55 protein-coding genes, 2 tRNA genes, 1 other RNA gene, 1 pseudogene and 1 riboswitch (2 of these 60 cut by a window edge) are annotated in these 55,849 nt (G+C 66.4%); of the genes and pseudogenes, 24 read left to right on the plus strand and 35 right to left on the minus strand.

The features are described from left to right. Positions 1–762: the 5' portion of an alanine transaminase gene (gene alaC, locus AC1RQG_RS12800; protein ID WP_493131837.1), read on the minus strand. The gene continues 450 nt to the left of window position 1, outside the view; 762 of the gene's 1,212 nt are visible here — the first part of the coding sequence; it begins with the start codon at positions 760–762; its stop codon lies off the left edge, out of view. A 322-nt stretch (positions 763–1,084) separates the two neighbouring features. On the opposite strand from alaC, the gene AC1RQG_RS12805 reads away from it, so the two are divergent. Continuing rightward, positions 1,085–1,480 carry a hypothetical protein gene (locus AC1RQG_RS12805; protein ID WP_493131839.1) on the plus strand — a complete coding sequence of 132 codons (396 nt, stop codon included), beginning with the start codon at positions 1,085–1,087 and terminating at the stop codon, positions 1,478–1,480. 28 nt (positions 1,481–1,508) lie between these two features. Here the strand turns inward: AC1RQG_RS12805 and AC1RQG_RS12810 are convergent, their stop codons facing one another. The 10 genes from AC1RQG_RS12810 to AC1RQG_RS12855 all read right to left on the minus strand — a co-directional run bounded on the left by AC1RQG_RS12810 (position 1,509) and on the right by AC1RQG_RS12855 (position 10,354). Beyond that, positions 1,509–1,943 carry a hypothetical protein gene (locus AC1RQG_RS12810; protein ID WP_493131841.1) on the minus strand — a complete coding sequence of 145 codons (435 nt, stop codon included), beginning with the start codon at positions 1,941–1,943 and terminating at the stop codon, positions 1,509–1,511. 208 nt (positions 1,944–2,151) lie between these two features. Next, a complete protein-coding gene (locus AC1RQG_RS12815) occupies positions 2,152–3,072 on the minus strand; it encodes a cupin-like domain-containing protein (RefSeq protein ID WP_493131843.1) in 921 nt (306 codons plus the stop codon). A 579-nt stretch (positions 3,073–3,651) separates the two neighbouring features. Further along, positions 3,652–3,741 (minus strand) — tRNA-Ser (locus AC1RQG_RS12820). 62 nt (positions 3,742–3,803) lie between these two features. Continuing rightward, positions 3,804–4,013 carry a hypothetical protein gene (locus AC1RQG_RS12825; RefSeq protein ID WP_493131954.1) on the minus strand — a complete coding sequence of 70 codons (210 nt, stop codon included), beginning with the start codon at positions 4,011–4,013 and terminating at the stop codon, positions 3,804–3,806. Positions 4,014–4,050: 37 nt separating this feature from the next. Beyond that, positions 4,051–4,473 (minus strand): type II toxin-antitoxin system HicB family antitoxin, encoded by a 423-nt coding sequence (locus AC1RQG_RS12830; RefSeq protein WP_493131845.1) that lies wholly within the window; start codon positions 4,471–4,473, stop codon positions 4,051–4,053. A gap of 55 nt (positions 4,474–4,528) precedes the next feature. Beyond that, positions 4,529–4,711, minus strand: coding sequence for a type II toxin-antitoxin system HicA family toxin (locus AC1RQG_RS12835; protein ID WP_493131847.1), 183 nt, complete (start codon positions 4,709–4,711; stop codon positions 4,529–4,531). Between the two features lie 149 nt (positions 4,712–4,860). Next, a complete protein-coding gene (locus AC1RQG_RS12840) occupies positions 4,861–6,912 on the minus strand; it encodes a putative bifunctional diguanylate cyclase/phosphodiesterase (protein WP_493131849.1) in 2,052 nt (683 codons plus the stop codon). Between the two features lie 2 nt (positions 6,913–6,914). Continuing rightward, complete coding sequence (locus AC1RQG_RS12845; protein WP_493131851.1) at positions 6,915–8,033, minus strand: EAL and HDOD domain-containing protein; 1,119 nt, start codon at positions 8,031–8,033, stop codon at positions 6,915–6,917. Between the two features lie 307 nt (positions 8,034–8,340). After that, on the minus strand, positions 8,341–8,985 hold the full coding sequence (locus tag AC1RQG_RS12850) for a response regulator (RefSeq protein ID WP_493131853.1): 645 nt from the start codon (positions 8,983–8,985) through the stop codon (positions 8,341–8,343). A 16-nt stretch (positions 8,986–9,001) separates the two neighbouring features. After that, entirely contained in the window at positions 9,002–10,354 is a 1,353-nt protein-coding gene (locus AC1RQG_RS12855) for a cache domain-containing protein (protein ID WP_493131855.1), read from the minus strand. Positions 10,355–10,558: 204 nt separating this feature from the next. Between AC1RQG_RS12855 and AC1RQG_RS12860 the strand changes: the two genes are divergently transcribed. From AC1RQG_RS12860 to AC1RQG_RS12890, 7 genes are all read left to right on the plus strand, one after another. Beyond that, a complete protein-coding gene (locus AC1RQG_RS12860; RefSeq protein WP_493131857.1) occupies positions 10,559–12,631 on the plus strand; it encodes a carbon starvation CstA family protein in 2,073 nt (690 codons plus the stop codon). Next, positions 12,631–12,831 (plus strand): YbdD/YjiX family protein, encoded by a 201-nt coding sequence (locus AC1RQG_RS12865; RefSeq protein ID WP_182157093.1) that lies wholly within the window; start codon positions 12,631–12,633, stop codon positions 12,829–12,831. Before AC1RQG_RS12860 ends, AC1RQG_RS12865 begins: the two co-directional genes overlap by 1 nt. Before the next feature lie 124 nt (positions 12,832–12,955). Then, positions 12,956–13,825, plus strand: coding sequence for a ThiF family adenylyltransferase (locus tag AC1RQG_RS12870; RefSeq protein WP_493131860.1), 870 nt, complete (start codon positions 12,956–12,958; stop codon positions 13,823–13,825). Next, complete coding sequence (locus AC1RQG_RS12875) at positions 13,822–14,910, plus strand: nitroreductase family protein (RefSeq protein ID WP_493131862.1); 1,089 nt, start codon at positions 13,822–13,824, stop codon at positions 14,908–14,910. The genes AC1RQG_RS12870 and AC1RQG_RS12875 overlap by 4 nt, the downstream gene beginning before the upstream one ends. Before the next feature lie 3 nt (positions 14,911–14,913). Further along, a complete protein-coding gene (locus tag AC1RQG_RS12880) occupies positions 14,914–15,588 on the plus strand; it encodes an acyltransferase (RefSeq protein ID WP_493131864.1) in 675 nt (224 codons plus the stop codon). Positions 15,589–15,773: 185 nt separating this feature from the next. Further along, positions 15,774–16,721 (plus strand): PEP-CTERM sorting domain-containing protein, encoded by a 948-nt coding sequence (locus AC1RQG_RS12885; protein WP_493131866.1) that lies wholly within the window; start codon positions 15,774–15,776, stop codon positions 16,719–16,721. Positions 16,722–16,950: 229 nt separating this feature from the next. Then, positions 16,951–17,886: a PEP-CTERM sorting domain-containing protein gene (locus AC1RQG_RS12890; RefSeq protein ID WP_493131868.1), complete on the plus strand. Its 936-nt coding sequence runs from the start codon at positions 16,951–16,953 to the stop codon at positions 17,884–17,886. A gap of 89 nt (positions 17,887–17,975) precedes the next feature. On the opposite strand, the gene AC1RQG_RS12895 is transcribed toward AC1RQG_RS12890, so the two are convergent. Next, positions 17,976–19,193: a glycosyltransferase gene (locus AC1RQG_RS12895; protein WP_493131870.1), complete on the minus strand. Its 1,218-nt coding sequence runs from the start codon at positions 19,191–19,193 to the stop codon at positions 17,976–17,978. A gap of 296 nt (positions 19,194–19,489) precedes the next feature. Here AC1RQG_RS12895 and AC1RQG_RS12900 point away from each other — a divergent pair, with 296 nt between their 5' ends. From AC1RQG_RS12900 to AC1RQG_RS12915, 4 genes are read left to right on the plus strand one after another with little or no spacing between them, the layout of a single operon-like run. After that, on the plus strand, positions 19,490–22,435 hold the full coding sequence (locus AC1RQG_RS12900; RefSeq protein ID WP_493131871.1) for a hybrid sensor histidine kinase/response regulator: 2,946 nt from the start codon (positions 19,490–19,492) through the stop codon (positions 22,433–22,435). A 1-nt stretch (position 22,436) separates the two neighbouring features. Continuing rightward, the gene (locus AC1RQG_RS12905; RefSeq protein ID WP_493131873.1) at positions 22,437–24,551 is read left to right on the plus strand and encodes a putative bifunctional diguanylate cyclase/phosphodiesterase; all 2,115 of its coding nucleotides are present in this window, start codon (positions 22,437–22,439) and stop codon (positions 24,549–24,551) included. After that, entirely contained in the window at positions 24,548–24,817 is a 270-nt protein-coding gene (locus AC1RQG_RS12910) for a hypothetical protein (protein WP_493131875.1), read from the plus strand. Before AC1RQG_RS12905 ends, AC1RQG_RS12910 begins: the two co-directional genes overlap by 4 nt. Next, a complete protein-coding gene (locus AC1RQG_RS12915; RefSeq protein ID WP_493131877.1) occupies positions 24,814–25,173 on the plus strand; it encodes a hypothetical protein in 360 nt (119 codons plus the stop codon). Before AC1RQG_RS12910 ends, AC1RQG_RS12915 begins: the two co-directional genes overlap by 4 nt. A 34-nt stretch (positions 25,174–25,207) precedes the next feature. Here the strand turns inward: AC1RQG_RS12915 and AC1RQG_RS12920 are convergent, their stop codons facing one another. The 7 genes from AC1RQG_RS12920 to ubiD form a co-directional block, all read right to left on the minus strand. Next, entirely contained in the window at positions 25,208–26,431 is a 1,224-nt protein-coding gene (locus AC1RQG_RS12920) for a CaiB/BaiF CoA transferase family protein (RefSeq protein ID WP_493131879.1), read from the minus strand. 19 nt (positions 26,432–26,450) lie between these two features. Beyond that, positions 26,451–27,041 (minus strand): recombination mediator RecR, encoded by a 591-nt coding sequence (gene recR, locus AC1RQG_RS12925; protein WP_493131881.1) that lies wholly within the window; start codon positions 27,039–27,041, stop codon positions 26,451–26,453. Positions 27,042–27,056: 15 nt separating this feature from the next. Further along, positions 27,057–27,347, minus strand: coding sequence for a YciI family protein (locus tag AC1RQG_RS12930; RefSeq protein ID WP_493131883.1), 291 nt, complete (start codon positions 27,345–27,347; stop codon positions 27,057–27,059). 14 nt (positions 27,348–27,361) lie between these two features. Then, a complete protein-coding gene (locus AC1RQG_RS12935; protein ID WP_493131885.1) occupies positions 27,362–27,688 on the minus strand; it encodes a YbaB/EbfC family nucleoid-associated protein in 327 nt (108 codons plus the stop codon). 38 nt (positions 27,689–27,726) lie between these two features. Beyond that, positions 27,727–30,471: a DNA polymerase III subunit gamma/tau gene (gene dnaX, locus AC1RQG_RS12940; RefSeq protein ID WP_493131887.1), complete on the minus strand. Its 2,745-nt coding sequence runs from the start codon at positions 30,469–30,471 to the stop codon at positions 27,727–27,729. A 104-nt stretch (positions 30,472–30,575) separates the two neighbouring features. Next, positions 30,576–30,674, minus strand: an RNA gene (gene ffs, locus AC1RQG_RS12945) — signal recognition particle sRNA small type. A gap of 56 nt (positions 30,675–30,730) precedes the next feature. Beyond that, the gene (gene ubiD, locus AC1RQG_RS12950) at positions 30,731–32,215 is read right to left on the minus strand and encodes a 4-hydroxy-3-polyprenylbenzoate decarboxylase (RefSeq protein WP_493131889.1); all 1,485 of its coding nucleotides are present in this window, start codon (positions 32,213–32,215) and stop codon (positions 30,731–30,733) included. A 472-nt stretch (positions 32,216–32,687) separates the two neighbouring features. Between ubiD and AC1RQG_RS12955 the strand changes: the two genes are divergently transcribed. Then, positions 32,688–33,584, plus strand: coding sequence for a transglycosylase SLT domain-containing protein (locus tag AC1RQG_RS12955; RefSeq protein WP_493131891.1), 897 nt, complete (start codon positions 32,688–32,690; stop codon positions 33,582–33,584). A 298-nt stretch (positions 33,585–33,882) separates the two neighbouring features. Here the strand turns inward: AC1RQG_RS12955 and nusB are convergent, their stop codons facing one another. The 4 genes from nusB to AC1RQG_RS12975 form a co-directional block, all read right to left on the minus strand. Then, positions 33,883–34,353 carry a transcription antitermination factor NusB gene (gene nusB, locus AC1RQG_RS12960; protein ID WP_493131893.1) on the minus strand — a complete coding sequence of 157 codons (471 nt, stop codon included), beginning with the start codon at positions 34,351–34,353 and terminating at the stop codon, positions 33,883–33,885. A 91-nt stretch (positions 34,354–34,444) separates the two neighbouring features. Further along, positions 34,445–34,933 carry a 6,7-dimethyl-8-ribityllumazine synthase gene (gene ribH, locus AC1RQG_RS12965; RefSeq protein ID WP_493131895.1) on the minus strand — a complete coding sequence of 163 codons (489 nt, stop codon included), beginning with the start codon at positions 34,931–34,933 and terminating at the stop codon, positions 34,445–34,447. Positions 34,934–34,972: 39 nt separating this feature from the next. Beyond that, on the minus strand, positions 34,973–36,085 hold the full coding sequence (ribBA, locus tag AC1RQG_RS12970) for a bifunctional 3,4-dihydroxy-2-butanone-4-phosphate synthase/GTP cyclohydrolase II (RefSeq protein WP_493131897.1): 1,113 nt from the start codon (positions 36,083–36,085) through the stop codon (positions 34,973–34,975). Between the two features lie 139 nt (positions 36,086–36,224). Beyond that, complete coding sequence (locus AC1RQG_RS12975) at positions 36,225–36,578, minus strand: YkgJ family cysteine cluster protein (protein ID WP_493131899.1); 354 nt, start codon at positions 36,576–36,578, stop codon at positions 36,225–36,227. Positions 36,579–36,690: 112 nt separating this feature from the next. On the opposite strand from AC1RQG_RS12975, the gene AC1RQG_RS12980 reads away from it, so the two are divergent. Next, positions 36,691–37,554: a fused MFS/spermidine synthase gene (locus AC1RQG_RS12980; protein WP_493131901.1), complete on the plus strand. Its 864-nt coding sequence runs from the start codon at positions 36,691–36,693 to the stop codon at positions 37,552–37,554. A gap of 4 nt (positions 37,555–37,558) precedes the next feature. On the opposite strand, the gene AC1RQG_RS12985 is transcribed toward AC1RQG_RS12980, so the two are convergent. Together AC1RQG_RS12985 and AC1RQG_RS12990 are read right to left on the minus strand one after the other, a co-directional pair. Next, positions 37,559–38,323, minus strand: coding sequence for a fused MFS/spermidine synthase (locus AC1RQG_RS12985; protein ID WP_493131903.1), 765 nt, complete (start codon positions 38,321–38,323; stop codon positions 37,559–37,561). A gap of 108 nt (positions 38,324–38,431) precedes the next feature. After that, positions 38,432–39,181: pseudogene (locus AC1RQG_RS12990) on the minus strand (YoaK family protein); the annotation flags it as partial. 148 nt (positions 39,182–39,329) lie between these two features. Between AC1RQG_RS12990 and AC1RQG_RS12995 the strand changes: the two are divergent. Then, positions 39,330–39,524, plus strand: a complete 195-nt coding sequence (locus tag AC1RQG_RS12995) for a ribbon-helix-helix protein, CopG family (protein WP_182160189.1) — start codon at positions 39,330–39,332, stop codon at positions 39,522–39,524. A gap of 114 nt (positions 39,525–39,638) precedes the next feature. On the opposite strand, the gene AC1RQG_RS13000 is transcribed toward AC1RQG_RS12995, so the two are convergent. The 10 genes from AC1RQG_RS13000 to glyA form a co-directional block, all read right to left on the minus strand. Beyond that, positions 39,639–40,262, minus strand: a complete 624-nt coding sequence (locus AC1RQG_RS13000; protein WP_182160190.1) for a riboflavin synthase — start codon at positions 40,260–40,262, stop codon at positions 39,639–39,641. A gap of 12 nt (positions 40,263–40,274) precedes the next feature. Next, positions 40,275–41,372 carry a bifunctional diaminohydroxyphosphoribosylaminopyrimidine deaminase/5-amino-6-(5-phosphoribosylamino)uracil reductase RibD gene (gene ribD, locus AC1RQG_RS13005; RefSeq protein ID WP_493131906.1) on the minus strand — a complete coding sequence of 366 codons (1,098 nt, stop codon included), beginning with the start codon at positions 41,370–41,372 and terminating at the stop codon, positions 40,275–40,277. A gap of 32 nt (positions 41,373–41,404) precedes the next feature. Beyond that, complete coding sequence (locus AC1RQG_RS13010; RefSeq protein ID WP_493131908.1) at positions 41,405–42,169, minus strand: GspH/FimT family protein; 765 nt, start codon at positions 42,167–42,169, stop codon at positions 41,405–41,407. Further along, positions 42,166–42,615, minus strand: a complete 450-nt coding sequence (locus AC1RQG_RS13015; RefSeq protein ID WP_493131910.1) for a type IV pilin protein — start codon at positions 42,613–42,615, stop codon at positions 42,166–42,168. The genes AC1RQG_RS13010 and AC1RQG_RS13015 overlap by 4 nt, the downstream gene beginning before the upstream one ends. 64 nt (positions 42,616–42,679) lie before the next feature. Beyond that, on the minus strand, positions 42,680–44,884 hold the full coding sequence (locus AC1RQG_RS13020) for a pilus assembly protein (RefSeq protein ID WP_493131912.1): 2,205 nt from the start codon (positions 44,882–44,884) through the stop codon (positions 42,680–42,682). Positions 44,885–44,899: 15 nt separating this feature from the next. Next, the gene (locus AC1RQG_RS13025) at positions 44,900–45,631 is read right to left on the minus strand and encodes a pilus assembly PilX family protein (RefSeq protein ID WP_493131914.1); all 732 of its coding nucleotides are present in this window, start codon (positions 45,629–45,631) and stop codon (positions 44,900–44,902) included. Then, positions 45,631–46,560 (minus strand): PilW family protein, encoded by a 930-nt coding sequence (locus tag AC1RQG_RS13030; RefSeq protein ID WP_493131916.1) that lies wholly within the window; start codon positions 46,558–46,560, stop codon positions 45,631–45,633. The genes AC1RQG_RS13025 and AC1RQG_RS13030 overlap by 1 nt, the downstream gene beginning before the upstream one ends. 26 nt (positions 46,561–46,586) lie before the next feature. Continuing rightward, a complete protein-coding gene (pilV, locus tag AC1RQG_RS13035; protein WP_493131918.1) occupies positions 46,587–47,156 on the minus strand; it encodes a type IV pilus modification protein PilV in 570 nt (189 codons plus the stop codon). A 130-nt stretch (positions 47,157–47,286) separates the two neighbouring features. Then, a complete protein-coding gene (gene nrdR, locus AC1RQG_RS13040) occupies positions 47,287–47,757 on the minus strand; it encodes a transcriptional regulator NrdR (protein ID WP_493131920.1) in 471 nt (156 codons plus the stop codon). Between the two features lie 75 nt (positions 47,758–47,832). After that, positions 47,833–49,080, minus strand: a complete 1,248-nt coding sequence (gene glyA / locus AC1RQG_RS13045; protein WP_493131922.1) for a serine hydroxymethyltransferase — start codon at positions 49,078–49,080, stop codon at positions 47,833–47,835. A gap of 98 nt (positions 49,081–49,178) precedes the next feature. Then, a riboswitch (ZMP/ZTP riboswitch) is annotated at positions 49,179–49,314 on the minus strand. A 166-nt stretch (positions 49,315–49,480) separates the two neighbouring features. Here glyA and AC1RQG_RS13050 point away from each other — a divergent pair. The 9 genes from AC1RQG_RS13050 to AC1RQG_RS13090 form a co-directional block, all read left to right on the plus strand. Then, positions 49,481–50,230, plus strand: a complete 750-nt coding sequence (locus tag AC1RQG_RS13050) for an SDR family oxidoreductase (protein WP_493131924.1) — start codon at positions 49,481–49,483, stop codon at positions 50,228–50,230. Between the two features lie 253 nt (positions 50,231–50,483). After that, positions 50,484–50,894 carry a tol-pal system-associated acyl-CoA thioesterase gene (gene ybgC, locus AC1RQG_RS13055; protein WP_493131926.1) on the plus strand — a complete coding sequence of 137 codons (411 nt, stop codon included), beginning with the start codon at positions 50,484–50,486 and terminating at the stop codon, positions 50,892–50,894. Between the two features lie 24 nt (positions 50,895–50,918). After that, positions 50,919–51,608, plus strand: coding sequence for a protein TolQ (tolQ, locus tag AC1RQG_RS13060; RefSeq protein ID WP_182157132.1), 690 nt, complete (start codon positions 50,919–50,921; stop codon positions 51,606–51,608). Between the two features lie 16 nt (positions 51,609–51,624). Next, positions 51,625–52,062, plus strand: coding sequence for an ExbD/TolR family protein (locus AC1RQG_RS13065; protein WP_493131928.1), 438 nt, complete (start codon positions 51,625–51,627; stop codon positions 52,060–52,062). A gap of 8 nt (positions 52,063–52,070) precedes the next feature. Further along, positions 52,071–53,003, plus strand: a complete 933-nt coding sequence (tolA, locus tag AC1RQG_RS13070; RefSeq protein WP_493131930.1) for a cell envelope integrity protein TolA — start codon at positions 52,071–52,073, stop codon at positions 53,001–53,003. Between the two features lie 2 nt (positions 53,004–53,005). Beyond that, complete coding sequence (gene tolB, locus AC1RQG_RS13075; protein ID WP_493131932.1) at positions 53,006–54,271, plus strand: Tol-Pal system beta propeller repeat protein TolB; 1,266 nt, start codon at positions 53,006–53,008, stop codon at positions 54,269–54,271. Positions 54,272–54,301: 30 nt separating this feature from the next. Then, positions 54,302–54,826 (plus strand): peptidoglycan-associated lipoprotein Pal, encoded by a 525-nt coding sequence (gene pal, locus AC1RQG_RS13080; RefSeq protein WP_493131934.1) that lies wholly within the window; start codon positions 54,302–54,304, stop codon positions 54,824–54,826. A 107-nt stretch (positions 54,827–54,933) separates the two neighbouring features. Then, positions 54,934–55,689, plus strand: coding sequence for a tol-pal system protein YbgF (gene ybgF / locus AC1RQG_RS13085; RefSeq protein ID WP_493131935.1), 756 nt, complete (start codon positions 54,934–54,936; stop codon positions 55,687–55,689). 111 nt (positions 55,690–55,800) lie between these two features. After that, positions 55,801–55,849 (plus strand) — tRNA-Lys (locus AC1RQG_RS13090); it runs 27 nt beyond the window's last position.

Below are 55,849 nucleotides of genomic sequence, written 5' to 3' on the forward strand. Positions count from 1 at the left end.
ACCGATGCGCCAGCCGGCCATGTTGTAGCTCTTGGACATGGTGAAAAATTCCACCGCCACATCGCGCGCGCCCGGCACCTGCATGATGGACGGCGCCTTCCAGCCATCGAACGCGATATCGGCGTAGGCCAGGTCGTGCACCACGAGGATGTTGTGCTGGCGTGCCAGCGCCACCACGCGCTCGAAGAACTCGAGCTCCACGCACTGGGCCGTGGGGTTGGACGGGAAGCCCAGCACCATCATCTTGGGCTTGGGATAGCTCTCGCGCACGGCCCGTTCCAGCTCGGCGAAAAAGTCCACGCCCGGCGTCATGCGCACCGAGCGGATATTGGCGCCCGCGATCACGGCGCCCCAGATGTGGATCGGGTAGCTGGGGTTGGGCACCAGCACCGTGTCGCCACGGTCGAGCGTGGCCAGCATCAGGTGCGCCAGGCCTTCCTTGGAACCGATGGTGACGATGGCTTCCGAATCGGGATCGAAATCGACGTCGTAGCGCGTCTTGTACCACTTGGTGATGGCGCGCCGCAACCGGGGGATGCCCTTGGACGCGGAATAACCATGGGTGTCGGGCCGCTGCACGGTCTCGATCAGCTTGCTGACGATGTGCGGTGGCGTGGGCCCGTCCGGATTACCCATCGACATGTCGATGATGTCTTCGCCGCGCCGGCGGGCGGCCAGCTTCAGTTCGGCGGTGACGTTGAAAACGTAGGGCGGCAGGCGGTCGATGCGCGCGAAGTTGCGCACAGGAGGAGTGGTGGTCATGAGTTGTCTTTACGTAAGCGCCCGGAACCGTCCGAGCGACGCCGGCACAAGGATGTGCCTGCAACCATACTAGCCGAAACAAATGCGCGCTGACAAGCCCCCTTGCTGCGCCGCCAGCGCCCGCCCTCTTGACGCGTCGCAACAACCGGGACGCGCAAGGTGATTCCGCACAGCAATGTACTTTCCCACATGGAAAATTGATGCGATAATCAAGCTTGCGGTAACGGCCACGCTGGACGCCGTCCGCCTCCCCCGGTATCACGCGCCCCGACCGGCGCAGCACAGAATTGCCATGAACAGCGCAGCGATCACACAAGAGCTTTTGGATCAACAACTGAAGACCTGCGGCTGGCACATCGCCGCCACGCTGGGTCTGGGGATGCTGGCCGTGCCGTTGGCCATCTACGGCCAGGACAGCCTGGAGGCGGCGCGCCCCATCTTCCCCATCATCGACCAGAACTACGGCAGCTGGCAGGCCGGCTATCTGCTGGCGCTGCTCCTGCTGGGCCTGGTGTGGGCCGCCGCCATGCGGCAAAAGATCAACCACTTCCAGACCGGCCTGCACAATCTGCGCACCCAGCGCCGCATCGACGAGCACAAGCAGTTGCGCGCGCGGCAAGCCGAGGAGGCCCGCCAGGCGCGCGAAGCGGCACGGGCCGAACAGGCGGCCCAGCCGCTGTTCCGGCACGGCGGGCGCGGCGGCAAGTTCGACTACTGACCCGCGCCGCGCGCCGCGCCGTCCCGGCTCAGGGCGTGCTCAGGTTGGCGTGTGTCTTCTCGCGGTCGAACATGAGGAACTTGAGCACCACGTCGGTCACATTGCGGTCGTAATTCGAACGCGCCGTGCGCTCGTCCTCGAACCAGCGCCGCTGCTCGCCGGCCGTGGCCGGCGTTCGCCCCTGATAGGGCGACACGAACGGCGTGAGCTGGCTGGACCGCACCGTTTCGCTGGTGAAGCCCGCCGTCAACTGCGTGCACAGCCGGTAGTCGGATTTGATGCTGATGTGGTAACGCGGCGATTTCTTGATACCTATCCCCCCCGGCGAATCCGAAATGAAGCCCTTCTCGACCGCCTCGGTGATCTGTTTCTGCTCAAGTTCGCTGCGCCCAGTCCAGATCCCGTCCGGAATCTGTACGTAGCACTTGTCCTTGAGGCCGCCAATCTGTATGAAATGCGCCATGCGTTTCTCCTTGCGCCGCCCGCAGGCGGCCGGTTGTGGTGAGAGGAAAAGACGAACTGCGATTGCTGAACAGCTGTTACGGATGGGATACGTGGACCAACTTGCAGATTATAGAACGGCCGCCGGCCATGACCACCCGGCATCGGCCCGGTTGATCGTCGCGCGGCCCGATTGTTGTATTTTTTGAACCGGCGACGCGGGCCAGCGGTCAGGCGGAACGCCGCACGGCGGAGTCGCCGTGCAATGCCAACGGCACCGCCCTCGCCCATCGGTTCGACGACAGCGAGAACGTCAGCGCGCGCACCTGGTGATACCAGCCGGCCGGCACGTACAGCATGTCGCCCGGTTCGACCAGGCACTCGATCATGGTCGCCTGGCGCGCCAGCGGAAGGCGCTCGAAGTCCGGCGCCTCGGGGTCGAACGGCGAACCGAACAGGATGGCGTTCGCCTCCTTCGGATACAGGAATGCCTCATGGTGCGGCGGCGACAGGAAGATGCGCTTGCTTCCCCATATTTGCGCGAAGATGTTGTCGTCGTAGTCGCAGTGGAGCGGCGTGACCGTGCCGGCCGGACCCAGCCAGAAGCGCGGCGGGCCCATCTTGTCGAAATACGTGGGCCAGTGGCACAGGCCGTTCAGCTCGCGCAATTCCAGATTGCCCGAATAAGGCGGCAAGCCTTCCGTGGTGGCATCGGCCAGGTCCAGGTATTCGAGCATCGTCATATCGCGCATGGCGCGGTCCGGCGCGAAAGCCGTGTTGATGTAGTCGCCCACGCGCGCGCGGACGGGCACGTGGCCGTAGCGCTCGCGCAGGATGGACGGTGGCATGGCGGTCAACGGCCAGCGTTTGACGAGGCCGCCGATCATGAACGGCAGGCCCTGTTCCGCGCGGGCCCGGAACGCGGCCGCGTCCAGCGGACCCAGGCGCGGCACGGCGGTGATGGCGGGCAGATCGCGGGCGGCGCGCTGGATCGCGTCGCGCATGGCCTGAACCGACGTGACACCGCGCACCTGCGCGTCGCGTTCCTCCAGCGCCCGCTTTTTCGCCATCGCATCCTCGGGCGAGGCGGCGCTGAACGCGGACCTCGGAGGCGGCAGGCGCCGCACCCTGCCACTGTTTTCCTTCGACATAAATCTTCGCTATCAGTTCGTTACCGCGACGCTGGCGGGCCGACAGTATAGCAAGGACGCGCCGCACCAGCCCCGCCACCGTTCTTGCCCGGGATTTCAGACAAAAAAAAGCCCACCGGCAAGGGTGGGCTGAATCCAATTCTTGGAGGAGTTGGAGGAGACAGGTGAATTATGCTGCATCACAGCATATAAGGCCAATTCTAATTTGTAATCAGTTGTATCACTGATGTGAATGTTACGAGGCTTGCCCAGCCTTGCCCGTATCGCCTATCGGATTTCGCGGCGCCGCTCACTGAGAGGCCTCAGGAGTCGATGCGATAGGCAAGCGATAACATCAGTGGGACACATGCCATCCGGTGTGAGGGGACGGGCTGCGGGCCTGCTTGCTGAGCATGTCAGAGAGAGGACGCGCGCCCTCGGCGCGCGGGGCTGGGCGCGGAGCGCCCAGCAATCGGGCGATTCGGGGCGGGATGGCCCTGCAGGGCCATGCCCTTCGAATCTCACACGGGGAGCGCGCAGGCGCTCCCCTCGCTTCCGCCAGGAAATAAAAAACCGCCTTGCGGCGGTTTCTTTATTTCCTGGCGGAAGCGGTGAGATTCGAACTCACGAACGGGTCTCCCCGTCGGCAGTTTTCAAGACTGCTGCCTTCAACCGCTCGGCCACGCTTCCTGAGTGGCAGCATTATACAGAATCAGCAGCGCCTTGCCAGCTTATCCCGACCATCCCTTGCTTCACGCCGCCTTATCCACCTGCGCCGGCCGCCAGTTGTCGCGCAGCGCCTGGTCCACCAGCTTGGTCAGCAGACTGCGGTTAGGTAAGTCCGTCAGCGCGTCGTAGTAGGACAGGTGGCGGATGCGCTCCTCGGCCAAGTTGCGTTCAATGATGTCGGTCAGGTTGGCGACCGGTCCGCCGCGCGCGCTATGGGCGCGCGGCTCGTCCACACTAGCTTTCTTTGCCTACGGACCAGCGACTCATAAATCACGTCGGCTCAAGCGAATTGGTCTCCGCCTCAATGAGGCGCAATGCCGCACGCGACAGCAAGCCGCTGCGCGTTTCATGGCGAGCGTTCGCATAGCGGTCAATTTTGCTCAACACAAAGCGGGGGACGCTGATGTTTATGCGCTCCGGCTTATTGTCGAGCTTTTCAAGATCAATCTCGACCAACGCCCAAATTCCCCCTTTGTAATCCGGGTTTTCCTGCAGAGTTTCGATCGCCGTTAGCGCAATTTCGACAGGCTCGTCCAATTCCAACAGCGTTTCGATGTGGCTTCTGATGGCCTCTCTGACATTTTTCAGTGCGTCTTCAACGGTTTCCCCCCATGAGTGGACACCTTTGATGTTAGGGACAGTCACCCCATAAACACTGCCTTCATCCTTGAAAATAACAACGGGGATGTCCATTTCCGGCCTCTCCTGTCCATGGAACCAGTAATCCATGTAGCTATGAATTCACGCGTCACCTCAGCCCTGCATCCTTCAAAATGCTGTTCCACGTTCCAACGGGCAGATCTTTCTTAGGGTGGGGCACAGTGACAAGTCCTGGCTTCGTCGGGTGTTTGAAGTGGTGGTGGCTACCTTTGACACGTATGAGTTTCCAACCGTCCTCTTCCAGCATCCGAATCAATTTGCTTGAGTTCATCCCCCTCCCGAAGGCCGGCATGTGTAACTTTACACAAAAAATGAAGGGGCGTGTAGAAGTGTGTATGGATTCTGCCGTCCAGGGATCGGACAGGGACGAGCGCAAAGGACAGACATGCCCGGGATCCTCCCCGTGCATGCCCGATCACATCAAGCCGCCTTGTCCGCCTGTGCCGGCCGCCAGTTATCGCGCAGCGCCTGCTCGAACTGGTCCGCCGGCAGCGGCCGCGAGAACAGGTAGCCCTGCACCTCGTCGCAGCCCGACGATTTGAGGAAGGCGAGCTGCTCCACCGTCTCGACGCCCTCGGCGATCACCTTGTGCTTGAGCTGTTGGGCGATGCTGATGATGGTGCTGGCGATCGCGCAATCGTTGGCGTCCGATGGAATCCCGGTGGTGAACGAACGGTCGATCTTCAGCGTGTCGATGGGGAAACGCTTGAGGTAGGACAGGCTCGAATAGCCAGTCCCGAAGTCATCGAGCGACAGGGTCACGCCCAGCGCCGTGATGCGGTCCATGATGCCGATCACGCGGTCGATGTTGTGCATCAGCGTGCTTTCGGTGATCTCGAGTTCCAGCCACGACGGCTCCAGCCCGTAGCGCTTGAGCGTCTCGGTCACCCGCCCCGGCAGCGCGGATGTGAATTCGCGGGCCGACACGTTCACGGCCAGCCGGATCGGCGGCAAGCCCGCCTCCTTCCATTTCTGCGCCTGCGCGCACGCGGCCTCCAGCACCCATTCGCCGACCTGCACCACCAGCCCGGTGGCCTCGGCCAGCGGGATGAATTCGGCCGGCGGCACCAGCCCGCGCTCCGGATGATGCCAGCGCACCAGCGCCTCGGCGCCGATGATCTTGCCGTTGCTGATCGAGAACTTGGGCTGGTAATGCAGCAGCAACTGGCCGTTGCCCAGCGCGTGCCGCAGCCCGGTCTCGATGCGCATGCGCTCCTGCATGCCCTGGTTCATGTCCTGGCTGTAGAACGCCACGTGGTCGCCGTCGGCGTCGCCCTGCTGCTTGGCGCGGTACATGGCGATGTCGGCCAGCCGCAGCAGGGTCTCGGCGTCGGCGCCGTCCTGCGGATAGACGCTGATGCCGATGCTGCCGCCGACCCGCAGGTCGTGGCCGTCGATCAGGAACGGCGCGCTGAGCGCGCTCAGCAGCTTGTGCGCCACCATGCTCGCTTCGTAGTGCTGGCTGATGTCGAACAGGCCGACGGCGAATTCGTCGCCGCCGAGCCGCGCCACCAGGTCCTGGTCGCGCAGCACGCTGCGGAAACGGCGCGCCGCTTCGCGCAGCAGCTCGTCGCCGGCGTGCCGGCCCAGGGTGTCGTTGATCAGCTTGAAGCGGTTGAGGTCGATGAACAGGACGCAGCCTTGCAGCTTGCTGCGCTGGGCCACCGTCAGCGCCTGGTCCACCAGCTTGGTCAGCAGGCTGCGGTTGGGCAGGCCCGTCAGCGCGTCGTAATAGGCCAGGTGGTGGATGCGCTCCTCGGCCAGCTTGCGCTCGGTGATGTCGGTCAGGTAGGCGATCAGGCCGATCGAGCGGTCGTTGATGTCGCACAGCGGCGACAGCGACAGGCTGGCCCAGAACACCTCGCCGTTCTTCTTCTTGCGCCGCACCTCCATCAGGCGCCCGCCCTGTTCGAGGAAGGCGTCGCGGAAGCCGGTGTCCTCGTCGTCGTACAGGAACAGGATGTTGCGGCCCACGGCTTCCACGGCGCTGTAGCCGAACAGCCGTTCGGCGCCCTTGTTCCAGCTGGTGATGAAGCCGTTCAAATCCATGGTCAGCACCGATTCGTGCATCTGGTCGAGGATCTGCGACTGGTGTTGCAACTGCGCCTCCACCTGCACATAGGCGTGGGTGGAGCGCTGCGCCAGCGAGTGCACTTGCAGCACGCTGCCGGCCAGGCTGGCCAGGCTGGCCAGGTGCTGTTCGTCGAGCGCGCTGTAGCTGTCGCGGCCGGAAACGACGAAGCGGCCGAACAATTGGTTTTCGAAGCGCACTTCCTGCACCAGGGCGCTGACCGGCGCGGCGCCCTCGCCGGCCTGCTCGTCTGCCGGCAGGTAGTGGCCGGACGGGCTGTCGAGCACTTCGCGTGCGATGCGTCCCAGCTCCTGCGCCAATGCCTGGCCCCGCAAACGCAGGACCGCGTCGCACAAGGCGGCGCTGTGGCGCAGGAAGTTGGAGACGGGATGGGCCAGCATGGCTATAAGTTCCTGCTCACCTGGATCGCCCAGTGATAGGCTTGTAGCTGGCCTTGCCAGTAGGTCTCGTGGTCGATGCCGGCCGCGTCCAGCGCGGCGGGGTCGGCCTGTTCGACCAGGGTCAGCAGTTCGCCCAGCGGGCCCGTGCGTTCGAGCAGCGCGCGCACCACGTCCAGGTCCAGGCTCAGGGCGCCGACGATGTCGGCCATGGGCATGCCCAGCAGCACGTCGAGCAGCGAGAACACGCCGGCCACGAAGGCCATGTCCTGCTGGTCGCGGTCGCCGCCGCGGGCCTTGCTCAGCGTTTCCATCTGCGACGCGCGCACGGCCGCCAGCGGCAGCAAGGGGTTGACGCCGCCCTCGTCCTGCTGGCGCGCGTACAGCAACAGTTGCAGCCAGCGCTGCAGCTGGCGCCGGCCCAGCATGTTGATGGCCTGGCCGAAGCTGTGGATCGGCGTGCTGAGCGCGAAGGCGGCCGAGTTCACCAGCTTGAGCAGGTGGTAGGACAGGGCCGGGTCTTGCTTGAGCAGGATTTCCAGTTCGCGCGAATCGGCGTCGCGCGCCAGCATGCCCAGCAGCGCCAGCAGGCGCTTGCGCGAGGTGCCGTCGCCGCCGGCCGCGTCCTCGGCCGGGTGGCGCGCGAAGTCGCCCATGAACCAGCTGAAGCCGGCCGCGCGGCACGCGGCCTGGCGGGCCTGGCTGTCGACGTGGCAGGCCAGGTGCGGACCCGGCTGGGCCACCAGCGCCAGCGCGGGAGGCAGTTCGGCCGCGCAGTTGAACAGCAGCGCGCGGGCGCCGGCCTTGGTGGCGGCCGGTCCGGCCACGCCGTCGACCATGATGCGGTAGCCGGCCTCGGCCAGCGCGCCGCACTTCTTCTGCGCGGCCTCGTCCAGCAGGGCCACGGCCGGCACGCGCAGGATCACGCGGTGCGGCGGCAAGGAACCCAGGTGGTTCGCCTCCAGCACGCGCGGATCGGGCAGCGGCACGATGCAATCGAGCGGGGCCAGCGCGCCCAGCGCGTCCGGATAGTTGAGCAGGGTCAGCGCGGCCTGCAGCACGTTGCCGGTGCCGGGCGACCATTCGAATGCCAGCGCCACCCACGCGTTTTGGGCATTGGACACGGCATGCAAACGCACGAGCGGAAACGGACTGGGTTCAGGCACGGACATCGGTATCTCGGTTGGGTCGTGCGCGTTATCTTAGTTCAAGTATTGTTGGAGAGCAATCATTCACCAGCCAGCCTCCCCCAGCAACCCCCTGACAGACCAATCTTTACGCGCGCAACATTTTATTTTTTGCAAGTAACAATTTTACCTGGTGGGAACGGGAATATAGCAGATATTGGCACGGGAACCGGACACAGTTGAACAATGGGTAAGGGTATTAGAAGTGGCTTTCAACTTTTTCACCACAGACCAGTTCGCCCGGCTAGCCGCCCCGTCCGAACTGGGCGTGCTGGACCGCGAAACGGATCAGTTCGGCCTGCCCTTCGATGCCCAGTTTGCGCTTGATGTTGAGGCGATGGGTCTCCACCGTGCGCACGCTCAGATCGAGCGCGCGGGCGATCTGCTTGTTCGATTCGCCGTTGGCGATGTGGCGCAGCACCTCGTGCTCGCGCACCGTCAACTGGTTGTCCTGGGTTTGCGGCTTGGCCAGCTGGCGCGCCAGGCCGGCGCTGTAGTAGATGCCGCCCGACATCACCGTCTCGATGGCCACCACGATGTCCTTGCCCGGCGCGTCCTTGAGCACGTAGCCGCGGGCGCCGGCCTGCATGGCCTGGGTCACGTATTCGAGCTTGTCGTGCATCGACAGCACCAGCACGGCGATGGCCGGATACGCCTGGCGGAACTGGGCCGTGGCCTCGATGCCGTTGCTGCCGCGCATATTGATGTCCATCAGCACCAGGTCGGGCCGGTGCAGGCCGGCCTGCTCCAGCGCCTCGGCCGCCCCGCCCGCCTCGGCCACCACCTGGAACTGCGCCATCGCTTCGAGCCGGGCCCGCAGGCCGTCGCGCACCAGCGGATGGTCGTCGACCAGCAGGATCTTCACCACGTTCTTGATCTCGTCGTTCATACGGTCACTTGAGTACTCAACTATTGTTCAGGGCGCGCGCCGTCACCAGCGTGCCGCCCGGCGAGGAGTCGATCGCGAACAGGCCGCCGATCGCCTCCATGCGCTCCATCATATTGCGCAATCCGATTCCGTGCTTGGGGTGGAGCGCGATGCCGTCGGCGTCGAAGCCGACGCCATCGTCGCGGATGGTGAGCGTGACGCCGTCGCCGTCGCCATGCAGGCCGAGGTCGATGCGGTGCGCGCCCGCGTGGCGGCCGATGTTGGTCAGCGCCTCCTGGGCCACCCGGAACAGCACCGTGTTGGCCACGTCGGACAAGCCGTCCGTGACGCCCTCGGCCTCGAAATGGACCGGGGTGGCGCTGCTGAGCGTGACCTCGTGGGCCAGGTGGTCGAGCGCGGCGGCCAGGCCCAGGTCGTCGAGGATGGCCGGGCGCAGGTTGTGCGAGATGCGGCGCACCTCGCCCAGCACGTTGTTCAGTTGCCCGGCCGTGTGCTCGAACACGGCCTGGGCCGCCTGGCGCCGCGCCGCGTCGCCGCCCAGGCCGATGATGCCGGCCTCGATCTGCAGCTTGATCGACACCAGCCACTGGCTGATGCCGTCGTGCAGGTCGCGCGACAGCCGCGCCCGCTCCTCCTCCTGCGATTCGACCACGCGCTGGGCCAGCGCCTTGAGCTTGGCGTCGGCCACGCGCGATTCGCTGATGTTGAGCGCCAGCCCGGAGCCGCCCACCACCAGCGCGGCGGCGATGGCGATGGCGGCGATCCACAGCATGGTGTAGCGGATGTTGGCCGATTGCTGGGCGTCGATGCGGGCCAGCGCCTGGTCCACGTCGTCGAGGTAGATGCCGGTGCCCAGCATCCAGCCCCAGTCCGGCAGCGCCACCACGTAGCCGAGCTTGGGCGCGGCCTTGTGGCTCGACGGCTTGACCCAGGAATAACGCACCAGCCCGCCGCCGGCCCTGGCCCGCTCCAGCAGGCGCTGGATGGTGGGATTGCCCTGCTCGTCGCGCAGCTGGAACAGGTTCTGGCCCACCAGTTCCGGCTGGCGCGGGTGCATCAGGGCCTTGCCCTCCATGTCGTACAGGAAGAAATAGCCATCGTCGCCGTAGCTGAGCGCCGACAGGATGCGCTTGGCCTCGTCCAGCGCCGGCGCGTCGCCGCGCCCGGCCAGGTGGGCGATCGAATGCTGGGCCAGCGCCACGTAGTGCTTGAGCTCGGCCTCCTTGCTGGCCAGATAGGCTTGCTGGATGGTGTCGTGCTGCTGCTGGGCCAGCGTGATGGCCTGGTGGCGCACGGCCAGCGCGATGGCGAACAACGCCAGGATCAGCGGCGTTATGGCCAGAAAGATGACTTTTTGCCGCAGTTTCATGTCGCGTCCGCCAAGAAGGTTCCGTGCCGCATTCTACGCCGGACGGGCCACGGCGGCCTACGTAGTTGCACGTAGCAAAGCTGCGTAGTGCTGCGCTTGTTCCAGATATTGCGATCCTGAATACTATCCATAAGCTGCGGGCATGCCGAAACACCACCCCAGGCAGGTGCACAACGCAGCATTCCACAATCTTTGGAGGGAAGTATGCAACACACACCAAACCGGCTCGTGAGCCGGCTGGGCTGGACAGCCCTGTCCCTGGCCGGCGCCTGCGCGCTGGGCGTGATCGGCCTCAAGCGCGGCGAATCGATCAGCGCCATCTGGATCGTCATCGCCGCCGTCTGCGTCTACCTGATCGCCTACCGCTTCTACAGCCTGTTCATCGCCGACAAGGTGCTGGGCCTCGACGGCCGCCGCATGACGCCGGCCAACCAGCACAACGACGGCCTCGACCACGTGCCGACCAACAAGTACGTGTTGTTCGGCCACCACTTCGCCGCCATCGCCGGCGCCGGCCCGCTGGTCGGCCCGGTGCTGGCCGCGCAGATGGGCTACCTGCCCGGCATGCTGTGGATCCTGGCCGGCGTGGTGTTCGCCGGCGCCGTGCAGGACTTCATCGTGCTGTTCATCTCGATGCGCCGCGACGGCCGCTCGCTGGGCGACCTGATCAAGTCCGAGCTGGGCCAGGTGCCCGGCATGATCGCGCTGCTGGGCACCTTCATGATCATGGTCATCATCCTGGCCGTGCTGGCCCTGATCGTGGTCAAGGCGCTGACCAACTCGCCATGGGGCAGCTTCACCGTGATGGCCACCATCCCGATCGCCCTGTTCATGGGCGTGTACTCGCGCTACATCCGCGTCGGCCGCATCGGCGAGATCTCGGTGATCGGCTTCATCCTGCTGATGGGCGCCATCTTCGGCGGCCAGTACGTGCAGGGCAACCCGGCGCTGGCGCCGATGTTCACCTTCACCGGCACCGAGCTGACCTGGATGCTGATCGGCTACGGCTTCATCGCCTCGGTGCTGCCCGTGTGGCTGCTGCTGGCGCCGCGCGACTACCTGTCGACCTTCCTCAAGATCGGCACCATCGTCGGCCTGGCGCTCGGCATCGTGCTGGTGGCGCCCTACCTGAAGATGCCGGCCATGACCAAGTTCATCGACGGCACCGGCCCGGTCTGGTCGGGCAGCCTGTTCCCGTTCCTGTTCATCACCATCGCCTGCGGCGCCGTGTCCGGCTTCCACGCGCTGATCGCCTCGGGCACCACGCCCAAGATGATCGAGAACGAGCGCCACGCCCGCTTCATCGGCTACGGCGCCATGCTGATGGAATCGTTCGTCGCCATCATGGCCCTGGTGGCCGCCTCCACCATCGAACCGGGCGTGTACTTCGCCATGAACAGCCCGGCCGCGCTGATCGGCACCTCGGCCGAGACGGCCGCCCATGCCGTGTCGCAATGGGGCTTCTACGTCACCCCAGAGATGCTGACCCAGACCGCCAAGGACGTGGGCGAGCTGTCCATCATCTCGCGCGCCGGCGGCGCCCCCACCCTGGCCGTGGGCATGGCCAACATCCTGTCGGGCGTGCTGGGCGGCAAGACCCTGATGGCGTTCTGGTACCACTTCGCCATCCTGTTCGAAGCGCTGTTCATCCTCACCGCCGTGGACGCGGGCACCCGCGCCGGCCGTTTCATGCTGCAGGACTTGCTGGGCGCCTTCGTGCCGGCACTGAAGAAGACCGAGAACGTGGGCGCCAACCTGCTGGCCACCGGCCTGTGCGTGGCGGCCTGGGGCTACTTCCTGTACCAGGGCGTGGTCGATCCGCTGGGCGGCATCAACACGCTGTGGCCGCTGTTCGGCATCGCCAACCAGATGCTGGCCGCGATCGCGCTGATCCTCGGCACCTGCGTGCTGTTCAAGATGAAACGCGGCCAGTACGGCTGGGTCACGCTGGCGCCCACGGCCTGGCTGCTGCTGTGCACGCTGACGGCAGGCTGGCAGAAGATCTTCGACGCCAACGTCAAAGTCGGCTTCCTGGCCCACGCCGCCAAATACCAGGCCGCGCTCGACGGCGGCAAGCTGCTGGCGCCGGCCAAGTCGGTGGCGCAGATGCAGCAGGTGATCTTCAACGACTACCTCGACGCGTCGCTGGCCGGCTTCTTCATGGTGGTGGTGCTGGCCGTGCTCGGCTTCGGCATCCGCACCGTGCTGGCGGCCCGCGCCAACGCCCAGCCCAGCGCCCAGGAAAGCCCGCTGGTGCTGATGCCGACGGTGCAGTGATGTTCGGCGAACTGGTCAAGGCTGGCCGCTACCTGGGCCAGAGCGTGCGCCTGATGGTGGGCCTGCCCGAATACGACACCTACGTGTCGCACCGGGAAGCGACCCACCCGGGCGAACCGATGATGAGCTACGAGGAATTCTTCCGCGAACGCCAGGAGGCCCGCTACGGCGGGGCCGGCAAGCGCGGCGGCTGTTGCTGACCCGCTCCCTGTTTCTGCCTTTGTTCCGCACCGCCCTTGCCGGCCGTGCGGAACTTTTTTTTGGTCCCCCTGGTCTAACAGTGTCCAGCCGGGCAACCAGGCTCGGCCCACCACGAGGGGCGACATGAGCGACACTTTTTCTTACCAGGAAGCATACGCGCGCAACCTGGGCTGGGTCACGCCGGCCGAGCAGGCCGTGCTGCGCAACAAGCGCATCGCCATCGCCGGCATGGGCGGCGTGGGCGGGCGGCACCTGCTGACGCTGACACGGCTCGGTGTGGGCGCCTTCCACATCGCCGACTTCGACCGCTTCGCCCTGGCCAACTTCAACCGCCAGGCCGGCGCCAGCATGGGCACGCTGGACCAGCCCAAGGTCGAGGTGCTGGCCGCCATGGCGCGCGACATCAACCCCAAACTGGCCCTGACCCGCTTCCCCAACGGCGTGCACGACGACAACCTGGCCGCCTTCCTCGACGGCGTGGACCTGTACGTGGACGGCCTGGACTTCTTCGCCTTCGCGGCGCGCCAGGCCACCTTCGCCGCCTGCGCCCGGCTGCGCGTGCCGGCCATCACGGCCGCGCCGCTGGGCATGGGCACGGCCGTGCTGACCTTCCTGCCCGGCCGCATGACGTTCGAGGAGTATTTCCGCTGGGGCCGGCGCAGCGACACGGAGAAAGCGCTGCGCTTCCTGGTCGGACTGGCGCCGGCCGGGCTGCACCGCGCCTATCTGGTCGACCCGTCGAGCATCAACCTGGCCCAGCGGCGCGGGCCGTCCACCATCATGGCCTGCGAGCTGTGCGCGGGCGCGGCCGCCACCGAGGCGTTCAAGATCCTGCTCGGGCGCGGCCCGGTGCTGGCCGCGCCCCACGGCTGGCAGTTCGACGCCTACCGCAACCGGCTGGTGCGCACCTGGCGCCCGGGCGGCAACCGCCATCCGCTGCAACGGCTGGCCATGCTGATGGCCAAGCGCGGCCTGCCGGGGGCGCGGCCATGACGCTCGACCCGACGCTGGAGAAGATCCTCGACCTGGCCCGCTGGGCGCCCAGCGGCGACAACACGCAGCCGTGGCGCTTCGAGATCGTCGACGCGCGCCGCCTGGTCGTGCACGGCTTCGACACGCGCGACCATTGCGTCTACGACCTCGACGGCCATCCCAGCCAGATCTCGCTGGGCGCGCTGCTGGAGACGATGCGCTGCGCGGCCAGCCTGTTCCGCCTGACCATGGAAGCGCGGCGCCGGCCCGGCCTGCCCGACAACCGGCCCACGTTCGACGTCGCCTTCACCGGCGTGCCGGCGGCCGAGCCCGACCCGCTGGCCCTGGCCATCGAGCACCGCAGCGTGCAGCGCCGCCCGCTGAGCACGCGCCCGCTGACGCCGGCCGAACGCCTGGCCCTGCAGGCGGCCCTGCCGCCCGGCTACCGCGTGCTGTGGCTGGCCGGCTGGGCGCAGCGCTGGGCCATGGCCCGGCTGCTGTACCGCAACGCCGGCCTGCGCCTGACCATGCCCGAGGCGCACCAGGTGCACCGCGCCGTGATCGAATGGAAAGCCCGCTACAGCGACGACCGCATCCCCGAGCAGGCGCTGGGCGTCGACCCGCTGACGGCGCGCCTGATGCAGTGGGTGATGCAAAGCTGGGGCCGGGTGGCGTTCTTCAACACCTGGCTGGCCGGCACCGTGGCGCCGCGGCTGCAGATGGACCTGGTGCCGGCCCTGGCCTGCGCCGCCCACTTCGTGCTGGTGGCCGACCAGCGGCCGCAATCGGTGGACGACTACGTGGCGGCCGGCCGCGCCATGCAGCGTTTCTGGCTGGCGGCGGCCCGCGCCGGCCTGCAATTGCAGCCGGAGCTGACGCCGCTGATCTTCGCGCGCTACGTGCGCGACAACCGGCCATTCTCGCGCGTGCCCGGCATGCACGCGCGCGCGCGCGCGCTGGCCGGGCTAGCCCAGCTGGTGATCGGCAAGCACGACTTCGACCATGCCGTGTTCATGGGCCGCATCGGCGCCGGCGCCCCGGCCACGGCGCGCTCGCTGCGACTGCCGCTGAGCGCGCTGATCGTGCCGCCGGCGGGACGGGAGTGAGCCATGCGCGCCATCGCGCCGCGTGACATCGCCACCTTCCTGGCGCTGCTGGCCGTGATCGTGCTGGCCGGCGTGGGCAGCACGGCGCTGCTGCTGGGTCGCCTGCCGCTGGGCGACTTCCGCGGCGTGCTGCTGGTGCTGGCCGCCGTCGTACTGACCTACCTGTGGGCCTTTGCCGTGTACCGGCTGTTCCTGCTGGCCCTGCCGCTGCGCGAAGGACCGGTGGCGCCGGGCTCGCGCGACGAGTTCGTGGCCAACGTCAACATCCTGTTCTACCTGATGCTGTTCAACACGCTGATCCGCACCCACTTCCTGCCGGTGCCGCTGCTGCGCCTGGTGTACCTGGCGCTGGGCGCGCGGCTGGGCGCCAACACCTACAGCGCCGGCGTGCTGCTCGACCCGCCGCTCACGCGCATCGGCGCCAACACCATCATCGGCCACGACGCGGTGATCTTCGCCCACGTGATCGAAGGCGCGCGCATGGAGCTGAAGGCCGTCACGATCGGCGACGGCGCCACCATCGGCGCCACGGCCGTGGTGATGGCCGGGGTGGCGATCGGCGACGGCGCCATCGTCTCGGCCGGGGCCGTGGTGGTCAAGGACAGCCGCATCGGCGCCGGCGAGGTGTGGGGCGGCGTGCCGGCCCGGCGCCTGAAGGGCCCGGACGGCGCGGCCTAGCGCCCTGTCGGCGTTCTTGACAGCCGCCCCGCCCCACGTAGGCGGCCCCATCCTCGCTGGCGCGCCAAGTCCCTGATTGGACAGGGAAAAGCGCCGGTGGCAGGGAACTTGCTCAGAACACTGCACAAAACCCGCTTCTCGGTTTTGCGACAAAGCAAGCTGTCCAACTTTCCCTGGAGACTCTCATGAAATTGCATCCAGCCACACTACCGGGCGCCGTCGTGGCCGTCGCGCTGGCCGCCTCCCTGGCGGCGCCGTCGGCGGCCATGGCCGATCCCGTGATCGGCCTGTCCACAGCCGGCAACGGCATCTACGACACCTATGCCGACCTGTGGACCAATGTCACCGACACCGGCCTGGCCACCGGCTTCATCCCCGGCCTGACCGTGGGTCCCGGCGGCGCCGCGCCCTATCTGACCGAACTGCGGACCCAGATGGTGGTCGGCACCATGTCCAACAGCAATATCCCGGCCATCGTCACACCAGCGGGCCTGAACGGCACGTTCGAACTCAGCAAGATCGTGCGCTTCCAGGAACTGGTCGATGCCCAGACGCCCACCACGGCCCACTTCACGCTGCCCGGCAGCCAGTCGGCCGCCATGGACGTGGACCCGCTGCACGCCGGCGTGCAGAACTTCGCCGTGTTCTTCGACCGGCTCGGCACCAGCCAGGCCGTGCCGGGCAATGGCGCCGGCACGGTGCGCTGCTATGGCGCCGGCGTCACCTCGGCCGGCTGCGGCGCCGTCGGCGATCCCGATGGCGACGGCACGCTGATCATGTCGGGCCACCTGGTCTTCAACGACGCCAGCTTCACCGCCAGCGGCGCGGTCGGCACGGGCTCGTTCGATTCGCGCTTCGCGCTCGACTATGTCGACCCGCTGTTCCTCGACGTCGGCACGGCCGGCATCTTCCGCGACAAGTTCACCGGCACCACCAACGTGCCGTCGTTCTTCCTGCCCGACACCATGTGGGATGGCACGGCGCCCGACCCGGGCGGCGTGCCTTTCCTGAAGGTGGATTCGTCGCAAAGCTTCGCCGCCGTGCCCGAGCCGGCCACGCTGGCCCTGCTGGGGCTGGGCTTCGCCGGCCTGGCGCTGGGCCAGCGCCGCAAACAGGCAGGCTGGGCAGGCTGAAAGCGCGCGGGGCCGGCATCGCCACCGTCCTTGATCCGGCAGCCCATGCCGGATTTTTTTACATTGCCGGCCCGTATTCCCGCCCCGTTCCACCGGGCTCAAGCCAAGTCCTTGTTTTGCCGACGAAAATAGATCCTGGCTTGGAACTTGCGTGGATCCGGCTAGATCCCCAGCCGGGGTCCATGCAGCACCAACCCGTACCCGTGCCTCACTTTCCTTGGGAGTCGTCATGAAACACACTTCACTCAACCTGGGCGCCCTGGCCATCGCCGCCACCATGGCCCTGCCCACGGTGGCCCACGCCGGCGCCGCCATCGGCCTGTCCACGCTGGGCAACGGCGTCTACAACACCTATGCCGACCTGTGGACCAACGTCACCGACACGGCGGTGGCCACGGGCTTCGTGCCCGGCCTGACGGTCGGCCCCGGCGGCGCCGCGCCGTACCTGACGGAGCTGCGCACGCAGAACGTCACCGGCACCATGAGCAACAGCAACATCCCGGCCATCGTCACGCCCGCCGGACTGAACTCGGCTTTTGAACTGAGCACGGTGGTGCGCTTCCAGGAACTGGTCGACGCGCAGACGCCCACCACCGCCCATTTCAGCATGCCGGCCACGCAGTCGGCCGCCATGGACGTGGACCCGCTGCACGCCGGCGTCCAGAACTTCGCCGTCTACTTCGACAACCTGACGCCGGTGGGCGGCCCCAACAGCAAGGCCGTGCCCGGCAACGGAACCGGCACCGTGCGCTGCTACGGCGCCGGCCCCACGTCGGCCGGCTGCACGGGCGCGGGCGACACGGACGGCGACGGCACGCTAATCATGTCGGCCCACCTGATCTTCAACGACGCCAGCTTCACGGCCGCCGGTCCCATCGGCACCGGCTCGTTCGATTCGCGCTTCATGATCGACTACGTCAACCCGCTGTTCCTCGACGTGGTGACGGGTTCCATCGTGAGCAACAAGGAAACGGGCACCACCAACGTGCCGTCGTTCTTCACGCCGGACGTGATGTGGGACGGCACCGCGCCCACCACCGTGCCGGAACTGAAGGTCGACGGTTCGGTCAGCTTCACGGCCGTGCCGGAACCGGCCACGCTGGCCCTGATGGGACTCGGTTTCGCGGGCCTGGCGCTGGGCACGCGCCGCCGCCCGGCCGCGTGACGGCAACGCGCCTGGCGCCATGGAGCGTGGCGTAGTCGCCGCGCCGCAAGCGCAGCGATAGCGACGCCACGCACTGCGTGACACGACCGCTAAGGCCCGGCCGGTGACGCGAGCGCGGTGGCCACCAGCGCCGCGAACCGCTCCCCCGCCGGGTAATGGCGAAATTGCTGGGCGATGCGCAGCGCCGCGCCGTAGGCCTGCGGCTGATTCAACAACGCCTCGACAGCTTGACGCACACCGGCCACGCCGAGCCGGTCGGCCCGCAGCAATGTCCCGGCGCCGGCGGCCACGATGCCCTGCATGTTCAGGAACTGGTCCAGATTGCCGGCGATGCCCAGCACGGGCACGGCGGCCGTCAACGCCTGCTGGCTGGTGGGACTGCCGCCATTGCACACGACCAGGCTGGCGCGCCGGGCCGCCTCGTCGCCGGGCAGATAGCCGGCCACGTGCGCGTTGGCCGGCAGCGTCGCCGGCATCGCCTTGCCCGCCGTGGCCGCGATCACCGTCACCGGCAAACCGGCCAGCGCGTCGAGCACCGTGGCCAGCAGCGCGCCCTGGCCGGAACTGCCCAGCGTCACATACACCAGCGGCAATTCGGACGGCAAGCCATCCCACCACGGCGGCGGGGCCACGGGCGGCGACCACGTGACCGGTCCCAGATAGCGGTGGCTGGACGGCATGCCCAGGGGCGCGAACAGTTCCGGGATGTCGGCATAGGCGGTCCAGTCGGCATCCGTGTAGACGCGGCGCAAGTCCCAACCCAGCGAGGGCAGCCCATGCAGGCGCCGCACGCGGTTCAACGGCACCGTGTGCGCGGCGAACGCCAGCGGGCGCACGAGCCGGAACAAGCCGTCCGCCAGCGCCAGCGGCAAGTGGCTGGCCAGGGGAATGGCCGGCACCCGGTAGTGCTGGCGCACATAGGGACTCCAGTAGGCGTTGCTCACCGTGATGTAGGGCAGCCGGGCCAGCCGCGCGCTGACCGACAGCGACAGGCGGAAGTCACCGACCACCAGATCGGGCCGCACATCGGCCAGCAGGCGCCGGTCATCCTCCACGTAACGGCGCAGTGTCGGCTCGTCATACACGGGCCGGCCCGCCGCCAGCGCCGCCAGGAATTGCGCGCCCGGGATGCTGGCGATGGGCCAGTAGTTCAGCGCGCCGCCGGCCAGCATGGCCTCATGGCCGGGCGCGCACGCGAAGTGCACCTCGTAACGCCGCGCGTCGAGCGCGCCGGCCAGCGCCAGCGGCCGGCCCACATGGGCCAGCGTCACCGCCTCGGCCACAAACAAGATCTTTTTGCGCTGCATGCTGCTCGCCTCCCTGCCTGCAGCTTGCAGGGCGCGTGTCGGCGCTGTTTGACTTCGCTCAATGGTGGGCCCGATGGCCGGCGTGCGACGGGCGGCAACCGTGCATGCGCTGGCAAAACGCAAGGTGCTCGCGCACGTGAACGGATTAGATGCAGATCAACGTCCGCGACTGGCCTGCGCTTATATTTTTCCTCGTAGCACAGTCCTGCGTCATCCCACCACCCATGACGCGCCGCCGCCCCATGCAAACAGAGCGCCACAGTGTCGCCAGCCTCACCGCGACTGGATAAACCACTATGTTCAATGTCGAATGCGCCAGCCTGAGCAAGAAACTAACCATGATCACCATGCTGTCGACCGGCAGCGCGCTGCTGCTGGTGTTCGCGGTGTTCGTGGCGACCAGCGTGTTCAGCCACAGGAACGGCGCGCAACGCCAGCTGGCATCGCTGGCGGCCGTGATGGGCGCCAGCGGCATGGATGCGCTGCGGACGGCCGACCGCCACCGCGCCAGCCAAGCCCTGGCCGTCCTCGCGGTCAAGCCCGACATCGTGCGGGCCGCCTTGTACGATGCCGATGGCGCCTTGCTGGCCAGCTACGACCATGGCGCCGCCGCCCCGCCCGCCCCGGCGCCGGACGAAGCGGGCCCGGCCGCGCCCGGCGGCGCCGCGCGCGCCGGGGCCGCCGGCAGCCGCTGGGCGCCCGCGTTGCGCGTGACCGTGCCCATCGTCAGCGACGGCCAGCCGGTGGGCGCCGTGATGATAGAGGCGAGCCCGACCGGCATGTGGCTGGCCATCGCGAAGGATGTGGGCGCGGCCGGCGCGGCCGTTCTCGTGGCGCTGCTGGTGGCGCTGGCGATGGCGGCCCGCTTCCGCGCCAACATCGCCGAGCCTGTCGCCAGCCTGATCGCGGCCGCCCAGCGCGTCACCAGCAGCCAGAGCTACGCCCACCGGCTGCAACACCGGCGCCACGACGAACTCGGTGTGCTGATCGACAGCTTCAACAACATGCTGGCCCAGGTCGAGGGCCGCGACGCCAAGCTGGCCCAGTACCGCGACCAGCTGGAACGCCAGGTCGGCGTGCGCACCGAGCAGCTTGAAAAAGCCAAGAACGCGGCCGAGGCGGCCAGCCAGGCCAAGAGCGCTTTCCTGGCCACCATGAGCCATGAGATCCGCACCCCCATGAACGGCGTGCTGGGCATGACGGAATTGTTGCTGGCCACGCCGCTGACGGAGCAGCAGCGCCACTACACGACCATGGTCCAGCGCTCGGGCGAACACTTGCTGGTCATCATCAACGACATCCTCGACTTCTCCAAGATCGAGGCCGGCAAGCTGACGGTCGAATACATCCATTTCAATCTGCGCGAGCTGCTCGACGACATCGACAACGTGTTCGGCCCGCAAGCCCAGGCCAAGGGCCTGCGGCTGGAACTGCTGGCCGCCGCGCAGCTGCCGATCGGCGTGTATGGCGACCCCAACCGGCTGCGCCAGGTGATCGTCAACCTGTTGGGCAACGCCGTCAAATTCACGGAGGCGGGCAAGATCACGCTCAAGGTGGACGTCACGGACGAGGACGCGCAGGCGGTGACCTTGCGCTTCGAAGTGCACGACACCGGCATCGGCGTGTCGGGCGAAGCGCGGGCCCGCATCTTCGATTCGTTCTCGCAGGCCGACGGCTCCACCACCCGCAAGCATGGCGGCACGGGGCTGGGGCTGGCCATCTCCAAGCAACTGGTCGAATTAATGGGCGGGAAAATTGGCGTCGACACTGCGCTATCTCAAGGGTCCATCTTTTGGTTCACAGTAAATTTTGACAAGCGCCGCGTCGATGCCGACGATCCCGCGTTCAATCGCAAACTCACACAGGGGCTCAGAGCTTTGATCGTCGATGAACATCCCGCCAGCCGCGCCGCGCTGGAGCGTTTGCTGGCGAGCTGGCACATGCAGTGCGACAGCAGCGACGCCAGCGCCTGCCTGGATCAGCTGCGCCAGGCCGCCGCGCGCGGCCAGCCTTACGACGTGGCCGTGCTCGACATGGCCTTGCCGCGCACCAGCGGCCTGGCGCTGGCGGCCGACATCCGCGCCGACGCCGCGCTGACCGGCCTCAAGGTACTGCTGCTGAGCACCGAACGGGCGGCGGCCGACAGCGTGCAGCGGCGCGCGGCCGGCGTCGCGTACCAGCTGATCAAGCCGGCCCGCGAGTGCGATTTGTACGATTGCATCACCGCCGGCGCCGACCAGTCCCGTCTGCCGCCGCCCACGCGCAGCGAGGCGCTGCGCAGCGCCCCCGTGCCCGCCGCCCCGCCGCCGCCGCCGGGCGGCCCCGCGCACGCGTCCGGCCCCGCCACGCCGGCCGCCCGGCCTGCGGACATGGCCGGCGACACCGCCGTCGCCGCCAGCGCACCACCGCGCAAACGGCGCAAGGTGCTGCTGGCGGAGGACAACCCGGTCAACGTGGAGGTGGCCAGCGCCATGCTGGAAGGACTGGGGCTGGACGTGCGCCGCGCCGGCAATGGCGCCGAGGCGCTGCGCTCGGTGCAGGCCGAGCATTTCGACCTGGTCCTGATGGATTGCCAGATGCCGGTCATGGATGGCTTCGCCGCCACATCCGAAATCCGCCGCCACGAGCAGCAGCTGGGACGGGCGCGCAGCCTGCCCATCATCGCCATCACGGCCAACGCGCTGCAAGGCGACCGCGAATCGTGCCTGGCGGCCGGCATGGACGACTATCTGAGCAAGCCATTCACCCAGCAATCGCTGGGGCAGACCATTTCCCGCTGGCTCAAGCTGCCGCGCGCCGCCCTGCAAGCGCCGCAGCGGCCGGCCGCGCCGGTGCGGACCGGCGCGACGCCGGCCGCAGCCGTGTCCGCGAGTGTGCCGGCCACGCACGACAACCTCAACCACCAGGCGCTGGAGAACATCCGCGCCCTGAGCCCCGGCAACGGCAACGCCCTGCTAGAACGCGTGCTGCAAGCCTACGTCACCGACACGCCCACCCATTTGCAGACGCTGCGCCAGGCCATCGCCGCCGCCGACGCCAACAACCTGCGCAAGGCGGCCCACAGCCTCAAATCGAGCAGCGCCAACGTGGGCGCGCAGGCGCTGGCGCAAGCGTGCAAGGAGATGGAGCAACTGGGGCGCAACGGCAGCACCGTGGGCGCGGCCGACATGCTGGCCGGCATGGAACGGGAATTCCAGGCCGTGCGCCAGTCGCTGAACGCAATCCTGCACAAGGAAACCTGATATGGCACCGCTACTCTCCCCCAAACGCGGCCTGGTCCTGGTCGCGGACGACGACCCCGTGATGCGCCTGCTGATGCGCGAAATGCTGGACCAGGTCGGCCTCGACACGCTCGAAGCGGAAGACGGCGCCCAGGCGCTGGCCTGCTATCGCGGCATGGCGCCGGATCTGGTGCTGCTGGACGTGGACATGCCGGCCATGGATGGCTACGCCGTGTGCCGTGCGATCCGGGCCGGCGAGACGCAGGCCGCCGTGCCCATCATCATGGTCACCGGCAGCGACGATCTGGAGGCCGTCACGCTGGCCTATGAGGAAGGGGCGACCGATTTCGTGTCCAAGCCCATCAACTGGCCCATCCTCGGCCACCGCGTGCTGTACGTGCTGCGCGCCAGCGACGCCATCGCCCGCCTGCGCATCGCCGACGCCCAGAACCGGGCCGTGCTGGCCGCCATCCCCGACACCTTCTTCCGGCTCGACAAGGACGGCTACTACCTCGACTACGAACAGGGCCACGACGCCCAAACGGGCCTGGCCAGCGAACCGTACGCGGGCCGCCACCTGCGCGACGTGCTGCCGCACGACATCGCGCAGCGGTTGCTGGAACAGGCCCAGGCCGTGCTCGAACACCAGCAGATCCGCTCGGTCGACTACGAACTGGCGCGCCTCGACGCGATCCACCATTTCGAAGCGCGGCTGGTGGCCACGGGGCCGGACGAGGTGCTGGGCCTGGTGCGCGACATCAGCGAGCGCAAGCGCACGGAGGAACAGATCCGGCGGCTGGCCTATTGCGACAGCCTGACCGGCATCCCCAACCGGCAAGCGTTCCTGGAGACACTGGAGCGCGAACTGGCGCGCTCGCGCCACGGCGGCAAGAAATTCGCGGTGCTGTTCATGGACCTCGACTCGTTCAAGCGCATCAACGACACGCTGGGCCACAACGTGGGCGACCATCTGCTCAAGGCCGTCTCGGAACGGCTGCGTGAGACGACACGGCCGAGCGACCTGGTGTCGCGCGCCGAGCAGCACGGCAACAACCTGGCCCGGCTGGGCGGCGACGAATTCACCATCCTGATCCCCGACCTGGAACGGGTCGAGAACGCGCTCAACGTGGCGCACCGGGTCAAGGAGGCGATGCGCCGGCCGTTCCTGATCGAGGGCCACGAGATCTTCGTCACGGCCAGCATCGGCATCTCGCTCTATCCCGAGGATGGCGAGGACTGCAACTCCCTGCTCAAGTACGCCGACACGGCCATGTACCACGCCAAGAACTGCGGCAAGAACAACGCCAAGTTGTACAGCTCCTCGCTGACGATGCAGATCATGAGCCACGTCAAGCTGGAGGTGGGCTTGCGCCGGGCCTTGCAGAACAACGAGCTGTACCTGCTGTACCAGCCCCAGATCGACGTGCCCAGCGGCCAGATCGTCGGCGTCGAGGCGCTGGTGCGCTGGCGCCATCCGGAACGCGGCATCATCTCGCCCACCGAGTTCATCCCGCTGGCCGAGGAGACGGGCCTGATCGTGCCGATCGGCGAGTGGGTGCTGCGCACGGCCTGCGCCCAGGCGCGCACCTGGGCCGACATGGGAGCGCAGCCGGTGCGCATGGCCGTCAACCTGTCGGCCAAGCAATTCAAGGACGACAACCTGACCCAGGTGGTGCTGTCGGCGCTGCGGGAGGCCGACCTGCCGGCCGGCCTGCTGGAACTGGAACTGACGGAAGGCACGCTGATGGACGACGCGCGCGCCACCATGATCACGCTCGAGCAGCTGCGCGGCATCGGCGTGTATCTGTCGATCGACGACTTCGGCACCGGCTACTCGTCGATGAACTACCTCAAGCGCTTCGACGTGCGCGCGCTCAAGATCGACAAGAGCTTCATCAGCGGCCTGCCGCAGGATTCGGAGAACGCCGCCATCACGCGCGCCATCATCGCCATGGCGCACGGGCTGAAGATGGCGGTGGTGGCCGAAGGCGTGGAGACGGACGAGCAACTGGTGATGCTGGAGCACTACGGCTGCGACCTGGCGCAGGGCTACTACCTCGGCCATCCCTCCCCGCCCGAATCGATCACGCTCATGTTGAGCAACCAGTATGCGCTGGCCACGCCGGCCACTTCATGAACCGGCTGGCACAAGCCGCGAATATCGCACGCTTCGTCGGCAAGCTGCCCGCCAACGCCAAGCCGACCGTACAGTTCCGTTCGCTGCCCAACGGTGGCATCGCCGCCCAAGCCACCTCGGCGGGCCGCGTGACAGGCTCGTGCGCCGTGTACGAAAAGCAAATCGACGCGGACGGCGTGACGGTCCAATACAGCAAGACCACCTACGACCCGTTTGGGATTATCATCAACGTCAAGGACAAGCTGGCAGGAGGCGTCTTCCCATGATCGCAGTGGAAAATGAACGGTTGGAACTTGTGCGGCGTCTGCTGGCCTGCGCCATGCCGTTGCAGACCACCCTGTCCACGCTGGCCGCCATGGGCTGGGATTACGATGGCCTCCCGGTGCTGATGACCGAAGAACATATCGCCGCCGTGCTGCGCCGTTTTCTGGCCGGCAGCTTGTCGGCCAGGGATGTCGAAACCTGGGCCAATGGCGTGGAGGGGCGGGACGATATCGCCAGTTCGCCCAGCAGCGCGCATAGGATGACGGCCATTATTGATGAGCTCGCCAATCCCGCACTGCACCAGCCGCTGGCTGACGCCAGGGCCCGCGCCCTGCTTGCGGAACTGGCCGCAGGGTAACACGACGCTATCTCTTGCGGCCTAACCCACCAGCTTACAACACCTTGTCCTGCCTGAACGCGGCGATCTGCTGCTCGCTGTAGCCCAGCGCTGCCAGCACCTCGTCGTTGTGCTGGCCCAGCGCTGGCCCCATCCACTTGGTGTGGCCCGGCGTGGCCGACAGCTTGGGCGAGATGGCCGGCAGCTTGACCGGCGTGCCGTCCGGGAAATGATGCTGCTCGAACATATCGCGCGCGAGGAATTGCGGGTCGCTCATCATGTCGCGCACCGAATAGATCTTGCTGGACGGGACGTCGGCCGCCTTCAGCACGGCCAGCGCGCCGTCGATGTCCTGGGTGTCGCACCACGACTGGATGGCGTGGTCGATCTCGGCCGTGCGCGGCACCCGGCCGTCGTTGCGGGCCAGTTGCGGGTCGCCGGCCAGGTCGATGCGGCCGATGGCCAGCATCAGGCGCTTGAAGATGGCGTCGCCATTGCCGGCGATGACGATATTGTCGCCGTCGCGCGTGGTGTAGGTGTTCGACGGCACGATGCCGGGCAGCGCGCCGCCGGTGCGCTCGCGGATCACGCCGGCCTGGTCGTATTCGGGCACCAGCGATTCCATCAGGTTGAACACGGACTCGTACAGCGCCACGTCCACCATCTGGCCCTCGCCGCGTTCGCGCCCGCCGGTGGCGTCGCGGTGGCGCAGCGCCATCATGGCGCCGATCACGCCGTGCAGCGCGGCCACCGAGTCGCCGATCGAGATGCCCACGCGCAGCGGCGGACGGTCCGGGAAGCCGGACACGTAACGCAGCCCGCCCATCGATTCGCCGACGGCGCCGAAACCGGGCAGATCCTTCATGGGTCCGGTCTGGCCGAAGCCCGACAGCCGCACCATGATGGTGGCCGGGTTGACGGCCTTGAGCTGCTCGTAGCCGAGATCCCACTTCTCCAGCACGCCGGGCCGGTAGTTCTCGATGATGATGTCGGCCTCCAGCGCCAGCTGGCGCGCGATGGCGCGGCCGCGCTCATCCTTCATGTTGAGCGTGACGCTTTTCTTGTTGCGCGCCTGCACCGACCACCACAGCGACGTGCCATCCTTGAGCACGCGCCACTGGCGGATCGGGTCGCCGCCGTCGGGCGCTTCGATCTTGATCACCTCGGCGCCGAATTCGGCCAGCATGCGGGCGCAGAACGGCCCCGCGATCAGGGTGCCCAGTTCCAGGACTTTGATGCCGGCCAGCGGCCCGGCCAGATTCGGTGCGGATGTCGTCATGAGGTCGTTTATGGTGGGATCAGGTGCTGCGGCGGTCCAGCATGGCGCGCGCGATGGTGCCGGCGTCGACATATTCGAGCTCGCCGCCGACGGGCACGCCGCGCGCCAGCCGGCTCACTTTGAGGCCGCGCGCCTTCAGCATTTCGCTGATGTAGTGCGCGGTGGCCTCGCCTTCGTTGGTGAAATTGGTGGCCAGCACCACTTCGCCGACCACGCCATCGTTGGCGCGCGCCACCAGCTTTTCCAGGTGGATGTCCTTGGGGCCGATGCCGTCCAGCGGCGAGAGCCGGCCCATCAGCACGAAGTACAAGCCCTTGTAGGTCAGCGTCTGCTCGATCATCAGCTGGTCGGCCGGCGTCTCCACCACGCACAGCAGGCGGCGGTCGCGCTGCTCGTCGTCGCACATGTCGCACACCTCCTCCTCGGTGAAGGTGTTGCACAGCGCGCAGTGGTGCACGGCCTCCACCGCCTGGTGCAGGGCGCGCGACAGCATGTCGGCCCCCTCGCGGTCGTGCTGCAACAGGTGGAACGCCATGCGCTGGGCCGACTTGGGGCCGATGCCCGGCAGACGGCGCAACGCTTCCGTCAGGAATTCAAGCGACTTGGACATGACTTGGACCTGCGCTCACGCCTGGCGGTACGCGCTCAGGGCATCGACCGTCATGGTGGGGATGAATTCCGTGATCTGGTAACTGGCCACGCCGGCCTCGTTGAACGGATCGAGTTCGATCACGGCCTCGATGTCGGCCCGGCTGTCGGCCGTGGCCAGGATCACGCCGCCGGTGCGCGGCACCAGCCGGCCCGACATGAGGAAGGTGCCATTGGCATACTGCTCACGCAAGAATTCGCGGTGCGCGCCAAGCAGCGCATCGATCTGATCGGCCGGCTTCAAATACGTGAGCGTGATGATGAACATGGCGGTGAGGACACTTAGAACGGCATCTTGAAACCGGCCGGCAGGTTCATGCCCGATGTCAGGCCGCCCATTTTCTCGGCGGACGTCGCCTCGGCCTTGCGCACGGCGTCGTTGAAGGCGGCGGCCACCAGGTCTTCCAGCATGTCCTTGTCGTCGGCCAGCAGCGACGGGTCGATCGAGACGCGCTTGACGTCGTTCTTGCAGGTCATCACGACCTTCACCAGGCCGGCGCCGGACTGGCCTTCCACTTCGATCAGGGCCAGTTGTTCCTGGGCCTTCTTCATGTTGTCCTGCATCGCTTGCGCCTGCTTCATCAGGCCGGCCAGTTGATTCTTCATCATGGTGGTGTACTCCGTCAATTAAGGGATGTTGGATTGGTTCAGTTCGCGGCCGGCGCCGATTGCGGCGGCGGCACGATGGAGCCCGGCACCACGAAGGCGCCGAACTCGCGGATCATGCTGTTCACAAAGGGATCGTTGGCGACCGTCTCCTCGGCGGCGCGCTGGCACGCCTCGCGGAACGCCTGCGCCTCCGCGCTGGCCGTGTACCAGGCCGGGCCCAGTTCCGCGTCCACGCGCACGGCGCGGCCGAAGCGCTCGCCCAGCGCCACCGTCAGTTTCTCCACGTTGGCCGGCGTGCGCCACGTTTCGATCGGCACCTTGAGCTTGAACACGGCGGCGTTGCCGTCGATGGTGCAGCTGACCAGTTCAGCCTGCATGGCCAGTTGCTGGGCCACGCCCCGCAGCGGCAAAGCGGCGGCCACGGCCGGCCAGTTGCCGTCCCAGTCCAGTTCCGGCACCGGCGTGATCACATAGGCGTACGGCGCCTTGGCCGGTGGCGGCGCGGGACGTGCCGTTGGCGCAGGCGACGGCTGGCCGCCGTGCGCGCTGGCGGCGGCCATCGCGCCGGCATCGGCCGGCGCGCTCATGGCCACGGCCGTGTCGTCGGAAAACTCGGTCACCCACGGCGGCAGATCGTCTTCGGGATCGGCCTGCTTGGGCGCGGGCGGCGCGTATTGTTGCGGCGCCGGTTGCGCATATTGTTGCGGCGCGATTTGCGCCGAGGGCTGCTGAGGACGCGGTGCCGCTTGCTGCGGCGCGACCTGGCGTACCGGCGCTTCCAGCACGGCCATGCCGGCATCGCCCGCCATCGCTGGCGGCATGTCTTCCCACGGCGCGGGGCCGCGTGCGACGGACGCTGGCGCGCCGGACGTCATTCCGCCAGCCTGTGGCGCGCTCATCGCGGCGGATGCCGATGGAGCGGGCGGTGCCTGCGGCGCGACAGCCGCTGGTGCGGATGATGCCGATGATGCAAACCCCGCTGGTGCAGAAGGTGCGGATGGTGCGAAGCCCGCTGGCGCAGATGGTGCCGATGGTGCGAAAGCCGCCGGTACGGACGCCGCTGGCGCGGCCACAACCGGCGCTGCGGCGAACGCAGCGGGTGCAGCCGGCGCCGCTGCGGGAGCAGCCGGTGCTGCGGCAGGTGGCAGCGGACGGCTGCCCCCGGTGGCCGACTTGCTCGCGGCCCGCGCCGCTTCGAGCGCGGCATTGATGGCGGCGCGCGCGGGGCTGACCGCCGCGTTCGATGCCGTCGCAGCCGCTGGCGGCATGGCGGCAGCAGGTGCGGGTGCGGGTCCGGCTGCCGGTGCGGGTGCCGGTGACGGCGCAGCAGGCGTTGCGGCGACAGCAGGTGCGGCGACGCCGTACGCGCCAGCTGCGGCAGCGGGAGCGGGAGAGGCGGCGGCAGCAGCAGGCACAGCGGTGGCAGGATTAACGAATTCTGCGCGCGCGGCGACGGGCTGCGGCGTGGTAGACGAAGCGGGACTATCGGCGCGTGCCATGGCGGCGGCCGCGCCAGCGACCACGGCGGCCGGGGTCACGCTGGCATGACTGACGGTGACGTGCGCGGCCGCGCGCGCGGCGGGCGAAGCCGGTGCCGCAGGCGCGGCGGCGGCGCGTGCAGCGGCCACGGCGGCCGGACGCGACATGGCGGGCGCTGCGACAGGCACACCCTCGGCGCCACCTACGCCGGGCCGAAAGGCCAGCATGCGCAGCAGCGTCATCGAGAAGCCCGCGTACTCGTCCGGCGCCAGGCCCAGTTCATTGCGGCCGTGGACGGCGATCTGGTAGAACAGCTGCACCTCCTCCGCGTCGAAGGCGGCGGCCAGGCGCGTGATGTCGGCGTACTCGGGCAGGTCCTGCGGCAGCGCGGCCGGCACCGTCTGCGCCAGCGCGATCCGGTGCAGCAAGGTGCCCAGGTCCTGCAGGGCGCCGTTGTAGGACAGGCTGCGGGTGGCCATCTCGTCGGCCACGGCCAGCAGGTCGGCGCCGTCCTGCCTGGCTAGCGCGTCGAGCAGACGCACCAGATAGGACTGGTCGAGCGCGCCCAGCATGCCCTGCACGGCCTCCAGCGTCACCTCGCCGGCCGCGTAGGCGATGGCCTGGTCGGTCAGCGACAGCGCGTCGCGCATGGAACCGTGGGCGCCCTGCGCCAGCAGGCGCAAGGCCGGCTGTTCAAAACTGATGCCCTCCTGGCCCAGGATGTTGTCCAAGTGGCTGATGATGTGGCCCGGCGGCATCTGCTTGAGGTTGAACTGCAGGCAGCGCGACAACACGGTCACGGGGATCTTTTGCGGGTCGGTCGTAGCCAGGATGAACTTGACGTGCTCGGGCGGTTCCTCCAGCGTCTTCAGCATGGAGTTGAAGGCGTGGTTGGTCAGCATGTGCACTTCGTCGATCATGTAGACCTTGAAGCGGGCGTTGGTCGGCGCGTACACGGCCTGTTCCAGCAACTGCGCCATTTCATCGACGCCACGGTTGGACGCCGCATCCATCTCTATATAGTCGACGAAGCGGCCGGCGTCGATCGCCGTGCACGCCTCGCACACGCCGCACGGGGTGGCGGTGATGCCGCCGTTGCCGTCCGGGCCGATGCAATTGAGCGACTTGGCCAGGATGCGCGACAGCGTGGTCTTGCCCACGCCACGGGTGCCGGTGAACAGATAGGCATGGTGCAGGCGGCCGCTGTGCAAGGCGTGCGTGAGCGCGCGCACGACGTGCTCCTGGCCGACGAGCGTTTCGAAGTTCCGGGGACGGTATTTACGGGCGAGGACTTGATAGGACATGCTGGGATTTTACCGTAGATAGCTGGGGTGCGGGTCAGTCCGGCGCCGGAAACAGAAAAAGCTGCCGGGGCAGCTTTTTTTGTTGGCGTACAGTGAAGTACGAAGGAGGCGAGCCTGATCTGCGGCACTTATGGTTAACGGCCGTGGCTGCTTCGTTCCCGACCTGACCAGGTTAGCCATGCCACAATGCGCAGGGGCCCGCCAGCCGCCATTATAACCGACGCCGCACCTTCGTGGGAAGCGATGGCGATTTCCTGTCTTATAAGCCGAGCTGCTGCCAGATATCGTCCACCCGCGCCTTCACGGCCGGCGTCATGGTGATGGTCGTGCCCCACTCGCGGCTGGTCTCGCCCGGCCACTTGTTGGTGGCGTCGATGCCCATCTTGCTGCCCAGGCCGCTCACGGGCGAGGCGAAGTCCAGGTAGTCGATCGGCGTGTTGTCGACCAGCGTCGTGTCGCGGGTCGGATCGACGCGCGTGGTGATGGCCCAGATCACTTCCTTCCAGTCGCGGATATTGACGTCCTCGTCCACCACCACGATGAACTTGGTATACATGAACTGGCGCAGGAAGCTCCACACGCCGAACATCACGCGCTTGGCGTGGCCCGCGTACTGCTTGCGGATCTGCACCACGGCCATGCGGTAGCTGCACCCTTCCGGCGGCAGATAGAAGTCCGTGATCTCGGTGAACTGCTTTTGCAGCAGCGGCACGAACACCTCGTTCAGCGCCAGGCCCAGCACGGCCGGCTCGTCGGGCGGCTTGCCCGTGTAGGTCGAGTGGTAAATCGGATCGCGGCGCATCGTGATGCGGTCGATCGTGAACACGGGGAAGGAATCCTGCTCATTGTAATAGCCGGTGTGGTCGCCGTACGGCCCCTCCAGCGCATGCTCGTAGCCGGACGGGTGGTTCTCATCCGGATAGATATGGCCTTCGAGCACGATCTCGGCGGACGCCGGCACGCGCAGTTCGCTGCCGATGGCCTTGACCAGTTCGGTTCGGCTGCCGCGCAGCAAACCCGCGAACTGGTATTCGGACAGGCTGTCGGGCACGGGCGTGACGGCGCCCAGGATGGTGGCCGGGTCCGCACCCAGCGCCACGCAGACCGGGTACGGCTTGCCCTTGCTCTGGATCGCGTGCTCGCGGAAGTCCAGCGCCCCGCCCCGGTGGGCCAGCCAGCGCATGATGACCTTGTTCGGCCCCAGCACCTGCTGGCGATAGATGCCCAGGTTCTGGCGCTTCTTGTTCGGCCCCTTGGTGATCACCAGCCCCCACGTGATGAGGGGCGCCACGTCGCCCGGCCAGCAGTGCTGGATCGGCAGGCGGCCCAGATCCACATCGGCGCCCTCCCACACGATCTCCTGGCACGGCGCGCCGCGCAGCTCCTTGGGCGACATGTCCCACACGGCCTTGACCAGCGAGCCCAGGCCCAGCAGATCCTTGAAGTCGCGCGGCGGCTCCGGCTCCTTCAGACGCGCCAGCACATGGCCGATCTTGCGCAACTCACCGATATCCTCGGCGCCCATGCCGAGTGCCACGCGGCGCGTGGTGCCGAACAAATTACCAAGCACCGGCATGCTGTGGCCGGTCGGATTCTGGAACAGCAAGGCCGGTCCGCCGGCCCGTAAAGTACGGTCGCAGACCTCCGTCATCTCCAATATCGGCGAAACGGGTACGGAAACAGGCCTAAGTTCGCCTATTTGTTGAAGCTGAGAAATAAAATCTCGTAGATCCGAATATTTCATGACTTTTTAATTTTTTTTGACTGTGAACCACATTGTTCAAAAATTCAGGGCAAGTGGTTGATTTTATTGGTTTTCCGCTTAATGCAAGCAAAAAAGTAAGATTTATAAGTTATAAGAGACGAGTTCGTTAGTATTGACGTGATATAAAACGGCTTCTACAATTTGCCCTACTTGATGAGGACACGGCCCACTGGCTCGATTTAGTTGTCACTCAATCATTCACGGAGTCGGGGCTCCACATGACATTTTAAGGAGTGTTTTCAAAAGGCGTCTGCCTTACCCCCGAAAAAAGTTGTATTGCCACTGATTGAATACCACAGGGAAAGATCAGCTCAAGCAAGCAATGACGGCGTCCAACGCGCGCTCCCAGCGGCGACGGACGAGGCTATTTCTGATGCACGGCATTAGCGATTCCACGGCTGCGTTCAACGCGGCGGGGGAGCGCTCGTTACGGACATTTCAGGGGAATTCTATGACTAATCGTATTACTGCGGCAACGAAGATTGCCCGACAACTGGCCAGCCAGCCAGCCGCGTGGTTCGCCACGACGCGCGTATCGGCACGTGGTGTACTCACCACCGCACAACACTCTTTGACGGTATTAGGTATCTCGGCCCTGGTGGTCGTCGCTGTTTTGTTCGCACGTCCCGAACTGGCCAAACAACTGAGCCAGAGCTTCCTGCAAGAACCGGCGCCCGAAGTGGCCGTCGTCACCGCCCCGCCGCTGTCCGCACTGATGGAAGTGCCGGCCGCCGCCCCCGTGGTCAACAACGCGCCGCTGACGGCCGAGGAAAAGGCCCTGCTGGGCACGAAGAAGCAACAACAATGGGTGACGTCCTGGCTGTCCAAGCGCTACCGCGTGGCCGGCGACGCCGCCAACATGCTGGTCTCGACGGCTTACCTGACGGCCCGTGAAATCAAGCTGGACCCGCTGCTGATCCTCGCCGTGATGGCCATCGAATCGGGCCTCAACCCGTTCGCGGAAAGCCCGGTCGGCGCGCAGGGCCTGATGCAGGTGATGTCGAAAGTGCACCACGACAAGTTCCAGGAAATGGGCGGCGTGCAGGCGGCGCTGAACCCGGTGGCCAACATCCGCGTCGGCTCGCTGATCCTGAAGGACTACGTGACCCGTGGCGGCTCGGTGGAAGCCGGCCTGAAGACCTACGTGGGCGCCGCCGCCTTCGAGACGGACGACGGCTACGGTTCGCGCGTTCTGGCCGAGTACAACCGCCTCAAGCAAGTTTCGGCCGGCAAGAAAGTGCCGACCTTCACGCCGATGCTGGCCGCCGCGCCAGCGGCGCCGAAAGACCCGGCCGTGGCCAGCAACGACAAGATCGGCAAGTCCGACCAGCAGATCGCCGGCTTGTAATCGCCCGCCCTGCCCCGCAGCATCCGAAGCCACCGTTCAGGTGGCTTTTTTTTCGGTTTTAAAAAGCGGGGGCGTGCCCACTGCCGCCAAGTTAAGCCCCCCGCCCCCCGTCATTCCCGCGCAGGCGGGAATCCAGGCATTGTCTGAATTCCCTCCATACACCGACTGAATTAACGCAAGCAAATACACAGCGCACACGTCCTATGGGTACCCGGCGGGTACGACGGCAGCGCATGAAAAAAGCCACCGCAGGTCGCCCTGGGGTGGCTTTTTTGGCTGACGGGCTGGCCCGCGCCGCTTAGCGCTTCTTGTCGGCAGCCACTTCGTCGGGACGGATCTTGGCGGCCAGCTTGTCCAGCACGCCATTCACGTATTTGTGGCCGTCGATGCCGCCGAACGATTTGGTCAGCTCGACCGCTTCGTTGATGACGACGCGGTACGGGATCTCCAGGTTGTTCTTCAGCTCGAACGCGCCGATCAGCAGCACGGCGTGCTCGACGGGCGACAGTTCGGCGACGCCGCGGTCGACCAGCGGCGCGAACGTTTCGCGCAGCGCCACGGAATCCTTGATCGCGCCGTACAGCAAGGCGCTGAAATGGTCGCCATCGGCCTTGTCGAAGCCGTGCGCGCCGCGGATGTTGTTGACCACGGTGGTCGCGTCTTCATTGTTCAGCAGCCACTGATACAAACCCTGCAACGCAAACTCGCGCGCGCGGTGGCGCGGCGTACGATTCTTGCTGGGGTTGGCGTGCAAAGTTTTCTCTGTCATGGTTTCCTACCTGTTCTCACTACATATTTACACTACAAATGCGACTACCAACGCGGCCGCGCCCGCTTGTGACAGGCGCGGCACGCCGATCTTACTCTTCGTCGTCGCCGTCCTGGTTCAGTTCTTCCAGCGCGATGGTCAGGTTGGCCATCTCGACGGCCACGCGGGCCGCGTCGGCGCCCTTGACGGCCATGCGCACTTCGGCCTGCTCGTCGTTCTCGGTGGTCAGCACGGCGTTGGCGATGGGGATGCCATAGTCGAGGCCGATGCGCGTGATGCCGGCGCCCGATTCGTTCGACACCAGTTCGAAGTGGTAGGTCTCGCCACGGATCACGGCGCCCAGCGCGATCAGCGCGTCGAACTGCTGCGATTCCGCCATCTTTTGCAGGATCAGCGGGATTTCCAGCGCGCCCGGCACGGTCACGTGCAGCACGTCCTCGTCGGCGACGCCCAGGTGCTTGAGCTCAGCCAGGCAGGCCGACAGCAGGCCGTGGCACACGTCCTCATTGAAACGGGCCTGGACGATACCGACGCGCAAACCTTCTCCGGACATATTGGATTCGTAGCTACCTACGGTCATGGCATACCTCTTCTTGATGTTGGGTGATTGTCTGGGATGTTACTGCTGCGGCTTGCTCATGTAGCCCGTCACTTCCAGGTTGAAGCCTGTCATCGACGGCATCTTGCGCGGACTGGCCAGCAACTGCATCTTGCACACGCCGAGCTCACGCAGGATCTGCGCGCCGATACCGTAGCTGCGCAGGTCCATGCTGGCGGCGCGGCCCTTCGGTTTGGTCTCCGGTTTGTCCAGCGCGGCGAACTGGGCGAACAGCTGGTCGGCCGTTTCCTCGCAGTTCAGCAGCACGATCACGCCACGGTCGGCGGCCTTGATGGCGGCCAGCGAGGACGGGATGTTCCACGAGTGGGTGGTCGCTTCCGATTCCAGCAGGTCCAGGATGGACACGGGCTGGTGCACGCGCACCAGCGCTTCCTTGTCCGGCGCCATTTCGCCATGCACCAGCGCCAGGTGGGCCGAGCCGCTCGGCTTGTCGCGGAAGGCGATCATGCGGAAGCTGCCCTGGGCCGTGTGCAACGGACGCTCGGCGATGCGCTCGACCAGGCTTTCATTCTGGCTGCGGTAGTGGATCAGGTCGGCGATGGTGCCGATCTTCAGGCCGTGCTCGCGGGCGAATTCCAGCAGGTCGGGCAGGCGCGCCATGGTGCCGTCGTCCTTCATGATCTCGCAGATCACGGAAGCCGGGGTCAGGCCGGCCATGGCCGTCAGGTCGCAACCGGCTTCCGTATGGCCGGCGCGCATCAGCACGCCGCCTTTTTGCGCTTTCAGCGGGAAGATGTGGCCTGGCTGCACGATGTCGCTCGGCTGGGTGTTCTTGGCCACGGCCACCTGGATGGTCTTGGCGCGGTCGGCGGCGGAAATGCCGGTCGTCACGCCTTCGGCCGCCTCGATCGAGACGGTGAAGTTGGTGCCGAAGGCGGTGCCGTTGCGGGTCGACATCATCGACAGGTTCAGCTGGTCGCAGCGTTCCTCGGTCAGGGTCAGGCAGACCAGGCCGCGCGCATGCTTGACCATGAAGTTGATCGCTTCCGGGGTGACGAAATCGGCGGCGAGCACCAGGTCGCCCTCGTTTTCGCGGTCTTCTTCATCCACCAGTATCACCATGCGGCCAGCGCGCAGTTCGGCGACGATTTCTTCGGTGCTGGAAATTGACATTTTTAATCCTTAGTAGCTGAGCAAGAACTTTTCTTAACCTGCTATTTTAAAGGATTTTGGCCCCACCCACCGGCCAAAGCTGGCTTTTATCCTGCATCACCACTCTAATTTTCGCATTCCGGGCCGGCTTTCCCGGCCCTCACACGAGCGCCTGGCGGGTCTGGCGCAAAAACGCGTGCACTTGCGCCTCGACGGCCGGTTCCACCATCGTTTGCGGGCGCCGCCCGTGCGGACATGGCAGGCTGGGCGTGGTGCCGAACAGGCGGCAGATCAGCGGCCGCTCGGCATAGGCGCCGCAGCCGGACGGCTGCAAATGCGGGCAACTCCAGTCGGCCAGCGCGCGCGCGCGCACTTCGGCGCTGCGCTCGGGCAGGCGCGCCATCTCCTCGCTGGACGCGGTGACGGGGCCGCAGCAGTCATGGCAGCCCGGCACGCACTCGAAGGCCGGGATGCGGCGGCGCAGGAAACGCAAGGTGTAGACGCGGTCGCTCATGGCTGGCGGCAATCAAAAATCATTATCATCCAATGATAATAGGAGCATCATAAAAAGAAGGTAAAATGATACTCCGACGATCACCAGAGCGGCCTGCCGAAGTATCCCATCCATGCAAAATCCACAGAGCGACGACGAAATCACCCTGCCACCCCGCTTTGAAGACGCCATCGCCGACAGCGGCGGTTTGCCGTTCACCTTCGATTACGGCGACATGCGCACGCTGCACTTCGACGAACGGTTCATCCAGAGCGCGATGCGGATCTCCCAGCCCGACGAGCTGCTGCTCAGCTACACGCGCGCCATGATGGGCTTCCTGCTGTTCCAGCCGCGCCCGCGCCACATCCTCATGATCGGCCTGGGCGGCGGTTCGCTGGCCAAATACTGCTACCGCCACCTGCCCGACAGCCGCATCACCGTGGTGGAGCTCGATCCGGCCATTATCGCCCTGCGCGGCCGTTTCCACGTGCCCGACAACGATGCGCGCTTTGAGGTGGTGCAGGCGGACGCGGTCGACTACGTGGCCGCGCTGCGCGAGCCGGTCGACATCATCATCCACGACGGTTACGGCCCGGACGGCCTGCCCGCCCCGCTCGGCAGCACGCCGTTCTACCGCCAATGCCGCAAGGCGCTGGCGCCGGGCGGCGTGCTGGTGTCGAACCTGTGGGGGGAGGACCTGGACTTGCTGCCGGCCATGCAACGGCTGCACAGCGTGTTCGACGCGCAGCTATGGTGGTGCAACGCCCAGTATTGCCTGAACCGCATCGTGTTCTCGTGCAAGGATTTCGACGCCGACGCGTTCCAGTCCACGCTGGCCCAGCGCGCCGTGCGCCAGGAGCTGCACCATGGCGAACTGGGCCTGTGCCAGCTGGCGCAGAACTTGTCCACCTCGGCCGGCCGCAGCCAGGCCGATTTCGAAGCCATCGCCGGCAACAACATGTACGCCGCCTACATGGGCGGCCACGCCGCCGGCTGAGCCCTCAGCCGCGCCGGCCGGCCCATGCCACCACCGCGCGCGCCAGCCGCCGGTTCAACGGCGCGCTCAGGCCGCGCGTGGCCGCCACCAGCCGCCGCACCAGCACCGCACGGCCCGGCGACCACGGCCGCGAAGAAGCCGGCGCCTTGACCGCGAACTTGACGCGGTTGCCATACGACATACCCCGGAAGCCGCACACGCGGCCATCGAACGCGTCGCGCAGCCGGCGCAGCACGCCGGGGAGATCGCGGTCGTTCGCATGCAGGTTGGCCACCAGCACCCCGCCCGGCCGCAAGGCCCGCCAGCAACTGGCGTAAAACGCCGCGCTGCCCAGCGCCGGCGGCATGCCGTTGACATCGTAGCCATCGACGATCAGCACGTCGAATTGCGCTTGATGGACGGCGATCACGTCCACCGCGTCGGCATGCAGGACGCGGAAGCGGGGGCCGTCCGGCGGCACCGCGAACTGGTCGCGCACGGCGATCACCTCCGCGTCGAGTTCCACCACCGTCACATCGGCCTCGGGCAAGTGGCGATGGCAAAACTTGGCCAGCGAGCCGCCGCCCAGCCCCACCATGAGGATGTGGCGCGGCCGCGGCAGGAACAACAGGAAGCACATCATGGCGCGCGTGTAGGCCAGCGTCAGCGCATGCGGGCGCGACAGCAACATCTTGCTCTGGATGGCGCCATCGCCAAACAGCAGGGAACGGGTATCGCCATCGGTCAGGACGATGGGCTTGCGGCGGGGCGGGACGGCAGGGTCGGACATGGAAGGCGGAGCGCGGGCGCGATGCGGTTGTCAAATCAAATTACTACAGCATTATAATGAAATTACCCTGCCGCCCGCCGTTTTGCCACCTCAGGCGTGTTTGCGGAAGCGCCGCCAGCGCACCACCACGTCGTCCATCACCGGGATGATGGCCAGCGCCAGCAACAGCGCCGACAGCGGCACGGTGGAGGCGAAACCGACATGCTTGAAGCCCAGCGCGCCGACCACGCCGCCCACGAAGAACATGCTCAACAGCGCGATGAGCAGCTTGAGCCGGTCGCGGTTGGCCAACACCTTGGGCTGGGCCGTATGGTCATGCTCCATGTTCCAGTAGACCAGTTTGCCCAGCTCGATGCCCAGGTCCGTCACCAGGCCGGTGACGTGGGTGGTGCGGATCTCGGATTTGGAAATCTTGGTGATGATGGCGTTCTGCAGCCCCATGATGTAGCACAGCAGCATGACGGTGACCGGCACGAACAGCCCCATGCGCAGCGACAGGTTGGCGCCGAGCAGACCGAAGCACAGCAGCAGGGCCGCCTCCAGCAGCAGCGACAGCGCGTACTCGCTGTGCAAATGCTGGCGCCGGGCCCAGTTGATCAGTATGGCGGAACTGGCCGCGCCGGACAGGAAGGAGACGATGGCGCCCAGCCCCGACAGGGCCAGCGTCACATTGCCCATCGCCAGATCGTCGGCCATCGACGACACCACGCCCGTCATGTGGGAAGTGTAGCGGCGCACGGCCAGGAAGCCCCCCGCGTTGGTGGCGCCCGCGACGAAAGTCAGCACCAGGCCCAGCAGTTGGTTCGCCTCGGTGGTGCGCTTTCTGCCGGACAGGCGGCGGAGAAACAGGATGGCCATAATGCTATCGCCTCAAAAAACATGCACACTTGATGCACATGATATTAACATCTAACCAGAGTAATGCGGGCTGATCCGCCCATTTCAAGAGCAGGTCGCCATTACAATTCGATTACAATGCTGATTTTGACTCGCCAACCTCCGCGCCATGGAAACCAAATCCGCCCGCCTGACGATATTGATCGACCCAGTGAAGAAGAAAGCGTTTGAAGAATTATGCGCCGCGCAAGACCTGACCCCATCGCAAGTGGTGCGCCAGCTGATCCGTGGCTACCTGGACAAGCACGGCGTGTCCTACGCCACCAAGAGCAAAATCAAGGGCGCCCTCGTCAGCGACGACTGAGCCCGCGGAGCGCACCGCGCAAAAACAAATGGGGACGTAACACATTCGATATTGTGTTACGTCCCCATTTGTTTGGGAAGCCGGGCGCGTGCTCGCCCGGTGTCCGGTGCGCCGTTATTTGAGCGACAGCATGCGCTCGACGTAGCGCGCGATCAGGTCGACTTCGAGGTTGACCTTGGCGCCCGGTTTCAGGTGCTTGAGCGTGGTCATGGCGATCGTGTGCGGGATCAGGTTGATCGAGAACTGGCACACCAGCTGCTCGCCGCTGCCGATGTCGGTCACGCGGTTGACCGTCAACGACACGCCGTTGACGACGATGGAACCTTTGAACGCCAGGTATTTGGCCAGATCGTGCGGCGCTTCGATCACCAGTTCCCACGATTCGCCCACGGCTTCGAACTTGCGCACCACGCCCAGGCCGTCGACGTGACCCGACACCAGATGGCCGCCCAGCCGCTCGGCCAATGTGAGCGCCTTTTCCAGGTTCACTTCCGTGGTCGTGTCCAGGCCAACGGTGCAGTTCAGGCTTTCGCGCGACACGTCGACCACGAAGCTGTCATTGGTCTTTTCCACCACCGTCATGCAGGCGCCGTTGATGGCGATCGAGTCGCCCAGGGCCACATCGGCCAGCGGCAGGCCGCCCGCGTTGACGTGCAGGCGCACGCCCGCCTCCAGGCCGCCAGCCAGCGGCTGCACGGATTCAATTTTGCCGATGGCGGCGACGATTCCAGTAAACATGCGATACCAATCTTAAAGTGGGTTGAATCTGGCAAGGATACGCAAATCGGCGCCGATCTGCTTCACCTCGTGAAATTTGAGCGTGTGCTTGCGCGACAGGTCCGTCAGCGCCGGCAAGGCGAACATGCCTTGCGCGTCGCCCAGCAGCACGGGCGCCAAGTAGACCAGCAACTCGTCCACGCAGCCTTCCCGTATCAGCGAGCCATTGAGCTTGCCGCCTGCCTCCACGTGCAATTCGTTGATCTGGCGCCGGCCCAGCTCGCGCATCAGCTCGGGCAAGTCGACCTTGCCGGCCGCGTTGGGCAGCACGATGATCTCGGCGCCGGCCGCGCGCAACGCCGCCTCCTTCTCCGGATCGGACACGGCGGCCACGATCCAGGTGCCGCCGCCTTCCAGCACGCGCGCCTTGGGATCGATGTCGAGCTTGCTGTCGACGACAATGCGGCGCGGCTGGCGCGGCGTCTCCACGGCGCGCACGTTGAGCTGGGGATCGTCGGCCTTGACGGTGCCGATGCCGGTCAGGATCGCGCACGCGCGCGCGCGCCACGCGTGGCCGTCGGCGCGCGCCTCCGGCCCCGTGATCCACTGGCTCTGGCCGTTGTGCAGGGCCGTCATGCCATCGAGGCTGGCGGCCGACTTCATGCGCACCCACGGCAGGCCGCGCCGCATGCGCGAGAAGAAGCCGATATTCATTTCATGGGCCGCGTCGGCCAGCACGCCGGACGAGACGGCGATGCCGGCCGCCGCCAGCTTGGCCAGGCCCTGCCCCGCCACCAGCGGGTTCGGGTCTTCCATGGCTGCCACCACGCGGCCCAGACCGGCGCGCACCAGCGCGTCGGAACACGGCGGCGTGCGACCGTGGTGGTTGCACGGCTCCAGCGTGACATAGGCGGTGGCGCCGCGCACATCGTGGCCGCGCGCCTGGGCGTCCTTGAGGGCCTGGATTTCGGCGTGGTCGAAACCGGCCGCCTGGGTCACGCCCGCGCCGATCACGTGGCCTTCGCGCACGATCACGCACCCGATGCGCGGATTGGGCGAGGTGGTGTACATGCCTTTGGCGGCCCATTCCAGGGCCAGCGTCATGCCATCGAGGTCGTTGCGTATTTCCATATTCTTCCCGGCGCCGGCGCAGCGCCGGGAGCCTAGTCCGCCTCGGCCGCCGCCGTGCAGCCCACCGGTTGCACCAGCGGATCGCATACGCGCATCCGGCCCAGCATGTTGATCTTGATATGGCGCGCCTGCCGCCCTTGCAGCAGCGACAGCGTGCCCCAGTGCGCGACCAGGCTATTGCCCGCGCTGCAACTGCGTCCTGCAGCATTATAAGCAAGGTAGAGCGGGACCGCACCGGATGAGAACGCCGACCGGATCACGATATCGCCCGATAAGGCCTCCTGCCGGGTCAGCACCTGCTCGGCGCCGTCGGGGCGCGCGTTGCCATTGGCGTCGATGAACACCACCCAGCCGCGCCGCCAGTCGGCCCCGCCCGGTTCCAGCGGCGCCAGCGTGACGATGCGGCCACGCGCGATGGCCTGCGAGCGGGTCAGGTCGATGGCGCTGCACAGGTCGTTGACGGCAGCGCGCAGACGCGCCGCCGCCAACAACTGTCCCAGCCCCGGCGCGGCGATGCCAGCCAGGACGCCGACCAGCGCCAGCACCACCAGCGCTTCGACCAGACTGAACGCGCGAAACCTGAAGCCGGGCCGGCGCGCCGCGCCACGACGCCGCGCACCGTGTCCGCCGTGTTCGCCGTATCCGCCGTATCCGCCGTATCCGCCGTGTTCGCCGTGTTCGCCGTGTTCGCCGTGTTCGCCGTGTTCGCCGTGTTTGCCGTGTTTGCCGTGTTCACCGTGTTTGCCGTGTTCGCCGTGTTCGCCGCACTCACCGCATTCGCCAGCTCCGCCGCTCATGGCCAGCAGTGGGCGCCCGGCCCGGAGGCGAGACGCAAGCCGGTGCTGGTCAGCGTCAACTCCTGGCAGTCGTCGTCATGGAAGTTGACGTCCACCATGCTGGTGCCCGGCCGGGCGACCAGCCGCACACATTGGCTGATCAACTCGCCCTCGCACGGCTTGCCTTCCACCTCGTAGGCGCTGGTGCTGGCTTTGCTGCCGCTCCACCAGCGAAACAGCATGGCTTCCGGGTCCGTGCTGCTGGACGAGAACGCGATGTAGCTGTTGTACTGCGAATAGTAGCGCTCCTGCTGCTGCATCAACCGCATTAGCGCCGCCTCCCCTTCGTTGCGCCGCACACGGATCACGTAACGTTGCAGGCTGGGATAAGCCTGCGCCGCCAGCACCCCGAAGATCACCACCGTGATCAAAGCTTCCACCAGGCTGAAACCGCCGATACGTGCCATCTTCGCCTCCCCTCCCATTTTCATGCCCATTCCCTGACGCCCTTTGTCCAGGTCCTTGGCCGCGCTAACGCCGCGCCGCCGCATGCAACTCGCGCCAGTTCACCACCTCGCGCCAACTGAGGCGTCCGGACGATGCCGCCATGCTGATGGCGCCGGCCAGACGGACAGGGGTCGCGCCGACAGCGCCGAATATCGCGATGGCAACCGCCCGGTTGGCGCCCGATGCAGTCGGCGGCGTGGTGATGACTGGCGCCGTTGCGTCCGCCACTGCCACCGGCGGCAGACGCAACACGACGGGGCGCACGGCATAGTCCGGCGCGAGGCGTGCGGTCACGCGGCTATCGTCCATGCTGACGGCCGCCGTCATCAACATCGACGGCAAGCCCGTCAGAACATCGAGCGCATAACTGCGGCTACGCGTGGCGTCGCAAGGCGTCCGGCCCGGCAACACGGTGTTGAACACTAGGTTTCCATTTGTCAGGACCCCACTGTCGAGGCTACGCTCACCTGTGGCGCCGCTGTGCAGAAAATCGACATACCAACCCTTGCTGTTGGCAGGCAGGTCGGCGCCCACCAGCGTCAGGGCGGCTGCGTCGTCGGCGCCGCTGAGCACGCGCGGCGTCAGTTCGCCACGGCCAGACACCAGTTGCGGCGGATCGGCCAGCGTGTCGAGGATGGCGTAATACGATTGCGGCGCGTCATGCGAGGACAGCCGGTCTGCCGCTTCCACCATGCGCCCCGTGCCGAACAGGATCAGGTAGCCGCCGCCCGTCGCGTACGCCAGCCGGGGCTGTTGCGCGATCGCTTGCCGCGCACCGCCTGCGTCGCGCGCCACGAACAGCGGCGTTGTCGCCGGACCCGGTCCCACCGCGCCCGGCCATGGCGCGTTGCCCGTCAGGTCGAAGCGCCACAGATTACCCTGCAGATCGCCGGCATAGGCGTAGCGCAGCACGCCATCCGCGTCCACTGCAAGCGCGGGCGCACTCAGCCCGTTCGCGCGCGCCGGGTCCGAAATCGGGGTGACGAGGCGGTAGTAGTTGTCGTTGCGCCGCCACGGTTGCGACGGCGGTTTATCCAGCGCCAGCAGGAACAGTGCGCCATTGCCGCTGGCGCTGGCGTGGCCGTCAGCCGCGTAGTTGTCAAGGCCGCTGGCGACGACGGCCATGTCGCGCCACACGGCCGTCGCGCCGCTACCGCGCATGTGCACGCGCGCAATCTGCGGGCGGGTGGTCACGTTGCCCATCATGGGATCGTCGCGGTCCGTGAATTCCCACAGCGCGCCGGACGCGTCGAAGTGCAGCGGGTCGGTCACGTCGAGCGCGAACACGCCTTGCGCGCCACCGCCCATGGCCGACACCAGCACCGTTTTCCACGTGCCGCTCGCCTCAGCCTCGCCCGCACTGGCCGGCCCATCGACGTAAGCGGTATGGACATAGGCGGGACTGGTCAGGCGGCCCAGCGTGCCGAACAACGCATCGGGCACATAGGCGAACAATTCGGTACCGTCCGCCGCATCAAACGCATGCAACATGCCATCGTTGGCGCCGAGGTAGACGGCGGGACGGCGCGCCCGGCTGCGCGCGTAGAAATCGGCATACGTGGCGCCCCGCTCCACCGCCGGGGCCGCGCCCACGTAGACGGGCGTACTGTTGACGGCGTCGCCCAGCACGCTGCCGCGGCGGCGGAAGATGCCGCCCTCCCGGGCACGTTCGCCGCGCAGGTAATCGAGCCGTTGCGGCCCCAGGCCGTCGCGCCGGCCACGCGCGCCGGGCGATGGCGCCCGGTCGAGCATGGCACGTTGCGCGCCGCTGATGGCATCCCATGTGAATGGCACGTTGGTCAAGGTGCCATCGGGCTGCACGATGGCCGTGTAGATATTGCGCGCGGGTGGCGCGGGCCGGGGTGGGCGCCCGGCCGCGCCGGTGAGGATGGCGCCCGCGTCCCACAATGGTGCCGACGCCGCCATGCTACCGGCGTCGCTTGCCTGCACGGGATAGCGTTCAAAGTGTCCGCTCCAGTCGGCGCGTCTGTAGACGGCCTGGAACACGGCCGACGTTGTGGTATCTGCGCCAGCAGCGGCGCTGCCCGGCAGCACCAGCGGCGCGCCACGCACGGGCGGGCCGCCATCGGCCGCGACGCAGCCCGCCAGCAGCGGTTCACTGGCGATGTCCAGCGCCGGCGGCGTGGCACGGGCCCGCGTGGCTGGACAGACGATCAGCCACACCATCAACAACACGCGTAGCCATGCGGGGGACGCAGCGTTGGTCATTCGTTCGCCTCCGTCTCAATCGGCCCGGCGATAGACCGACTGCAACACCACTTCCGTCTCGGGATTGGCGCCAAAGCCGATTGCCGTCACGCGGTAGCAGTTGCCGCCGGGTGCGCCCACTTCGTCGCCGGGCTGATGGCAAGGGATGCGCTCGATCAGATAGCGGGGGCGGCGGAATGGCAGGAAGCCAGTGCCAGTCTGCATGGACGCCCCGCTGAAGGCGCCGTATTGCACGGTGTGGCCGCCGCCGTCCTCCGACCCGCGCAGGTCCGCCGCCTGCCATGCCGGCGCCGCCGCACTTGCCGCATGCGCGCACAGGCCGAGGTTGACCGGCCCAGTTCCGCAGCCGTCAACAAAGCCCAGTCCCGCGTCGGTGCCGGATGGCGCGCCGCTAAACAGCGCACTGCGCGCGCTCCACGAACCGGCGCCGGCACCTGCGCCACCCGTGCCTGCCCCATCAGCTTCGGCGCCGCCGCCATCGTGCCCCGCCGGGGCGGACACCGTCCGGGCCACATCGCGTTCTCCGTCCATAAGCGCATCCTCCGCTGCTTGAAACGCCACCTGCCTGTCCCGCCCCGCCCGCGCGGCCTGCTCGCCTTGCAGCGCCATGCGGGCCGCCGACGCGCCGACCAGCATCACGGCGATCAGGATCAACATCGTCACCAACAGCGTCACGCCGCGTTGCCGGCTGTCGCCTGCGCGTGCCCGTGTGTGCGCTCGCACGCGCGCGCGTGTGCCTGTGTTCATCACACGCTCCGATTGCGCAACTGGAACAAGGCAACGAATAGCCGTCGTGCGCGCTGTCGTTGCGCTGGCGGCATGGTCTGCTCGGCCACCCGCACGCCGGGATCGTCGCCCGCATGCGCGTCCGCATAGGCCGCGCCGAACAAGTCGTAGACGAGCGGCGCGCCATCGGGCCGCGTGTGCACATCGCCACGCAACAGCAATGCGACCCTAACGGTACGCACGCGCTTCCAGTACGTCTTGCGGTTCAGGTCGCGCCGCTGCTCGTCCGGTGTGGCGCCTGCCAGCGCGAGGCTGGCATCAAGCGCGTTGACAGCGCTGGCGTGCAGATAGGTATCGGGCACGCCATCGGGCGGCATGTCGAGGTCGACGCCATACAGCACCTGGAAACTGTCGACGCCGCGCACGATGGCGTCCGCGCCCCAGCCGCTGGCGCTGCGGTATTTGCAACGCAACTCCGGTTCGCCCCCGCCATCGTTGGCGACATAGAAGATGCTCCAGCCGCGCGCGTTGGCGGCATGACTGTCGGCCACACCAAAGCCGGCGCAGTTGACGGCGGAACCGTCTCCGTTGGCCGTGCCGCCCGATCCGCCAAACCGCAACGCCAGCACATCGCTGCCATTGGCGACCGGCGCCAGCGGATGTTCGATGCCGTCGCTACCGCGCATCAGGCTGCGCGCATCGAGCCCGCCGATGGCGGCGCTGGCCGCGGCGTCATAAGCTGCCGGCGCCATGTCGCCATCCCAGTTCACGTAGGCGCTCTGACGCACGGCCTGGCCGATGATGTCCAGCGCGTAGTGGCCGCCGTCGTTGAGCCACACGTTCTCGCTGTGCATACGGTAAGCGCCGTTGGCCAGCACCAGCATCGCACAGGCCAGCAGCACCACCAGCATACCGAGCGCCGTCGCCACCATGACTTCGGCCAGCGCCACGCCACCGTGCCTTGGCGCGCGCGGCCTCATGGCGCGAGGCCCACGGTGACGGCCACGCCGGGTGCGAACTCGCCTTCCGCATCGCGATCGGCCGTGCCGTCCGGATGCTTGCCGCGCCAGCCCACCTTCACCACCAGAGGCGCACTGGCGCCACCCGTGCACCGCCAGCGCAAGCGGCCGCCCTGCCACAGGGCCGCGTCGCGGCACACCAGCGCGCGCCCGGCCGGCAAGCTGGCGCGCACTTGCTGCTTGATTTCGTACAGATCGAACTGGGCCAACTGGCTGCGGTCGCAATGGGCATCGAGCGCGTAGCACAGCGGCGTTGGCGGTGCGGGCGATGGCTCGGCCACCGCGTCGTAGTTGAAGGACAGATAGGGATTGGCCGCGTCGGGCAGCGGCGGCGTGCCGCTGTTGGCGCGCATGCGCTCGGCCAGGCTGTTGGCCAGGTGCAGCGATTGGGTGAGCAAGGCCGATTGATGGCGCGTGCGCAACGCCGCCAGTTGCATGGCCGTGCCGCAAATGATGCCCAGCGCCAGCACCAGCAAGGCCACCATGATTTCCAGCATGGTAAAGCCGCGTGATCGTATCCATCGCATGCCGCACCTCCGTCCTCGCGGGCCGCCGATCTTGGCGGCTGAGGATGAAGTTAGCAGCGCACGCGCTTCAATGCATGAGGTGCGTCAACCGTGCGCCAAAGGGCGCTGACGGCGGGAAACGGCGAACGTGTCAGCCCTTGCGGGGCTTGCGTTCCTGGCCCACCTCGGCGATGGCGTCCTGGAATTCTTCCAGGTCTTCGAAATTCTTGTAGACGGAGGCGAAACGGATATAGGCGATCTTGTCGAGCCGCTTGAGCTCCTGCATCACCAGTTCGCCGATGTAGACGGAATCGACTTCGCGCTGGCCGCTGGTGAGCAGCTTTTCCTCGATCGACTGCACCGCCGTATCCACGGCCTCGGCCGCGACGGGGCGCTTGCGCAGGGCCAGCATCAGGCTGCCGCGCAGCTTGGCGGCCGAATACTCGGTGCGGCTGCCGTTCTTCTTGACCACGAACGGCATCACCAGCTCGATCCGCTCATACGTGGTAAATCGTTTATCACATTTGACGCAGCGCCGGCGCCGACGAATGGCGTCGCCCTCCTCCGATACGCGGGTATCGAGGACTTGAGTCTCTTCATGCTGACAGAATGGACATTTCATGTGGTCGGCGGCTTCGCTTGCGATTGGGGTGACAGGACGCCGGCCGGAGCCGGCGTCCTGCTGATACTACACCTGTCAGGCGGCGTACACGGGGAACGCGTCGGCCAGCAGCTTCACTTCGGCCTTCACGCGCTCGATGGTGGCGGCGTCATGCGGGTTGTCCAGCACGTCGGCGATCAGGTGGGCGACCTTTTCCGCTTCCGCTTCCTTGAAACCACGGGTGGTCATGGCCGGGCTGCCCAGACGGATGCCGGAAGTCACGAATGGCTTCTGCGGATCGTTCGGGATGCCGTTCTTGTTGGTGGTGATGTGGGCCGAACCGAGGATGGCTTCCGCTTCCTTGCCGGTCAGGTTCTTGGCGCGCAGGTCCACCAGCATCACGTGCGACTCGGTGCCGCCGGAGACGATGCGCAGGCCGCGTGCGATCAGGGTCTTGGCCATCACGTCGGCGTTCTTCACCACTTGCTGCTGGTAGGTCTTGAACTCGGGCGCCAGCGCTTCCTTGAAGGCGACGGCCTTGCCGGCGATCACGTGCATCAGCGGGCCGCCCTGGATGCCGGGGAAGATGGCCGAGTTGATGATCTTCTCGTGCTCGGCCTTCATCAGGATGATGCCGCCGCGCGGGCCGCGCAGCGATTTGTGCGTGGTCGAGGTGACGAAGTCGGCGTGCGGCACGGGGTTCGGGTACAGGCCGGCGGCGATCAGGCCCGCGTAGTGGGCCATGTCGACCATGAAGTAAGCGCCCACGGCCTTGGCCACGGCGGCGAAACGTTCGAAGTCGATCTTTTTCGAGAACGCCGATGCGCCGGCGATGATCAGCTTGGGCTTGTGCTCCTTGGCCAGCGCTTCCATGGCGTCGTAGTCGATGTCCTCGGCGGCGGTCAGGCCGTAGGACACGACGTTGAACCATTTGCCGGACATGTTCAGCGGCATGCCGTGGGTCAGGTGGCCGCCTTCGGCCAGCGACATGCCCATGATGGTGTCGCCCGGCTTCAGCACGGCGAAGAACACGCCCTGGTTGGCCTGCGAGCCCGAGTTCGGCTGCACGTTGGCCGCTTCGGCGCCGAACAGTTGCTTGACGCGGTCGATGGCCAGTTGCTCGACCACATCGACGTATTCGCAGCCGCCGTAGTAGCGCTTGCCTGGATAGCCTTCGGCGTATTTGTTGGTCAGTTGCGAGCCCTGGGCTTGCATCACGGCTGGCGAGGTGTAGTTTTCCGAGGCGATCAGCTCGATGTGGTCGTGCTGGCGCTTGTTTTCGTTCTGGATGGCGCCGAACAGCTCAGGGTCAACGTTGGCGAGGGTGTGATCTTTTGCGAACATGAAAAAACTCCAATCAATATGAGTAACTTGTTTCTGGCAGGTTGGATCGAATGAGGGAAGCCGATAGCGGAAAGACAGCCTCATTGTGCTTACCATCGGTGGGCTGCCCAGGCGAACGGCTATTGAAATCTCACGTTCCCCGGTGGATGCCCACCTTTCGCCAACGGACCAACCCGCCTGCCGGGTGCCCGGCCTGGGGATCATCGCAGCTTTTCGCCAGTTACGTGAGACGTAATGGAAGGCAAATTGTAAGTTAAAGGCAGGAATTGGGCAAGGAAAATGTTATCTAATTAACAATCAAGATGTCATTTTCCGGGCCTGAAACGCGGTTAATCTGAACCGGCGTGCATTTCGGCTACAATTTTGGCCTATCCTCCCCTTCCACCCACAAGGACAGAACATGATCGTATTCATCACGGGCGCGACGGCCGGCTTCGGCGCCGCCATGGCCCGCACCTTCGCCGGCCACGGCCACCGCGTCATCATCAGCGGCCGCCGGGTCGAACGCCTGCAGGCCCTGGCCAGCGAACTGGGCGCGGCCGCCCTGCCCGTCGAGCTGGACGTGACGGACCAGGCCTCGATCACCGCCGCCCTGGCCGCCCTGCCGGCCGACTGGCAGCCGATCGACGTGCTGATCAACAACGCCGGCCTGGCGCTGGGCACCACGCCGGCCCACGAATCGTCGCTGGCCGACTGGAACACCATGATCGCCACCAACTGCGCCGGCCTGGTGGCCATGACGCGCGCCGTCCTGCCGTCCATGGTGGCGCGCGGCACGGGCACCGTGATCAACATCGGCTCCACGGCCGGTTCCTACCCTTATCCGGGCGGCAACGTGTACGGCGCCACCAAGGCCTTCGTGGAACAGTTCACGCTCAACCTGCGCGCCGACCTGGTGGGCACCGGCGTGCGCGCCACCAACCTGGCGCCCGGCCTGTGCGGCGGCACCGAGTTCTCCAACGTGCGCATGAAGGGCGACGACGCGGCCGCCGCCAAGGTCTACGAGGGCACCACGCCGCTGACGGCCGACGACATCGCCAACACGGCGTACTGGATCGCCACGCTGCCGCCGCATGTCAATATCAACAACATCGAGATCATGCCGACCTGCCAGGGCTTCGGCCCGTTCGCCATCAAACGCACGGTCTGAAAGCCCGGTTTTCTTAGATAATTTAAGTAAACCACCGGCAAAAGTTGCCAAAACCGGATAAAAACGTAAGCGGTTGTTACAAGGCTTGGCATTTTGCCCGCCGTCAGCTTAACTGCTGGCGGCGCAACTTTACGCGCCGGGATGACGGAAACGACAAAATGGACGGCGATTCCACGAAAATCGACCGCCCGCCACAATCCCGACAACAAAGTCGCGTAAAATGTTGCTCAATCTCACTAGTAGTAAATCCAACATGTCTGCAGAGTTCACCTGGAATGTCCGCGTCTATTACGAAGACACGGACGCCGGCGGTATTGTCTATTATGCAAATTACCTGAAATTCTATGAACGCGCCCGCACCGAATGGCTGCGCGCCATCGACGTGGGCCAGCACGCGCTGCTGCAGCAACATGACGCCATGTTCGTCGTCAAGAGCGTCAGCGCCGAGTACCACGCGCCGGCCAAGCTCGACGACGTACTAAAATTGACGCTCAGGATAGAAAAAATGGGCCGCGCCTCCATCCTGTTTGAACAACAAGTCTGGTGCGGCGAGCAGTTGCTCAACACGGCCCACGTCAAGGTGGGCTGTGTCGATTCCGCGCTGCGTCCGCGCGCCGTGCCACCCGAAGTCGCCGCCCGCATGCGCGGCGTCATGCCATCCTGAAGCTACCACCCAGACTGTAAGCCCATGAACGTCACCCAAGACCTGTCCTTCCTGTCCCTCATCACCAACGCCCACCTGATCGTGCAGCTGATCATGGCGCTGCTGTTCGGCATTTCGCTGACCAGCTGGACCTACATCTTCCGCAAGATGTACGCCGTGCGCGCCGCGCGCCGCCAGACCATCGAATTCGAGAAGACCTTCTGGGCCGGCGGCAACCTGCACGCGCTGCACCAGAACGCCGGCAAGGACCGCGCCAACAGCGGCGCGCTGGCCCGCATCTTCGAGGCCGGCATGGGCGAGTTCATCAAGGGCAAGGCCTCGTATGGCACCCGCGACGCGCTCGACGTGGGCGCCGTGCTCGACGGCGCGCGCCGCGCCATGCGCGCCGCCTTCCAGCGCGAGATGGACGCGCTCGAATCGCACCTGGCCTTCCTGGCCTCGGTCGGCTCGGTGTCGCCCTACATCGGCCTGCTGGGCACCGTGTGGGGCATCATGAACGCCTTCCGCGGCCTGGCCAACGTGCAGCAGGCCACGCTGGCCGCCGTCGCGCCCGGCATCGCCGAGGCGCTGATCGCCACCGCCATCGGCCTGTTCGCCGCCATCCCGGCCGTGGTCGCCTACAACCGTTTTTCGCACGACATCGACCGCCTGGCGATCCGCTTCGAGAGCTTCGTGGAAGAATTCTCGAACATCCTGCAACGGCAGTCGCGTTAATTAAGGCAGCACCATCATGGCCTCCTCTTTCAACAGCAGCATGCGCGGCGGCCGTGGCCGCAAGCTCAAGTCCGAGATCAACGTCGTGCCCTACATCGACGTGATGCTGGTGCTGCTCATCATCTTCATGGTGATGCCGTCGTCCAACAACCCGAGCGTGGTCAACCTGCCCAACGCGGAAAAGACCACCCGCCCGCCCGATGATTACATCCAGGTCGTGATCAAGCCCAATGGCGCGCTGTCGATCGGCGTGCAGGGCAAGGACCCGGACGCGCCCGAGACGGCGCCCAACCGCGAGGCGCTGGTGCGCAAGTTGCGCACGCTGCATGACGCCCATCCCGACTTCCCCGTGCTGATCGCCGGCGACAAGGACAGCAAGTACGACGACGTGATCCAGCTGATTTCGGAAGCGAAGAAGATGGGCATCAACCGCGTGGGCCTGGCAACCAAGTAATGCAGAACATGAAGCAAGCAACGGCCAGCGGCCCGTACAAGGTACCCAAGGAGCATGACGGCTTGCGCTCGCTGGGCATGGCCGTGGCCATGCACGCGGTGCTGATCCTGTTCCTGTGGGTGGGTGTGCACTGGCAAAGCAACGAGCCGGTGGCCGTCGAGGCCGAGGTGTGGGACATGAAGGTGCAGGAGGCCGCCCCGCCTGCCCCGCCCGCGCCCGAGGTGGAGCCGGAACCGGCGCCGGCCGTGAAGCCGCCGCCCACGCCCGTCGCGCCGCCCGATGAAGTCAAGCCCGAGCCCAAGGCGCCGGACATCGCGCTCGAACGTCTGAAAGCCAAGCGCAAGGCCGAGCAGGAAAGACAGGAAGCGCTGCAGAAGGAACGCATCAAGCAGGAAGAACTGAAGCTGGAGAAGTTCAAGCAGGAGAAGGCCAAGTTGGACAAGGAAAAGGCCGACCTGAAGAAGAAGCAGGAAGAACAGAAGGCCAAGGACGAGCAGGAAAAGAAAGAGAAGAAGGAACAAGCCGAGAAGAAACTGAAGGCGGACAAGGAAGCCAAGGCCAAGCAGGACAAGGCCGCCGCCGACGCCCGCGCGGCCGAGATGCGCCGCATCACGGGCGCCGTGGGCGCCGGCACCAGCGGCACGGCCGCCAAGTCCACCGGCCCGCGTTCGGACGGCGGCTACGAGGCGGCCATCCGTGGCAAGATCAAGGGCAACCTGGTCTACAGCGGCACGGACGACACCCTGAAGGCGTCGTTCCACATCTCGCAGCTGCCCACCGGCGAAATCATCTCGGTGCGCAAGAACAAGGGCAGCGGCAACGCCGCCTACGACACGGCGGTGGAGAACGCGATCTGGAAATCGTCGCCGCTGCCGAAGAAAAAAGATGGTACGGTGGTGCGTGACTTCGACACCGATTTCAATATGAAGGATTTACATTGACCATGAAAAAACTGACCCATTGCGTCATCTACGCCGGCCTGGCCATCGCCGCCGGCGCCGCGCACGCCCAGATGCGGATCGAGATTTCCGGCGTGGGCAGCAACCAGATCCCGGTGGCCGTGGCCACCTTCGCCGACGAGAACGTGGCGCCGCAGCAGATGTCGACCATCATCAAGGCCGACCTCGAACGCAGCGGCGCGTTCAAGGTGATCGACGCGGGCACCATCAACGACGTCAACAACGTCGACTACAGCGCCTGGAAGGCGCGCGGCGCCGACGCGCTGGTGGTGGGCACGGTGCAGCAGCTGGCCGACGGCCGCTACGACGTGCGCTACAAGCTGCTCGACACCATCAAGGCCAACAAGCTGTCGCAGCTGGACCAGGCCACCCCGCCCCAGTTCACGCGCCTGGCGGCCCACAAGATCGCCGACGACATCTTCCTGAAACTGACGGGCGTGCGCGGCGCGTTCTCGACCCGCATCGCCTACGTGACCCAGGAAGGCCGCAGCTACCGGCTGGAAGTGGCCGACGCCGACGGCGAAGGCGTGCAGCTGGCGCTGCGCTCGAACGAGCCCATCATCTCGCCGGCCTGGTCGCCGGACGGCACCAAGGTCGCGTATGTCTCGTTCGAGCAACGCAAGCCCGTGGTCTACGTGCAGAACCTGATCACGCGCGCGCGCACCGTGGTGGCCAATGAGAAAGGCAGCAACTCGGCGCCGGCCTGGTCGCCGGACGGCAGCAAGCTGGCCGTGGCCCTGTCGCGCGACGGCCACACCCAGGTCTACACCGTCAACGCCGACGGCAGCGGCCTGCGCCGCATCTCCAACAGCGCCGGCATCGACACGGAACCGAAATGGTCGGCCGACGGCCAGAGCATCTACTTCACCAGCGACCGCAGCGGCGGCCCGCAGATCTACCGCATGAGCCCTGGCGGCGGCGACGCCCAGCGCGTCACCTTCGGCGGCAGCTACAACATCAGCCCGCGCATCTCGCCCGACGGCAAGACGCTGGCCTACATCTCTCGCCGCGACGGCAACTTCCAGCTGTACGTGCTGGACCTGGCCTCGGGCCAGGAGCAGCGCCTGTCCGACACCACCAGCGACGAGGCGCCCAGCTTCGCGCCCAACGGCAAGTACATCATGTACGCCACCGAATCGGGCCGGCGCAAGTCGCTGGCCGTGGTTTCGGTCGACGGCCGTGTCAAACAACGCCTGACCACACAGGCGGGCAATATCAAGGAGCCCACCTGGGGTCCTTTCATGCAGTAAAATCATTCCTTTACAACCAGGAGAGTCAACATGCGTAAACTCAGCAGCTTAGCCTTCGTCCTCACCTCCGCAGCGATTCTGTCCGCCTGCAGCACCCCGGTCAAACTGTCCGAGCCTGCACCTGTGGTCGAGAGCAAGCCGGCACCGGCACCGGCCGCCGACACCCGTACCGTCGCCCCAGTGGAAACCAAATCGATCGATCCGCTGGACGATCCCAAGGGCGTGCTGGCTAACCGCAGCGTCTACTTCGACTTCGACAGCTACGTCGTGCGCGCCGACGGCAAGCCAGTGGTGGAAAACCACGCCGGCTACCTGACCAAGAACAAGCAGCGCAACATCCTGATCCAAGGCAACACCGACGAACGCGGCGGCGCCGAGTACAACCTGGCCCTGGGCCAGAAGCGCGCCGAAGCCGTGCGCAAGGCCATGAACGCGCTGGGCGTGCCCGAGTCGCAGATGGAAGCCGTGTCGCTGGGCAAGGAAAAGCCTAAGGCCGAAGGCCACGACGAAGCCGCATGGGCGCAAAACCGCCGTGCCGACATCGTCTACAAGTAATCAAAATGCTGTCTGACCTGAACGGGTCACAGGCATAATACGGGGCGGCGCGCAGACTACTGTGCCCGCCCCGTTTCCATTTGTCCGCCCGAATTGAAAGCGCCCCCATGATCAAACCCACCAAATCCAGCCTGGCCGCCGCGCTGCTGGCAGCGTTCGCCTTCCTGCCCCTGCACGCCGGCGCTGGCGTGTTCGACGACGACGAAGCGCGCAAAGCCATCCTGGACCTGCGCACCAAGGTCGACGCGTTGTCGCACGACCTGAACGCACGCATCGACACCAAGTCCGACAAATCGAGCACGCTGGACCTGGTCAGCCAGAACGAGCTGACGATGCAGGAGATCGCCAAGCTGCGCGGCCAGATCGAAGTGCTGGCCAACGAACTGGCCAACGCCCAGAAACGCCAGAAGGACTTCTACGTCGATCTCGACACGCGCCTGCGCAAGCTCGAACCGCATGAAGTGACCATCGACGGCAAGGCGGCGCAGGTCGATCCCAACGAGCAGAAGTCGTACGAGACGGCCATGCAGTTGTTCAAGTCCGGCGACTACAAGACGGCCGGCGCGGCCCTGAGCGAATTCGTGCACCGCTACCCGGAATCGGGCTACGCGGCCAACGCCCAATACTGGCTGGGCAACGCCTACTACGCCCAGCGCGACTGCAAGAACGCCATCGCCGCCCAGCAGGTGGTGCTCAAGTCGTATCCGGACAGCCCCAAGGCGGCCGACGCCATGCTCAACATCGCGAGCTGCCAGACCGAGCTCAAGGAAAAGGCGGCCAAGAAGACGCTGCAGGACCTGATCAAGCAATACCCGGACTCCAGCGCGGCCGCCACGGCCAAGGAACGGCTGAAGGGCAAGTAAGCACGGACGGGGGGATGGCCGCCCTGCCCTCGCATGGTGGCGCATCAACATAAAAGTCCGCGAGGCATTTGACAGGAGCGCTGGCGTTCCCTATAATCTTGCTTCTTTCGGGGGTCGTTAGCTCAGCTGGTAGAGCAGCGGACTTTTAATCCGTTGGTCG

It is taken from the genome of Rugamonas sp. GW822-FHT03B10 (assembly GCF_058801745.1).

Coding starts and splice junctions, on each gene's coding strand:
- AC1RQG_RS12885 (WP_493131866.1), top strand. CDS start 15,774: ATGAAATTGCATCCAGCCACACTACCGGGCGCCGTCGTGGCCGTCGCG.
- tolQ (WP_182157132.1), top strand. CDS start 50,919: ATGAACGTCACCCAAGACCTGTCCTTCCTGTCCCTCATCACCAACGCC.
- AC1RQG_RS12985 (WP_493131903.1), bottom strand. CDS start 38,323: ATGTCCGACCCTGCCGTCCCGCCCCGCCGCAAGCCCATCGTCCTGACC.
- ribH (WP_493131895.1), bottom strand. CDS start 34,933: ATGACCGTAGGTAGCTACGAATCCAATATGTCCGGAGAAGGTTTGCGC.
- AC1RQG_RS12860 (WP_493131857.1), top strand. CDS start 10,559: ATGCAACACACACCAAACCGGCTCGTGAGCCGGCTGGGCTGGACAGCC.
- AC1RQG_RS12935 (WP_493131885.1), bottom strand. CDS start 27,688: ATGATGAAGAATCAACTGGCCGGCCTGATGAAGCAGGCGCAAGCGATG.
- AC1RQG_RS13015 (WP_493131910.1), bottom strand. CDS start 42,615: ATGGCACGTATCGGCGGTTTCAGCCTGGTGGAAGCTTTGATCACGGTG.
- ybgC (WP_493131926.1), top strand. CDS start 50,484: ATGTCTGCAGAGTTCACCTGGAATGTCCGCGTCTATTACGAAGACACG.
- dnaX (WP_493131887.1), bottom strand. CDS start 30,471: ATGTCCTATCAAGTCCTCGCCCGTAAATACCGTCCCCGGAACTTCGAA.
- AC1RQG_RS13065 (WP_493131928.1), top strand. CDS start 51,625: ATGGCCTCCTCTTTCAACAGCAGCATGCGCGGCGGCCGTGGCCGCAAG.
- tolA (WP_493131930.1), top strand. CDS start 52,071: ATGAAGCAAGCAACGGCCAGCGGCCCGTACAAGGTACCCAAGGAGCAT.
- AC1RQG_RS12870 (WP_493131860.1), top strand. CDS start 12,956: ATGAGCGACACTTTTTCTTACCAGGAAGCATACGCGCGCAACCTGGGC.
- AC1RQG_RS12980 (WP_493131901.1), top strand. CDS start 36,691: ATGCAAAATCCACAGAGCGACGACGAAATCACCCTGCCACCCCGCTTT.
- AC1RQG_RS12865 (WP_182157093.1), top strand. CDS start 12,631: ATGTTCGGCGAACTGGTCAAGGCTGGCCGCTACCTGGGCCAGAGCGTG.
- nrdR (WP_493131920.1), bottom strand. CDS start 47,757: ATGAAATGTCCATTCTGTCAGCATGAAGAGACTCAAGTCCTCGATACC.
- AC1RQG_RS13020 (WP_493131912.1), bottom strand. CDS start 44,884: ATGACCAACGCTGCGTCCCCCGCATGGCTACGCGTGTTGTTGATGGTG.
- AC1RQG_RS12995 (WP_182160189.1), top strand. CDS start 39,330: ATGGAAACCAAATCCGCCCGCCTGACGATATTGATCGACCCAGTGAAG.
- AC1RQG_RS12850 (WP_493131853.1), bottom strand. CDS start 8,985: ATGAACGACGAGATCAAGAACGTGGTGAAGATCCTGCTGGTCGACGAC.
- AC1RQG_RS12920 (WP_493131879.1), bottom strand. CDS start 26,431: ATGACGACATCCGCACCGAATCTGGCCGGGCCGCTGGCCGGCATCAAA.
- AC1RQG_RS13050 (WP_493131924.1), top strand. CDS start 49,481: ATGATCGTATTCATCACGGGCGCGACGGCCGGCTTCGGCGCCGCCATG.
- AC1RQG_RS12840 (WP_493131849.1), bottom strand. CDS start 6,912: ATGCTGGCCCATCCCGTCTCCAACTTCCTGCGCCACAGCGCCGCCTTG.
- nusB (WP_493131893.1), bottom strand. CDS start 34,353: ATGACAGAGAAAACTTTGCACGCCAACCCCAGCAAGAATCGTACGCCG.
- AC1RQG_RS12905 (WP_493131873.1), top strand. CDS start 22,437: ATGGCACCGCTACTCTCCCCCAAACGCGGCCTGGTCCTGGTCGCGGAC.
- AC1RQG_RS13000 (WP_182160190.1), bottom strand. CDS start 40,262: ATGTTTACTGGAATCGTCGCCGCCATCGGCAAAATTGAATCCGTGCAG.
- glyA (WP_493131922.1), bottom strand. CDS start 49,080: ATGTTCGCAAAAGATCACACCCTCGCCAACGTTGACCCTGAGCTGTTC.
- AC1RQG_RS13010 (WP_493131908.1), bottom strand. CDS start 42,169: ATGAGCGGCGGAGCTGGCGAATGCGGTGAGTGCGGCGAACACGGCGAA.
- AC1RQG_RS12895 (WP_493131870.1), bottom strand. CDS start 19,193: ATGCAGCGCAAAAAGATCTTGTTTGTGGCCGAGGCGGTGACGCTGGCC.
- AC1RQG_RS12915 (WP_493131877.1), top strand. CDS start 24,814: ATGATCGCAGTGGAAAATGAACGGTTGGAACTTGTGCGGCGTCTGCTG.
- AC1RQG_RS12815 (WP_493131843.1), bottom strand. CDS start 3,072: ATGTCGAAGGAAAACAGTGGCAGGGTGCGGCGCCTGCCGCCTCCGAGG.
- AC1RQG_RS12975 (WP_493131899.1), bottom strand. CDS start 36,578: ATGAGCGACCGCGTCTACACCTTGCGTTTCCTGCGCCGCCGCATCCCG.
- tolB (WP_493131932.1), top strand. CDS start 53,006: ATGAAAAAACTGACCCATTGCGTCATCTACGCCGGCCTGGCCATCGCC.
- pal (WP_493131934.1), top strand. CDS start 54,302: ATGCGTAAACTCAGCAGCTTAGCCTTCGTCCTCACCTCCGCAGCGATT.
- recR (WP_493131881.1), bottom strand. CDS start 27,041: ATGTCCAAGTCGCTTGAATTCCTGACGGAAGCGTTGCGCCGTCTGCCG.
- AC1RQG_RS12910 (WP_493131875.1), top strand. CDS start 24,548: ATGAACCGGCTGGCACAAGCCGCGAATATCGCACGCTTCGTCGGCAAG.
- AC1RQG_RS12930 (WP_493131883.1), bottom strand. CDS start 27,347: ATGTTCATCATCACGCTCACGTATTTGAAGCCGGCCGATCAGATCGAT.
- AC1RQG_RS12830 (WP_493131845.1), bottom strand. CDS start 4,473: ATGGACATCCCCGTTGTTATTTTCAAGGATGAAGGCAGTGTTTATGGG.
- AC1RQG_RS12900 (WP_493131871.1), top strand. CDS start 19,490: ATGTTCAATGTCGAATGCGCCAGCCTGAGCAAGAAACTAACCATGATC.
- AC1RQG_RS12875 (WP_493131862.1), top strand. CDS start 13,822: ATGACGCTCGACCCGACGCTGGAGAAGATCCTCGACCTGGCCCGCTGG.
- ybgF (WP_493131935.1), top strand. CDS start 54,934: ATGATCAAACCCACCAAATCCAGCCTGGCCGCCGCGCTGCTGGCAGCG.
- ribD (WP_493131906.1), bottom strand. CDS start 41,372: ATGGAAATACGCAACGACCTCGATGGCATGACGCTGGCCCTGGAATGG.
- AC1RQG_RS13025 (WP_493131914.1), bottom strand. CDS start 45,631: ATGAACACAGGCACACGCGCGCGCGTGCGAGCGCACACACGGGCACGC.
- AC1RQG_RS12855 (WP_493131855.1), bottom strand. CDS start 10,354: ATGAAACTGCGGCAAAAAGTCATCTTTCTGGCCATAACGCCGCTGATC.
- ribBA (WP_493131897.1), bottom strand. CDS start 36,085: ATGTCAATTTCCAGCACCGAAGAAATCGTCGCCGAACTGCGCGCTGGC.
- AC1RQG_RS12890 (WP_493131868.1), top strand. CDS start 16,951: ATGAAACACACTTCACTCAACCTGGGCGCCCTGGCCATCGCCGCCACC.
- AC1RQG_RS12880 (WP_493131864.1), top strand. CDS start 14,914: ATGCGCGCCATCGCGCCGCGTGACATCGCCACCTTCCTGGCGCTGCTG.
- AC1RQG_RS12955 (WP_493131891.1), top strand. CDS start 32,688: ATGACTAATCGTATTACTGCGGCAACGAAGATTGCCCGACAACTGGCC.
- AC1RQG_RS12810 (WP_493131841.1), bottom strand. CDS start 1,943: ATGGCGCATTTCATACAGATTGGCGGCCTCAAGGACAAGTGCTACGTA.
- AC1RQG_RS12835 (WP_493131847.1), bottom strand. CDS start 4,711: ATGAACTCAAGCAAATTGATTCGGATGCTGGAAGAGGACGGTTGGAAA.
- pilV (WP_493131918.1), bottom strand. CDS start 47,156: ATGCGATGGATACGATCACGCGGCTTTACCATGCTGGAAATCATGGTG.
- ubiD (WP_493131889.1), bottom strand. CDS start 32,215: ATGAAATATTCGGATCTACGAGATTTTATTTCTCAGCTTCAACAAATA.